This is a genomic window from Nocardia sp. NPDC056564, from assembly GCF_042793755.1.
Taxonomy (GTDB): Bacteria; Actinomycetota; Actinomycetes; order Mycobacteriales; family Mycobacteriaceae; genus Nocardia.
Genome location: NZ_JBHTUR010000005.1, coordinates 519,045 through 575,199, shown reverse-complemented (window position 1 = coordinate 575,199; position 56,155 = coordinate 519,045). Strand labels below are relative to the sequence as shown.

General features: G+C 69.2%; 54 protein-coding genes (2 of these 54 only partly in view). 20 read left to right on the top strand and 34 right to left on the bottom strand.

Annotated features, from left to right (window positions below; genetic code table 11):
* From ACFQ9K_RS17155 to ACFQ9K_RS17140, 4 genes are all read left to right on the top strand, one after another.
* Positions 1-95 carry the 3' portion of a hypothetical protein gene (locus ACFQ9K_RS17155; protein WP_378713239.1) on the top strand. It extends 1,504 nt beyond the left edge of the window, so the window shows 95 of its 1,599 coding nt (coding positions 1,505-1,599); the start codon falls outside the window, past its left edge; its stop codon occupies positions 93-95.
* Between the two features lie 48 nt (positions 96-143).
* Positions 144-1,016, top strand: a complete 873-nt coding sequence (locus ACFQ9K_RS17150; protein WP_378983311.1) for a GNAT family N-acetyltransferase — start codon at positions 144-146, stop codon at positions 1,014-1,016.
* A 129-nt stretch (positions 1,017-1,145) separates the two neighbouring features.
* Positions 1,146-2,084: a family 43 glycosylhydrolase gene (locus ACFQ9K_RS17145; protein WP_378713236.1), complete on the top strand. Its 939-nt coding sequence runs from the start codon at positions 1,146-1,148 to the stop codon at positions 2,082-2,084.
* A 407-nt stretch (positions 2,085-2,491) separates the two neighbouring features.
* Positions 2,492-3,049, top strand: a complete 558-nt coding sequence (locus ACFQ9K_RS17140; RefSeq protein ID WP_378713234.1) for a hypothetical protein — start codon at positions 2,492-2,494, stop codon at positions 3,047-3,049.
* A gap of 4 nt (positions 3,050-3,053) precedes the next feature.
* On the opposite strand, the gene ACFQ9K_RS17135 is transcribed toward ACFQ9K_RS17140, so the two are convergent.
* From ACFQ9K_RS17135 to ACFQ9K_RS17095, 9 genes are all read right to left on the bottom strand, one after another.
* Entirely contained in the window at positions 3,054-3,815 is a 762-nt protein-coding gene (locus ACFQ9K_RS17135) for an ABC transporter permease (RefSeq protein ID WP_378713232.1), read from the bottom strand.
* Positions 3,812-4,594, bottom strand: coding sequence for an ABC transporter ATP-binding protein (locus ACFQ9K_RS17130; protein WP_378713230.1), 783 nt, complete (start codon positions 4,592-4,594; stop codon positions 3,812-3,814). The genes ACFQ9K_RS17135 and ACFQ9K_RS17130 overlap by 4 nt, the downstream gene beginning before the upstream one ends.
* A 235-nt stretch (positions 4,595-4,829) precedes the next feature.
* Positions 4,830-5,087 (bottom strand): MerR family transcriptional regulator, encoded by a 258-nt coding sequence (locus ACFQ9K_RS17125; protein WP_378713228.1) that lies wholly within the window; start codon positions 5,085-5,087, stop codon positions 4,830-4,832.
* 59 nt (positions 5,088-5,146) lie between these two features.
* Positions 5,147-5,491 (bottom strand): DUF1048 domain-containing protein, encoded by a 345-nt coding sequence (locus tag ACFQ9K_RS17120; RefSeq protein WP_378713226.1) that lies wholly within the window; start codon positions 5,489-5,491, stop codon positions 5,147-5,149.
* 2 nt (positions 5,492-5,493) lie between these two features.
* The gene (locus ACFQ9K_RS17115; protein ID WP_378713224.1) at positions 5,494-5,823 is read right to left on the bottom strand and encodes a PadR family transcriptional regulator; all 330 of its coding nucleotides are present in this window, start codon (positions 5,821-5,823) and stop codon (positions 5,494-5,496) included.
* A gap of 115 nt (positions 5,824-5,938) precedes the next feature.
* The gene (locus ACFQ9K_RS17110; RefSeq protein ID WP_378713222.1) at positions 5,939-7,585 is read right to left on the bottom strand and encodes an amino acid adenylation domain-containing protein; all 1,647 of its coding nucleotides are present in this window, start codon (positions 7,583-7,585) and stop codon (positions 5,939-5,941) included.
* Between the two features lie 125 nt (positions 7,586-7,710).
* A complete protein-coding gene (locus ACFQ9K_RS17105; protein ID WP_378713221.1) occupies positions 7,711-8,373 on the bottom strand; it encodes an SGNH/GDSL hydrolase family protein in 663 nt (220 codons plus the stop codon).
* Between the two features lie 26 nt (positions 8,374-8,399).
* Positions 8,400-9,914, bottom strand: a complete 1,515-nt coding sequence (locus tag ACFQ9K_RS17100; RefSeq protein ID WP_378713219.1) for an MFS transporter — start codon at positions 9,912-9,914, stop codon at positions 8,400-8,402.
* Positions 9,915-9,995: 81 nt separating this feature from the next.
* On the bottom strand, positions 9,996-10,898 hold the full coding sequence (locus tag ACFQ9K_RS17095) for an NADP-dependent oxidoreductase (RefSeq protein WP_378713218.1): 903 nt from the start codon (positions 10,896-10,898) through the stop codon (positions 9,996-9,998).
* Between the two features lie 168 nt (positions 10,899-11,066).
* Between ACFQ9K_RS17095 and ACFQ9K_RS17090 the strand changes: the two genes are divergently transcribed.
* A complete protein-coding gene (locus ACFQ9K_RS17090) occupies positions 11,067-14,291 on the top strand; it encodes a BTAD domain-containing putative transcriptional regulator (RefSeq protein WP_378983308.1) in 3,225 nt (1,074 codons plus the stop codon).
* Between the two features lie 13 nt (positions 14,292-14,304).
* On the opposite strand, the gene ACFQ9K_RS17085 is transcribed toward ACFQ9K_RS17090, so the two are convergent.
* Both ACFQ9K_RS17085 and ACFQ9K_RS17080 read right to left on the bottom strand, forming a co-directional pair.
* Positions 14,305-14,985 carry a hypothetical protein gene (locus ACFQ9K_RS17085; RefSeq protein WP_378713214.1) on the bottom strand — a complete coding sequence of 227 codons (681 nt, stop codon included), beginning with the start codon at positions 14,983-14,985 and terminating at the stop codon, positions 14,305-14,307.
* 228 nt (positions 14,986-15,213) lie between these two features.
* Positions 15,214-16,236 carry an LLM class flavin-dependent oxidoreductase gene (locus ACFQ9K_RS17080; RefSeq protein WP_378713212.1) on the bottom strand — a complete coding sequence of 341 codons (1,023 nt, stop codon included), beginning with the start codon at positions 16,234-16,236 and terminating at the stop codon, positions 15,214-15,216.
* Positions 16,237-16,335: 99 nt separating this feature from the next.
* Between ACFQ9K_RS17080 and ACFQ9K_RS17075 the strand changes: the two genes are divergently transcribed.
* Positions 16,336-16,812 (top strand): SRPBCC family protein, encoded by a 477-nt coding sequence (locus ACFQ9K_RS17075; RefSeq protein WP_378713210.1) that lies wholly within the window; start codon positions 16,336-16,338, stop codon positions 16,810-16,812.
* A 61-nt stretch (positions 16,813-16,873) separates the two neighbouring features.
* Here ACFQ9K_RS17075 and ACFQ9K_RS17070 read toward each other — a convergent pair whose 3' ends face one another.
* The 3 genes from ACFQ9K_RS17070 to ACFQ9K_RS17060 form a co-directional block, all read right to left on the bottom strand.
* Positions 16,874-18,937 (bottom strand): MMPL family transporter, encoded by a 2,064-nt coding sequence (locus ACFQ9K_RS17070; RefSeq protein WP_378713208.1) that lies wholly within the window; start codon positions 18,935-18,937, stop codon positions 16,874-16,876.
* Positions 18,938-19,008: 71 nt separating this feature from the next.
* Entirely contained in the window at positions 19,009-20,208 is a 1,200-nt protein-coding gene (locus ACFQ9K_RS17065; protein ID WP_378713206.1) for a cytochrome P450, read from the bottom strand.
* A 195-nt stretch (positions 20,209-20,403) separates the two neighbouring features.
* Entirely contained in the window at positions 20,404-22,962 is a 2,559-nt protein-coding gene (locus tag ACFQ9K_RS17060) for a LuxR C-terminal-related transcriptional regulator (RefSeq protein WP_378713205.1), read from the bottom strand.
* A gap of 136 nt (positions 22,963-23,098) precedes the next feature.
* Here ACFQ9K_RS17060 and ACFQ9K_RS17055 point away from each other — a divergent pair, with 136 nt between their 5' ends.
* Together ACFQ9K_RS17055 and ACFQ9K_RS17050 are read left to right on the top strand one after the other, a co-directional pair.
* Complete coding sequence (locus tag ACFQ9K_RS17055) at positions 23,099-23,290, top strand: hypothetical protein (RefSeq protein WP_378713203.1); 192 nt, start codon at positions 23,099-23,101, stop codon at positions 23,288-23,290.
* A complete protein-coding gene (locus tag ACFQ9K_RS17050; RefSeq protein WP_378713201.1) occupies positions 23,287-25,470 on the top strand; it encodes a hypothetical protein in 2,184 nt (727 codons plus the stop codon). Before ACFQ9K_RS17055 ends, ACFQ9K_RS17050 begins: the two co-directional genes overlap by 4 nt.
* Here the strand turns inward: ACFQ9K_RS17050 and ACFQ9K_RS17045 are convergent.
* Together ACFQ9K_RS17045 and ACFQ9K_RS17040 are read right to left on the bottom strand one after the other, a co-directional pair.
* Complete coding sequence (locus ACFQ9K_RS17045; RefSeq protein ID WP_378983305.1) at positions 25,366-26,349, bottom strand: EamA family transporter; 984 nt, start codon at positions 26,347-26,349, stop codon at positions 25,366-25,368. The two genes, ACFQ9K_RS17050 and ACFQ9K_RS17045, sit on opposite strands and share 105 nt — an antisense overlap.
* Positions 26,350-26,594: 245 nt before the next feature.
* Positions 26,595-26,825, bottom strand: a complete 231-nt coding sequence (locus ACFQ9K_RS17040; protein ID WP_378713198.1) for a hypothetical protein — start codon at positions 26,823-26,825, stop codon at positions 26,595-26,597.
* Between the two features lie 139 nt (positions 26,826-26,964).
* On the opposite strand from ACFQ9K_RS17040, the gene ACFQ9K_RS17035 reads away from it, so the two are divergent.
* Positions 26,965-27,858: a LysR family transcriptional regulator gene (locus tag ACFQ9K_RS17035; protein WP_378713197.1), complete on the top strand. Its 894-nt coding sequence runs from the start codon at positions 26,965-26,967 to the stop codon at positions 27,856-27,858.
* 10 nt (positions 27,859-27,868) lie between these two features.
* Here the strand turns inward: ACFQ9K_RS17035 and ACFQ9K_RS17030 are convergent, their stop codons facing one another.
* The 7 genes from ACFQ9K_RS17030 to ACFQ9K_RS17000 form a co-directional block, all read right to left on the bottom strand.
* Positions 27,869-28,381, bottom strand: a complete 513-nt coding sequence (locus tag ACFQ9K_RS17030) for a transcriptional regulator (RefSeq protein ID WP_378713195.1) — start codon at positions 28,379-28,381, stop codon at positions 27,869-27,871.
* A 429-nt stretch (positions 28,382-28,810) separates the two neighbouring features.
* Positions 28,811-29,977 carry an oxygenase MpaB family protein gene (locus ACFQ9K_RS17025; protein WP_378713193.1) on the bottom strand — a complete coding sequence of 389 codons (1,167 nt, stop codon included), beginning with the start codon at positions 29,975-29,977 and terminating at the stop codon, positions 28,811-28,813.
* A 25-nt stretch (positions 29,978-30,002) separates the two neighbouring features.
* The gene (locus ACFQ9K_RS17020) at positions 30,003-31,046 is read right to left on the bottom strand and encodes a polyprenyl synthetase family protein (protein WP_378713191.1); all 1,044 of its coding nucleotides are present in this window, start codon (positions 31,044-31,046) and stop codon (positions 30,003-30,005) included.
* On the bottom strand, positions 31,036-31,317 hold the full coding sequence (locus tag ACFQ9K_RS17015) for a hypothetical protein (RefSeq protein WP_378713189.1): 282 nt from the start codon (positions 31,315-31,317) through the stop codon (positions 31,036-31,038). Before ACFQ9K_RS17015 ends, ACFQ9K_RS17020 begins: the two co-directional genes overlap by 11 nt.
* Positions 31,318-31,458: 141 nt before the next feature.
* Positions 31,459-32,721, bottom strand: coding sequence for an RNA polymerase sigma factor (locus ACFQ9K_RS17010; protein ID WP_378713187.1), 1,263 nt, complete (start codon positions 32,719-32,721; stop codon positions 31,459-31,461).
* Positions 32,718-33,110, bottom strand: a complete 393-nt coding sequence (locus ACFQ9K_RS17005) for a YciI family protein (protein WP_378713185.1) — start codon at positions 33,108-33,110, stop codon at positions 32,718-32,720. Before ACFQ9K_RS17005 ends, ACFQ9K_RS17010 begins: the two co-directional genes overlap by 4 nt.
* A 119-nt stretch (positions 33,111-33,229) precedes the next feature.
* Positions 33,230-33,826, bottom strand: a complete 597-nt coding sequence (locus tag ACFQ9K_RS17000) for a TetR/AcrR family transcriptional regulator (RefSeq protein ID WP_378713183.1) — start codon at positions 33,824-33,826, stop codon at positions 33,230-33,232.
* 96 nt (positions 33,827-33,922) lie between these two features.
* On the opposite strand from ACFQ9K_RS17000, the gene ACFQ9K_RS16995 reads away from it, so the two are divergent.
* The gene (locus tag ACFQ9K_RS16995) at positions 33,923-35,605 is read left to right on the top strand and encodes an ATP-binding cassette domain-containing protein (protein ID WP_378713181.1); all 1,683 of its coding nucleotides are present in this window, start codon (positions 33,923-33,925) and stop codon (positions 35,603-35,605) included.
* 11 nt (positions 35,606-35,616) lie between these two features.
* Here the strand turns inward: ACFQ9K_RS16995 and ACFQ9K_RS16990 are convergent, their stop codons facing one another.
* The 3 genes from ACFQ9K_RS16990 to ACFQ9K_RS16980 are packed head-to-tail and all read right to left on the bottom strand — an operon-like array spanning position 35,617 to position 37,380.
* Positions 35,617-36,267, bottom strand: a complete 651-nt coding sequence (locus ACFQ9K_RS16990) for a dihydrofolate reductase family protein (protein ID WP_378713180.1) — start codon at positions 36,265-36,267, stop codon at positions 35,617-35,619.
* Positions 36,268-36,297: 30 nt separating this feature from the next.
* Positions 36,298-36,780: a VOC family protein gene (locus ACFQ9K_RS16985; protein ID WP_378713178.1), complete on the bottom strand. Its 483-nt coding sequence runs from the start codon at positions 36,778-36,780 to the stop codon at positions 36,298-36,300.
* 30 nt (positions 36,781-36,810) lie between these two features.
* Complete coding sequence (locus ACFQ9K_RS16980) at positions 36,811-37,380, bottom strand: QsdR family transcriptional regulator (RefSeq protein WP_378713176.1); 570 nt, start codon at positions 37,378-37,380, stop codon at positions 36,811-36,813.
* A gap of 101 nt (positions 37,381-37,481) precedes the next feature.
* Here ACFQ9K_RS16980 and ACFQ9K_RS16975 point away from each other — a divergent pair, with 101 nt between their 5' ends.
* Entirely contained in the window at positions 37,482-38,348 is an 867-nt protein-coding gene (locus tag ACFQ9K_RS16975) for an SGNH/GDSL hydrolase family protein (RefSeq protein WP_378713174.1), read from the top strand.
* A 7-nt stretch (positions 38,349-38,355) separates the two neighbouring features.
* Here ACFQ9K_RS16975 and ACFQ9K_RS16970 read toward each other — a convergent pair whose 3' ends face one another.
* The gene (locus ACFQ9K_RS16970; protein ID WP_378713172.1) at positions 38,356-39,072 is read right to left on the bottom strand and encodes an SDR family oxidoreductase; all 717 of its coding nucleotides are present in this window, start codon (positions 39,070-39,072) and stop codon (positions 38,356-38,358) included.
* Between the two features lie 93 nt (positions 39,073-39,165).
* Here ACFQ9K_RS16970 and ACFQ9K_RS16965 point away from each other — a divergent pair, with 93 nt between their 5' ends.
* The 5 genes from ACFQ9K_RS16965 to ACFQ9K_RS16945 all read left to right on the top strand — a co-directional run bounded on the left by ACFQ9K_RS16965 (position 39,166) and on the right by ACFQ9K_RS16945 (position 44,734).
* Entirely contained in the window at positions 39,166-40,035 is an 870-nt protein-coding gene (locus ACFQ9K_RS16965) for a LysR family transcriptional regulator (protein ID WP_378713170.1), read from the top strand.
* Between the two features lie 118 nt (positions 40,036-40,153).
* Positions 40,154-40,954: a tryptophan 2,3-dioxygenase family protein gene (locus ACFQ9K_RS16960; RefSeq protein WP_378713169.1), complete on the top strand. Its 801-nt coding sequence runs from the start codon at positions 40,154-40,156 to the stop codon at positions 40,952-40,954.
* Positions 40,951-42,081 (top strand): aminotransferase class V-fold PLP-dependent enzyme, encoded by a 1,131-nt coding sequence (locus tag ACFQ9K_RS16955; protein ID WP_378713167.1) that lies wholly within the window; start codon positions 40,951-40,953, stop codon positions 42,079-42,081. Before ACFQ9K_RS16960 ends, ACFQ9K_RS16955 begins: the two co-directional genes overlap by 4 nt.
* A complete protein-coding gene (locus ACFQ9K_RS16950) occupies positions 42,078-43,118 on the top strand; it encodes a methyltransferase (RefSeq protein WP_378713165.1) in 1,041 nt (346 codons plus the stop codon). Before ACFQ9K_RS16955 ends, ACFQ9K_RS16950 begins: the two co-directional genes overlap by 4 nt.
* A 50-nt stretch (positions 43,119-43,168) precedes the next feature.
* Positions 43,169-44,734, top strand: a complete 1,566-nt coding sequence (locus tag ACFQ9K_RS16945) for a phytoene desaturase family protein (protein ID WP_378713164.1) — start codon at positions 43,169-43,171, stop codon at positions 44,732-44,734.
* Positions 44,735-44,757: 23 nt separating this feature from the next.
* Here ACFQ9K_RS16945 and ACFQ9K_RS16940 read toward each other — a convergent pair whose 3' ends face one another.
* A complete protein-coding gene (locus tag ACFQ9K_RS16940; protein WP_378713162.1) occupies positions 44,758-45,933 on the bottom strand; it encodes a P1 family peptidase in 1,176 nt (391 codons plus the stop codon).
* 3 nt (positions 45,934-45,936) lie between these two features.
* Positions 45,937-46,554, bottom strand: a complete 618-nt coding sequence (locus ACFQ9K_RS16935; protein WP_378713160.1) for a TetR/AcrR family transcriptional regulator — start codon at positions 46,552-46,554, stop codon at positions 45,937-45,939.
* A gap of 116 nt (positions 46,555-46,670) precedes the next feature.
* Here ACFQ9K_RS16935 and ACFQ9K_RS16930 point away from each other — a divergent pair, with 116 nt between their 5' ends.
* Positions 46,671-48,080, top strand: coding sequence for an APC family permease (locus tag ACFQ9K_RS16930; protein ID WP_378713159.1), 1,410 nt, complete (start codon positions 46,671-46,673; stop codon positions 48,078-48,080).
* On the opposite strand, the gene ACFQ9K_RS16925 is transcribed toward ACFQ9K_RS16930, so the two are convergent.
* From ACFQ9K_RS16925 to ACFQ9K_RS16910, 4 genes are all read right to left on the bottom strand, one after another.
* Positions 48,068-49,048, bottom strand: a complete 981-nt coding sequence (locus tag ACFQ9K_RS16925) for a helix-turn-helix domain-containing protein (protein WP_378713157.1) — start codon at positions 49,046-49,048, stop codon at positions 48,068-48,070. The two genes, ACFQ9K_RS16930 and ACFQ9K_RS16925, sit on opposite strands and share 13 nt — an antisense overlap.
* Positions 49,049-49,157: 109 nt before the next feature.
* On the bottom strand, positions 49,158-50,663 hold the full coding sequence (locus ACFQ9K_RS16920; protein WP_378713155.1) for a sugar ABC transporter ATP-binding protein: 1,506 nt from the start codon (positions 50,661-50,663) through the stop codon (positions 49,158-49,160).
* Entirely contained in the window at positions 50,660-51,727 is a 1,068-nt protein-coding gene (locus ACFQ9K_RS16915) for a sugar ABC transporter substrate-binding protein (RefSeq protein ID WP_378713266.1), read from the bottom strand. Before ACFQ9K_RS16915 ends, ACFQ9K_RS16920 begins: the two co-directional genes overlap by 4 nt.
* Before the next feature lie 30 nt (positions 51,728-51,757).
* Complete coding sequence (locus ACFQ9K_RS16910) at positions 51,758-52,798, bottom strand: ABC transporter permease (RefSeq protein WP_378713153.1); 1,041 nt, start codon at positions 52,796-52,798, stop codon at positions 51,758-51,760.
* Positions 52,799-52,968: 170 nt separating this feature from the next.
* Here ACFQ9K_RS16910 and ACFQ9K_RS16905 point away from each other — a divergent pair, with 170 nt between their 5' ends.
* From ACFQ9K_RS16905 to ACFQ9K_RS16895, 3 genes are read left to right on the top strand one after another with little or no spacing between them, the layout of a single operon-like run.
* A complete protein-coding gene (locus tag ACFQ9K_RS16905) occupies positions 52,969-53,778 on the top strand; it encodes an SDR family NAD(P)-dependent oxidoreductase (RefSeq protein ID WP_378713151.1) in 810 nt (269 codons plus the stop codon).
* Between the two features lie 10 nt (positions 53,779-53,788).
* A complete protein-coding gene (locus tag ACFQ9K_RS16900) occupies positions 53,789-54,604 on the top strand; it encodes a molybdenum cofactor biosynthesis F family protein (protein WP_378713149.1) in 816 nt (271 codons plus the stop codon).
* Positions 54,605-54,618: 14 nt separating this feature from the next.
* A complete protein-coding gene (locus ACFQ9K_RS16895; RefSeq protein ID WP_378713147.1) occupies positions 54,619-55,014 on the top strand; it encodes a nuclear transport factor 2 family protein in 396 nt (131 codons plus the stop codon).
* Here the strand turns inward: ACFQ9K_RS16895 and ACFQ9K_RS16890 are convergent.
* Positions 55,011-56,155: the 3' portion of an FAD-dependent monooxygenase gene (locus tag ACFQ9K_RS16890; protein ID WP_378713145.1), read on the bottom strand. It continues 4 nt past the right edge of the window; 1,145 of the gene's 1,149 nt are visible here — the last part of the coding sequence; the start codon falls outside the window, past its right edge — the gene reads right to left on this strand; it ends in the stop codon at positions 55,011-55,013. The two genes, ACFQ9K_RS16895 and ACFQ9K_RS16890, sit on opposite strands and share 4 nt — an antisense overlap.

Below are 56,155 nucleotides of genomic sequence, written 5' to 3'. Positions count from 1 at the left end.
TGGTGCGCGCCGGCGAACTCATGCGCGCGTACCCGACGCGAGGATTGCCCTACGCTGTGGCGAATCGTGCAGCGCCAGTACATACTTCGGCCTAGCCCGGAAAATCGGTTCCTGTTCGCGGTGGTTGTTCGTACCGTGGGCCAATGGATTGCGTAGCGGTCAGGCCCATGCAGGCGGACGACTTGCCCGGTGCGGAACGCACCTCCGCCGCGGTATTCCTGGACAGTGAGCGGCGCGATCGCCGGGTCAGCGAGCCCGAACCCGAACCTCGATCGGAAGGTGCCGCCGAGCGGTGGATCGACCGCATGCGCTACTTCCTCGGGGTCGACCCGCACGGTTGCTGGGTTGCGGCCGACGGTGCGCAGATCGTCGGATTCGCGGTCGCGCAGAACCGCGATCGACTGTGGTACTTGGCGACCTACGGGGTTCTGTCGAGCAGGCAGGGTCGCGGCATCGGGAAACGGCTACTCGACGCCGTACTGACCCACGCCGACGGTCGCCAGGGAATGTTCTCCTCCTCCGTGCATCCCGGGGCCACCCGGCGCTACCGGTTGGCCGGGTTCTCGCTGCACCCGCAGATGCGCATGATCGGCACCGTCGATCGCACCAAGCTCGCGGCGGTGACCGGGCTGTCCGAGGGGTCGGGCGACGATATCGACTGGATGAATCAGCTGGACCGGCGGCTCCGCGGGGCCGGCCACGGGCACGATCACCAGTACCTGCTGGCCGGCCACCGCCTGGTCGTATCCCGGGCAGGGCCGGGCTACGTCTACCTGGACGAGCGAGGGCGACCGGCCCTGCTTGCCGCCGCCGAGCAGCGGACCGCGGAAAAGCTCCTGTGGGAAGCACTCGCCTCCGCGCGTGCAGAGACGCTCGTCAACTGCATCACCACCGCGAACGAGTGGGCGATCGATGTCGGCTTGGCCGCCGGACTTCAGCTCGGCCAAGAAGGGTATCTCGCCGTTCGTGGCATGCCGACGCCAGCGCCCTACCTGGCCAGCGGGCAGTTCCTCTGACGCGCAGCGTCGTGTCGCCGGACGGGTTTTCGGGTAAGTGGAACTGTGTGATGTCCTAGAGTTTGGGCAAGCGTGCGTTACGAGATCCGCGACGATGGGTGACGTTCGATGGGCGAGCATGCACACAAGGTGAGAAACGATGGGACGTTCCGCAATGCGTTGAACGGGGCGGCTGATCCCTTTCTGACCTATTACGCGGGGAACTACTATCTTTCGACCAGCCAGAACACAGCGTTGCGGATCTGGCAGGCCGAGTCGCTGGGCGATCTGGCTGTGGCACAGGCGAATACGGTGTGGTGTGATTCGAACCCCGCGCGTAATCAAGACATGTGGGCGCCGTCTTTCCGGCTGCTCGACGGACATTGGTATTTCTACTACAGCGCCGGTGACGGCAGCCGGGACGGTCATCGGCTTTACGTCTTGCAGTCCGAGGGCTTGGATCCGTTGGGCCCGTACAGCTTCGCGGGCCAGCTGGGTGCGCCCGACGTGTGGTCCATCGATCCGGAACTGCTCCAGCTCGGCGACCAGCTCTACCTGTTGTGGAGCGGGCCGAACAACCTCCTGTACATCGCCCCGATGAGCGACCCGGTCACCGTGTCGGGCCGCGCCGTCTACCTGCCGTCCGCCGGCGGATGCGACGAAGTACGCGAGGCCCCGACAACGATCCAGCGCAACGGCACGACCTACCTGGTCTACTCCACCTGCGACACCGGCAAACCGGACTACCAACTATGGATGCATTCCCTCCCGCCCGGCGCGGACCCCCTCGTCCCCGCCAACTGGCACCAGCACCCCACCGCGCTGTTCACCCGCAACGACCCCGCCGGCGTCTTCGGCCCCGGCTCCAACGGATTCTTCCAAAGCCCGGACGGCACCGAAGACTGGATCGTCTACCACGCCAAAGACACCAGCGAATACACCTATAACCGCCGCACCACCCGAGCCCAAAAGTTCACCTGGAACCCCGACGGCACCCCCGATCTCGGAAGCCCCCTCCCCCTGGACACCGACATCCCCCTCCCCTCCGGCGATCCCCGCGCGTCGAATACCACCGACGACCGAGCATGAGCACCGACACCGAGCCGACCAAAAGACACCTTGCGCAAGGTTCCGAACGTCGCGACCGTGCAAGGTCCGCCACCTGAACACCGACCTGCCGGAGTCGATTCCGAAGCCGAAATAGCTTGTGGCTCAGTGAGATATCGCGGGGAGAAGTATCGGCCTGATCATTCGGCCTCCGCCCTTGCAGGTCCGACGAGCAGAACGGTAGGGTCTGTCCGGCAACAGCGGGGGCGACCAATGGCTACTGGCCCTCGCTGGTTGATTCCGCGTGGAACCGGCGAAGGGGGAATGGTGGCCACCAGAGTCCACGACAACCGTCGGAAGCCAAAGACTTCGGCCAACTTCTACGACAGATCCCGCCGCACTGAACGGCAAGCGGCATGAACCTCCGGCGTCTACTGGGAATTTCGGCGATGGTAGCTCTGGTTTCCGGTTGCGGATCGCTTTCACGTCCGCATCCCGAGAAGTATGAGTATCCGGACAACAGTCACACTATCCAGGCGTTGTGTGACGCTACGAAGCAGTTTTTCGCAGCTCGAGCCGGTACCGCTGATCTGAAGACCAGCGTCGGCGTTGGTGGAAAAGCGTTGAGCGACAAGATCGGTAGCGGCAACGGGTGCGTCTACGAGGCTAACGGCGGGTCCGCGTCTTCTTCGTCGCTCGGATATGTTTCGTTGTTCGGTGTTGCGTTCGGTGGTAGTACCGTGACCGAGCCCCCTTCTACGACAACGGATTACCCGACCAAGGTGCGCACCGTGGATGGCGTGCAGGTCAAAGTGGTCACCGAGCCGCTGCCCAAGGGGGGCGATCCTGCCGCCACACCGCTTGACGTCGAACTTATTGCCACGATCGACGGTTGGAAAGGCGAACTCCATTTCAGCGCGACTGAAGACCAGATGTCGCGGGATGATCGACTCACACAGGCGGGTGCGCGAGCACTGGTGGACATGATTGGCGCGCTCAAGGATTGAGTTGTCAGGAGATCTTGCGGCGGTAGGTGAGCATGGCGAGGGAATAGGCTGCGGCGAGGATGGCTAGGGACCAGGTCAGGGCGATCCAGGTGTCGGCGCTTGCTGGTTGTTCGGTGAGTAGGTCTCGGACGGCGTTGACGATGTAGGTGACGGGCTGGTTTTCGGCGAAGGCTCGGACGGGGGCGGGCATGGAGGCGGTGGGGACGAAGGCCGAGCTGATGAACGGTAGGAAGATCAGGGGGTAGGAGAAGGCGCTGGCGCCGTCGGCGGTTTTCGCGGTGAGGCCGGGGATTACGGCGATCCAGGTCAGGGCGAGGGTGAACAGGATCAGGATGCCGGCTACCGCGAGCCAGGCCAGCACGCCGGCTCCGGAGCGGAAGCCCATGAGCAGGGCGACGAGCACGACGACCACGATCGAGATCAGGTTGGCGACGAGCGAGGTCAGCACGTGCGCCCACAGTACCGATGAGCGCGCGATCGGCATGGATTGGAAGCGCTCGAAGATGCCGCCCTTCATGTCCAGGAAGAGCCGAAACGCGGTGTAGGAGATGCCCGATGCGATGGTGATGAGCAGGATGCCGGGCAGCAGATAGTTCACGTACGAATCGGAGCCGGTGTTGATCGCGCCGCCGAATACGTAGACGAACAGGAGCATGAAGGCGATCGGCATGATCGTGGTCGTGATGATGGTGTCCGCGCTGCGCGTGATGTGACGCAGGGACCGGCCGAGCAGGGTGGCGGTGTCGCCGAAGAAGTGCGTGGTCATGATTGTTCCTTGGTCACGGCGTCGGCGCCGACGAGGGAGAGGAAGACGTCTTCGAGAGTCGGCTGCTTCTCGATGTATTCGACCTTGGCGGGCGGGAGCAGTTGCTTGAGTTCGGCGAGCGTGCCGTTGACGATGATTCGCCCCTTGTGCAGGATGGCGATCCGATCGGCGAGTTGTTCGGCCTCGTCCAGGTATTGGGTGGTGAGCAGGACCGTCGTGCCGTGGCCCGCGAGCTCCTTCACCGCTTCCCACACCTCGAGGCGCGCCTGCGGGTCCAGGCCGGTGGTGGGTTCGTCCAAGAAGATGATCGGTGGGTCGCCGATGAGGCTCATGGCGATGTCGAGGCGGCGGCGCATGCCGCCGGAATAGGTCGCGACCTTTCGAGTAGCCGCGTCGGCCAAAGAGAAACGGGCGAGCAGGTTGTCGGCGATCGCGCGCGGGTTATCCAGATGGCGCAGCTTGGCAACCAGTACGAGATTCTCCCGGCCGCTGAGGATTTCGTCGACGGCGGCGAATTGGCCGGTGAGGCTGAAGGATTCGCGCACATTCGCGGGTTGGGTGGCGACATCGAAGCCGTTGACGACGGCGGTGCCCGCGTCAGCTTTGAGCAGTGTGGCGAGGATGCGGATGACGGTGGTCTTGCCGGCGCCGTTCGAGCCGAGCAAGGCGAAGATGCTGCCGCGTTCGACCTCGAAGTCCACGCCGCGCAACACATTCAGATCCTTGTAGGACTTTTCCAGTCCCTGTACGCGGATGGGTGGAGCTTGCCGTGTGGTCATCGGACATCCCCGCCCGCATGACCCAGCACGGTGCCGGTCGAGATGGGATTGGTGTGTTGAACGTTCATGTGATCACCCTTTTCGGGTTGCGACGCAGTATCTATACGTAGATGTATACGTAGACACTATAGGTATAGATATACGTACAAACAAGTGGCAGTTTTGTGCGAATCGAGCGTTCGCGGTGACATGGTGAGCGGGCGCGGCGAGTGATACTCAGCCGCAGTTCAGAGACTTATCGAGCGCCACAGAGGACGCGTTCCACATCCGCGAGGTAGTCGAGCAGATCGCTGACTTCATCCAGCCGGACGCCCGCCCCGAGCAGTGCGCGGACTTGCACCAGCCGCAGCACCGCGGCCGGCCGGTACCGGCGAGCACCGACGTTGTCGCATTCCGGTTCATCGACCAAGCCGTGCCGGTGATAGTCCCGCAGCGTGGCCACCGTGACCCCGGCGAACGCCGCCGCCCGCTCGATCGCGAACCCATCCGGCACGATATTCGTTGCCCCGCAGCACATCTCCGAGATATGCGGGTGCCCCGCCGGCATCGGCGCTACCCCGTCTCGCCGGCGGCATGCTCGATAGCGGTGATCAGCCGTCGCTGCTCCCGGCTGATCCAGGACTCCTCCTGATAGTTCCGCGCGAACACCTCGATGAACTCCACCGGATCCTGGCCGACGATTTCGCGGATCGGAGTTCCGTCCGCCGCGCCCTGCTCGAACAGGTCGAGCAGGTCCTCGAACAGCGAGACGCCGCCGCCGTGCCCGAAATAGTTCACGTACCGTTCGAACGCGTCGACGGCCGTATGGTATGGAGCGGGAAGCTGTTTCACCCGCGCCTTGTATTGCCACCAGCGCCGCTTCTCGCCGAGATCGCCGATCACCTTTTCGATGAACATGATCACTTGCCTCCTTCATGAAGTTGTTCGAGCCGTTCCGCGAGGAATCGCCAGGTGCTCCAGAACTCGTCGAGGTATTCCCGCCCTTGCGCATTGAGCGAATACACCTTGCGCGGCGGCCCCTTCTCCGACGGGATCTTCTCCACGTCGACCAGGTCCTTCTTCTCGATCCGGACGAGCAGGGCGTAGATGGTCCCCTCGGCGATGTCGACGAATCCCTGCTCGCGCAGCCACGCCGTGATCTCGTATCCGTACGCCGAGCGCCCGGACAGAATCGCCAGGACGATGCCCTCCAGCGTGCCCTTGAGCATCTCGGTCATCTGTTTGCCCACGGATCACCTCCCACTACTCAATGTCACTTACTACTGGTAGATAGTAACACTGAATAGCGCCGAGACAAGCGGGGAGCGAGCGATCGCCGCACGGGCCGTACGGGCCGTGCGGCGACTACTGCCGGATCAGTTGGCGCCCTGCGGGATTCATTCCGTCGGACTGGATGATCACGGCCGGACGGGCGTGCACCTGTTCGACGGCGCGCCGGCGCAGCTGGGCTCGGTCCTGTTTTCCGTTGCAGGTCAACGGGATTCGGCGGGTGCGCACGAATCGGCCGGGCACCGATGCCGGGGGCAGTTGCCGGCCGAGGCAGGCGCGCAGGCGGCGGAACAGGGCTTCCGGATCGCGTTCGGTATCGGCGGGTTGAATCCAGGCGACCATGGTGGTGTCGCCGTCGACGTCGACCGCGACCACCACGGCGGCGGCGACCCCGGGATCCGCGAGCAGCCGCCGCTCGATCTCGCCCGGCTCGATTCGCTGTCCGCGAATGGTCACCTGGTCGTCGACGCCGCCCAGGTACTCCAGCTCGCCGTCGACCAGACGCACTCGGTCACCGGTTCGGTAGAACCGCGGCACGGACGACCCTTCGGGCGCTGCGACGAACGCGCGCGCGGTCAGGTCGGGGCGGTTGAGATACCCGGCGGCCACGGGGACGCCGCCGATATGCAGCTCACCCTCGTCGCCCGGGCAAACCGGCAGCCCGTCGGCGTCGAGCACACTCAGCACACAGTTGTCGATCGGCCTGCCGATGTAGACCGCGTCGATCTGCGCCGGGTCGCTCGGACAGGTCCAGGCCGTGACGTCGATCGCGGCCTCGGCCGGGCCGTACAGATTGTGCAGCGCGGCGGGCAGCGTCGCGACGAACTCCCTGGCCACCGGCACCGGGAGCGGCTCACCACCGCAGAACACGTGCCGCAACGACGTACACCGGGCGGCGTCCGGCCACCGCAGGAACTCCCGCAGCATGGACGGGACGAAATGACAGATGGTGATCCGGTGCCGCACGATGGCCTGCGCGACCGCGACCGGGTCGCGGTGTTCCGCCGACGCGAGGAAGACGCACCGCGCGCCGGCGATCAGCGGTAACAGCAACTCCCAGCCGGAGACGTCGACCGAGACCGGCGTCTTCTGCAAGATCCGGTCATCGGCGCCGACCCCGTAGGTCTCGCGCATCCATTCCAGCCGATTGCCCAGCGCGCGACCGGATACGACGACCCCTTTCGGGGCGCCCGTCGACCCCGAGGTGAACAGCACGTAGGCGGGTTGATCGGCCGGCACCTCCGGCAGCGGGTCCGGTTCGTCCGCCTCGGACTCCCTGGGCAGATCCAGCGCCCGCAACCCGCATTCGACGACCGATTCCCTGCCGCTGCCGGTCACCAAAGCCACTGCGCAGTCGGCGATCTCGGTGACCTGCCGCATCCGCGCGGTGGACGCGCCCGGATCGACCAGCAGATACGGCAGCCCCGCCTTGAGCACACCGAGTAGGGCGACGAGCAGCGCGGAGCTACGCGGCATCGCGATCGCGACCGTCCGCCCGCGCGGGGCGCTCGTGCGAAGCAGCCGGGCGACGCGATCGGATCGCAACTCCAGTTCGCGATAGGTCAGCTCGCCGCAGCCGTCGACGGCCGCGATCGCCCCCGGCGCCCGCGTCGACGCCGCCCGGACCAGACCCGGGATGCCGTGCCGGAAACTCCGCTCGACGGTTCGACCGCGCAGCTCCAGCGCCGCCACCGAGTATTGCTCGTGCAACAAGACCTCCACGCTCCCACTCAGTCCCTCGATGATCACGGTAGGCCGCCGAATCCCCCGGACATACGGCCCTGACGCAACCTTTACGAGGGTGGAGACGGCGGTCACGTGATCGGCGCGGGCGCGCCTCGGTGCGGTCAGTCGGTCAGGCGCAGCCAGGCCCTGGCGAGCGCGTCGTGGCCGGCCACGGTCGGGTGGACGCCGTCTGCGGACCAGTATTCCGGTCCGGTGGTCGCGGCGAGTTCAGCGAACATGGTGTCGGCCGGAATCAGATGAGCGTCGTAGGCCTCCGCGAGTTCGTGCACCGCCTGGATCTTGGGGTCGAGGTCGGCGCGCCACTGCTTGCGTTCCTCCGGCCCGACGAACGTGGCGCCTGCCTCGACGACGCCGTCGATGGGCAACAGGAACGGTTCGATGAGGATCAGCTGGGTGCCCGCCGCGGCAAGCGGGGCGAGCAGGCGATAGTAGCCCGCCCGGAATTCTTCCGCGGAGATCACGTAGCCGTCCGGATCCATTGTGTGCCAACCCATGTCGTTGACGCCGACGAGGATCGAGACGACGTCCGGGTGGGCGTCGAGTACGTCTGTCTGCCAGCGGGTTTCGAGATCCATCACCTTGTCGCCGGCGTTGGCGGTGTTCAGCCAGGCGATGGGGCGCTCCGGGTGGCGGAAGCACCATTCGCCCGCGACCCGCACCGGGTAGACGCAGCCGACCCCGTCCGCACTGATCGGTCTGCGAAGGTCGGTGATCGAATCGCCGGTGAACATCACGGTGGCCCCTGGACGGAGGGTGATCGTCATTTCCTGCTTCCTATCCTTCTCGACTCTCAGTGCGCGGCAACGAGTTCCGCGTCGGCCAGCGGGAGCGGACCGCTGCGGAAGAGCAGCGCGGCCAAGGCCGCGGCGCAGAGGAAGACCGCCGCGGCGACCCAGAACACCAGGTGGTAGCCGGCCAGGGTGGCTTCGGCGATCGTGGCGGGCTGGGCCGCGGTCGCAGGATGGTCGGCGAGATAGTTCGCGATGACCGTCGTGGCGAGCGAACTGAACACCGCGGTGCCGAGCGATCCTCCGATCTGCTGGGCGGTGGTCACCAGGGCGGCCGCCACGCCGGCGTCGTGCGGGTGGACTCCGCTGGTCGCGGCGTTCTGCACGGGGCCGAAGATCAAGCCGAAGCCGACGCCGGTGACGATCAGCGCGGGCAGAACGGCACCGGCATAGCTGGAGTCGGTGTGGATGCCGGTGAGGATCGCCATGCCGATCGCGGCGAGCACGCAGCCGATCGGGACCAGCGGCCGAGGTCCGGTGCGCGGCAACAGCACTGCGCCGGAGAAGACCGCGCCCACCATGACCGACACGATCATCGGCAGGAACGCGACGCCGGTCAGGAACGGGGTGAACCCCAGCATGCTCTGCAGGTAGTAGGTGAGGAACAGGAAGACGGCGAACATGCCGATGCCGGAGATCCCGAGGGACAGATACGCCGCACCGCGAACCCGGTCCAGAATCACCCGCAACGGCAGCAGCGGATGTTCGGTGCGGAGTTCGATCAGGGCGAAGGCGGCGACGAGCGCGACACCGGCGATCACCGAGCCGAACGTCCGGAAGTCGTTCCAGCCGTGCGTCTCCGCGGTGCCGAGACCGTAGACGATGCCGACCAGGCCGAGCACCACCGCGACCGTGCCCGCGATGTCGGGCCTGGTCCGCTCCGGCCGATCGCCGTCGCGCAGGAAGATGATCCCGCCGGCGAACGCGATCGCCGCGATGATCAGGTTCACGTAGAGGCACCAGCGCCACGAAAGGCTCTGGGTGAGAACACCACCCAGCAGCAGGCCGACCGCGCCGCCCGCTCCCGAGATGGCACCGAAGATGCCGAACGCGCGGCCGCGTTCCTTCGCGTCGTCGGCGAAGGTGACCGACAGCAGCGACAGCGCCGCCGGAGCGAGCATCGCGGCGAACGCGCCCTGGCCGATGCGGGCGATCAGCAGCATCGAAAAGTCCACGGCGGCACCGCCGAACGCCGACGCGACGGCGAATCCGCCGACGCCGATGAGGAACAGCCGTTTGCGGCCGAAGAAGTCCGACAGCCGGCCGCCGAGCAGCAGGAGGCTGCCGAAGGCGAGGGCGTAGCCGGTCAGTACCCATTGCCGGTAGTCGACGGGAAAGCCCAAGTCCTGCTGGGCACTCGGCAGTGCGATGTTCACGATGGTGGAGTCGAGGATGTCCATCAGCTGGGCGAGGCCGAGGACGACCAGGGCCATCCAGCGGTTCGGTACGCGGGGTCCGGCCCCGCCCTTGCGCGCCGCCGCGCTGGTCGATGAGGTGGCGGATATGTCCGGGTTCATGATGACCTCTCAGGGATTCGGGCATGATGAGATGGGCCGTCAACTCCATTGGCGGCCTGTGATTTTCGGATTTGCGGTGGGTCAGTCGACGAGCAGCACGAGCTTTCCGCGCACCTGGCCCGACTCGCCGACGCGGTGCGCCTCGGCGACCTCGGCCAGGGGGAAGGTGCGGCCGACGGGGAGGACGAATCGGCCGGCCTCGATCAGGTCGCCGATCTGGTCGATCACGTACAGCGCGCGCCCCGCGTCTCCCCGGCTGAACCGCACACCGTGCTGCTCGGCGCCGGCGAAATCGGCGAGGGTGACCACATGCGCTGCGCCACCGGCCAGTTCGATGAGTTCCGGCAAGATACCGCTGCCCGCGACGTCGAGCGCGAGGTCGACGCCCTCGGGTGCGAGGGCGCGGACCCGCTCCGCCATGCCCGCACCGTAGGCGACCGGTTCGGCACCGAGCGAGCGCAGGAAGTCATGGGTGGCCGGGCTGCCGGTGCCGATCACGCGGGCGCCCCTGGCGACGGCGAGTTGCACCGCGGCGCTGCCGATGCTGCCGGAGGCGCCGCTGACGAGCAGGGTGTTGCCGCTCGCGACGCCGAGCTGGTCCAGGGCGCGGGCCGCCGTCTCGAGCGCGGACGGCAAGGCTGCGGCATCGGCGAAGCCGAGCGAGGGCGGGATGGGGGCGTAGTAGGCCAGGACGGCCAGTTCGGCTTGGGCGCCGGGCTCGGCGGAGAAGCCGAACACGCGGTCGCCGATGGCCACGTCGGTGACCTCGGGTCCGAGTTCGTCGACGATGCCCGCCGCCTCGTAGCCCAGGGTCTGCGGGAGTTCCTCGTCCATCAGTCCCTGGCGCTTCTTCCAGTCGCTCGCGTTGACGCCTGCGGCGCGCACGGCGATCCGGACCTGACCGGGGCCGGGGTGCGGATCGGGCAGGTCGACGAGCTCGAGGACCTCGGGATCGCCGAACCGGCTGAACTCGATTGCCTTCATGGGGGCTCCGTTCTCGCCGCTGAGGCGCTGGTGGGTGGGCGCGTCGTGCGTGCCGTGGTGGTGACTCCGCCAAGACTGCTACCCGCCGCTCACACGGGGCGCACACCACGCTGACACGGGAACCGGCCTGGTGTGCGGCCTGGGGCGGGGGTGCGCGAAGATCGAGGGATGAACGACGATGCGCGGCTTCACGTCACGCTGCTCGGCGCCTTTCAGGTGTCGCGCGGCGAGGCCGCGCTGTCCGTTCCCGGGGCCCGATTGCAGGCGCTGGTCGTTCGGCTGGCGCTCGCGGGTGGGCGGGTGGTCGAGCAGGCGGCGCTGGTCGACGCGATCTGGGCGGCGGACCTGCCCGCCGATCCCGCGCACGCCCTGCAGGCGCTGGTCTCGCGGTTGCGGCGGATTCTCGGCTCGGCCGGGGATGTCGTGCAGGTCGCGGGCGGGTACCGGCTGGCGGTGGACGACGTGGACGCGGTGCGGTTCGAGCAGTTGGCCGCGGCCGGGCGGGAGCATGTGCGCGGCGGTGACCTGAACGCGGCGGTGGCGGCGCTCGGCGAAGCCGTTCGGCTGTGGGGCGACCGGCCGGGCACCGAGCCGTCGGTCGTCGCCGCGGTCGCGCCCGCGGTCGCGACCCGGCTGGCGCACGCCTCGGTCGAGGCGGTGATCGACCTCGCCGAGGCCGAGCTGTCGCTGGGGCAGGTCGGCGCGGCGGCCGACCGGCTGACCGACCTGCTCGCCGAGCAGACCGTGCACGAGCGAGCGGCCGCGCTGCTGATGGACGCGCTGGCCGCCCAGGGGCGCCAGGCCGAGGCCCTTGCCCGCTACGAGCGAGTGCGCGAAGCCCTCGCCGACGTTCTCGGCACCGATCCGGGCGCCGCGCTGCGCGAGCGCCACCTGAGTCTGCTTCGCGCGGATCAGCCTGCGCCGCAGATCGACTCGACCAACCTGCCCGCACCGCTGACCAGCTTCGTCGGCCGCGACGACGACCTCGCCCGAGTCGGGGCGCTGCTCGGCACCGGGCGTCTGGTCACCGTGCTCGGTCCCGGCGGGGCAGGCAAAACGCGGCTGGCCGTCGAGTCCGCCCGCCGGCATCGCCACGAATACCGGGACGGCGCGTGGATGATCGACCTGTCCGCCGTCACCGAGCCGGCCAAGGTCGGCGCGGCGCTGCTCGCCGCGGTCGGGTTGCGCGGCTCGGCGCTGTTCGAGGCCTCGGCGAAGCTGCGCGGCGACCCGCTCGGCGAGCTGGACGTGCTGGTCGATCAGCTGAGCGGGCGGGAGAGCCTGCTCGTCATGGACAACTGTGAACATCTGATAGACGCTGTCGCCCAACTGATTTCGACGCTGCTCACCCGCTGCCCCTGGTTGCGCGTGCTGGCCACCAGCCGCGAGCCGCTGGCGATCGACGGCGAGGCGCTGGTCCCCCTCGGCCCGCTCGCCGGGCCGGACCCGGACGCGAACGTCGAGCAAGCCCGCGGCGCGGCAGCGGTACGCCTGTTCACCGAGCGCGCGTCGGCCGTGCGTCCCGGATTCGACGTCGACGAGGGCAATCTCGACGACGTGCTGCGCATCGTCGGCGCCCTCGACGGCATGCCACTCGCCCTCGAACTCGCCGCGGCCCGCCTGCGCACGCTCTCGCTGGCCGACCTGACCGCCGGGCTCTCCGACCGATTCCGGGTGCTCACCACCGGCAGCCGCACCGCCCTCCCCCGCCACCGCACCCTCCGAGCGGTCATCGCCTGGAGCTGGGAGCTGCTGAGCGAACCCGAACGGACTGTCGCCGAACGGATCTCGGTGCTGCCGGGCGGCGTCACACCCAGCTCGGCCGCTGCGGTCTGTGCCGACCTCGCGATGTCCGCCGATGACGTCCCCGAACTGCTCGCGGGTCTGGTCGATCGATCGCTGGTGCAGCTCGTGCCGGACACCGGGCGGTATCGGATGCTGGAGACGATTCGCGAGTACGGGCTGGAATGCCTTGCCGAACAAGGCATCCTGACCGACGTACGGGATCTGGCCGCGCGGTGCTTCGGCGAGCTGGTCGCCCGGTACGACCCACTGCTGCGCGGCCCCGGTCAGCTCGACGCATTGCACGTGCTGCGCGCCGAGTACGACAACGTGCTCGCCGCGCTGCGCCATCTCTGTGACCGCGGCGACGCCGACGGCGCGATCGGGCTCGCCGTGAACCTCACCTGGTACTGGCAGATGCTCGGGCAGCGCAACGACGCGGCCTACTGGCTGGCCGAGGCGGTCGCGGTGCCGACCGAGCCGAGCGTGCGGCGGGACATCGCCGAGGGCCTGTTGCTCACCACGGTCGCCACCCAGAGTGCGCTCGTCGCCGACTCGATCAACGATCGGCGCACCGACCTGTGGGAGCTCGCCGATCGCCTGCTGAGCCGGCCGGAGTTGCCTGGCTTCGGCGGCGCGCTGATCACGGCCAGGCTGGCCTCCATGGCGGTGAACGCGGCGTCGCCGGCGATCATGGAGCGGCTGATCGACGGGCCGGATGTGTGGCTGGCCGGGCTGGCCCGGATGTTCCGCTCCCATCTCGCGGAGAACGCGGGGCAGCTCGACCAGGTCCGCGACGACGTGCGCGCGGAACTGGAGTGCTTCGCGCGGGCCGGGGACCGCTGGGGTATCGCGACGGCGCTGCCGATGCGCATACTGCTGCGGCAGTACGACGGCGATCTCGATGGCGCGCTGGCCGACTTGACCGAGGCCAAGCGGCTGGCCCGCGAGTTCGGGTCGCTCAGCCTCAGCGACGAGATCTTCGTCGACCTGCGCTGGATCGATCTGTATGTGCGCCTCGACGACACGGCGGCGGCGATCGAGATGATCGCCGCGACCAGGGAACGGGTGCAGCGCAAGACATCACCGGAGCTGGGAATGCTGCTCGACATCCGCGAGGCCGACCTGTCGCTGCGCGTCGGTGATCTCGATCGAGCACGTGAGCTGATCGAGGCGGCCGAGGCCACGATGTCCGAGGGACATCCGTTCAGCGGCGAGCAGGGGCAGGCGGTGATCGGCTCGGTGCGCGGCGCGCTCTGCCTCGCGCTCGGCGACGGGCCGGGCGCCGAAAAGGTGCTGCGCCAGGCGTATACGGCGGCGGTCGACTGCCGGGACATGCCGATCGCGGCCACGGTGGCCGTGACCGTGGCCGGACTCGCCGCGCTCCACGACCGATACGCGGACGTGGCCGTGCTGCTCGGCGCGGCGGCTCGACTGCGGGGCGCGCACGACCGAACCGACCCGCAGGTCCGGTCGCTGCGCGATCGCGCCCGAACCGCACTGGGCGACAACGATTTCGCCGCCGAGTACGCGACCGGTTGGCAGCTGGACACTCCGGCGGCGCTGGCCAGGGTCGATCCGGCACGGCTGAAGCCATTGCCGTACCGGTGATGCGATGCCCCGCTCAGCGCCCTTCGCGCGGAACGACGCCGCCGAACAGGAGCTTCACCCTGGCCGCGTAGTCGACGGGTAGATAACGCTCCGGACCGGTCGTCCACGGCTGCGCCGACTGCGGGTCGTACCGGTCGGGCATCGGCACTCCCGCGGGCGCGACCGCCACGAAACCCGCCGCGGACGTGGTTCGGGTGGCCCGCCACAGGTGGTCGCGGAATGCGACGACGCCCGCGACATCGGTCGCGATCGCATTGCCGCGCAGCGCGGCGACCTTGGCCGCGACGCCTTCGGTGGACAGGTATATCGGCGTGCCGTCCGGGTTCACCTCGCCGTCGATGCTGATGACGTCGCGCATTCCGTACCGGGACCGCAATACCGTCGCGATCTCCGACTGCGCATACACGGGCACATCGCGGTCACCGCGGGCGGCGACGACGGCGGCGGCCAGCTGTTCGTTGACCGGGCCCGGTTCGTGTTCGGCTCGCTGCGGGTCGGCGCCGGGAGCAACCCGGTAACCGAAGCTGTAGGCGACGACGAAGGTCAGCGCGTCCGCGGGTTCGGTGGGAACGGTCCAGACATCCGCGGGCGCCGACGGAATCGGCTCCGCGGCCGCGATTCCACACCAGGGCAGCGCTCCGGCCAGCGCGACGGCGGCGAGGGATACGGCGACCCGGTACCCGAACTTCGTCATCTCTGAAGGCTTCATCGCACACGACAGTAGTAGACGCGGCGTGCCCGCAGCCCACCGCGGAACCAGCTCCCCGCTGTCGCCACGAGGTCTCCACGGTGCGTTCGCTCGACGTTCACCAGCCGTTGTGGCGCGACCACACCGCGTCGATCACGGGTACGACGGCGCCGCTCGGTGGATAAGCACTGAGCCGCCGCGCGGCCGACAACCGCCTGCGCCCGAGGGGTTGACTCAGCTGGCTTCGATCTCGATCAGCCTGCGCAACGTCGACAGTTGATGTGGATAGTCGCCGTCGAGCTTGACCAGCAGGCTGGTGATGCCGGCGGCGCGATAGTGGGTCAATCGCTCGGCGATCCGTGCGGGCGTCCCGATGAGGTTGGTCAGCTCGCCGAGTTCGCGCGGGACGGCGCGACGCGCGGCGGCCTTGTCCCCGGACTGCCACAGGCCAGCCACCCGCTCGACGGCCGTGCCGAATCCGAGTCGGGTGAAGGCGTCGTTGTAGAAGTTCCGTCCGCCGGCGCCCATGGCGCCGATGGTGAACGCGTATCCCTCGGCGTGCTTGTCGATCGCCTGGGCCGCCGCCTGTTCGTCCGCGGTGATCTCGACCGCGACCGGCGCGACCAGGTCGAGGTCGGACAGCGCGCGCCCGGCCCGAATCGCGCCCTCGCGCAACGGGTCCAGGAAGACCTCGGCCGCCTCGGGGATGAACGCGTTCCCGAGCCAGCCATCGGCCAGTTCACCGGTCAGCCGCAGATTGCGCGGACCCATCGCCGCGTTGTAGATCGGTACGTGGGCCGGCTCGACCATCGGTTGCAACGCACGTCCGGGCCCGTCCGGCAGGGGTAGCGGATAGATCTCGCCGGCATGCTCGAGGCGTTCGCCGCGACCGACCGTCCGGATGATCTCGATCGTCTCGCGCGTGGTCTGCACCGGCTGCCGAAACCGGACGCCGTGCCAGCCCTCCATGACCCGCGGCCCGGACACACCGATACCGAGGTCGAACCGTCCGCCGGACAGCTCGTGCAGGCTCAACGCCGACGTCGCCAACAGCGCGGGCGTGCGCGACCCGAGCTGAACCACGAACGTGCCCAACCGGATCGATGATGTCTTCGCCGCCAGATAGGCCAGCCCGGTGAGCGCGTCGTAGCTCCACACCTCCGCGACCCAGAGCGAGGACGCCCCGGCCTGCTCCGCCGCGACGGCGAACTCCACCGCGCCGGGCCGCCGTGGCTCGATCACCACACCGATACGCATCGCGCCTCCTCGGGCATAGTGGCAATAGCGTATAGAGAGATCGGATCGCAGCAGCAGGGAAGGGTGCGGATGCGCTATCGAGACTGTCCCACTATCGAAGTGGCGGAACGGATTCCAGGCGACGCGGACACCGTGTGGGCGCTGCTCACCGATATCCAGCTGCCGGTGCGGAATTCACCCGAGCTGACGTCCGTGGCCTGGGAGGACACGGCGGGCCGGGTCGAGCCGGGCGCGCGGTTCCGCGGCCGAAACGACCACCCCGCCCTCGGTACCTGGGAAACCGTCTGCGAGATCGTCGAGGTCGAACCGGGGCGACGCTGGGTCTGGCGGGTGCTCGGTCCCGACAACGGCACCAGCGCCACCTGGGCATTCGAGATAGACCCCGCGCGCGACGGCGTCATCGTCCGGCAGTGGGCGCGCATGGGTCCCGCCCCGTCCGGCCTGACCCCGGCGATCACCGCGAACCCGGAGCTCGAGGGCCGAATCATCGCCCGGCGGTTGGAGGAATGGGCGGCAGGCATGCGCGCGAACCTCGCCTGGCTGCACACCGAGGTCGCCGGCAAGTCGCACGCCTGACTCGCCATCGCCACCGGACCGGCGGCGATCGCACCGCACCGAGGCCGCCCCGGTGCGGAACTCAGGCGTCGGCGGACCGGACCGGTTCGGGCGTCGGTTCCCGGTCCGGCGCTCGGAAGCGGGACAGCGGATTGGGCCACCAGATCTTCGGCCCGATGATGCGGAACAGCGCTGGGATCACCACGGTTCGGACGAGGAAGGTGTCGAGGAGGATGCCTAGGCCGACGATGATGCCGAGTTGGGTGAGAATGATCAGCGGGAGAACGCCGAGTACGCAGAAGACGGCGGCCAGAACGATGCCCGCGCTGGTGATGACGGCGCCGGTGGCGGAGACGGCGCGGACGATGCCCTGGGTGCTGCCGTGGTCGGGGGTTTCTTCGCGGGCCCGGCTGACCAGGAAGATGGTGTAGTCGACGCCGAGAGCCACCAGGAAGAGGAAGGCGTACAGCGGGGCGCTGGTGTCCAGGGCGGGAAAACCGAAGAGATGCAGGCCGATCCAGGCGCCGAGGCCAAGCGCCGCCAGTGCGCTGAGCACCGAGACGCCGACCAGCAGCACGGCGGCCGGGATTGCCCGCAGCAGGGCGAGCAGGATGATCGAGACCACGGCCAGGATCGCCGGAATCACCACGCGCTGATCGTGTTCGGCGGCCTTCCTGGTGTCCAGCCCTTCCGCGTCACCGCCGCCGACGAGCGCGCCGGGTATCGCCGCCAATTCCCCGCGCATCGACTCGATGGCGGAAAACGCTTGCGGCGAACCAGGTTCGGCGTTCAGCACCACCGACCAGCGCGCCAGCCCGGACGGCGCGGTTCCGGTGGCGCTCACCTGTGTGACGCCGGGCAGGGCGCGCAACGCCTGTTCGACTCCGGCGGCCGAATCACCCGGGGCCACCACGATTGTCGGGTTGGCCGCGCCGGCCGGGAAGTGCGCGGCGAGCGTGTCGAACCCTTCGACGGATTCGGCGCGAACGCGGAACTGATCGGTCTGCGACAATCCCACGTCGGTGCCGATCAACCCGGCCGCGAACCCGCCCAGCACGATCAGCGCGCCGCAGGCCACGAGCACCGGCCTGCGCACCACCCAGGCGGCGATCGCGTGCCACACCCCCTGTTCGGCCGCGGTCCGGTCGTCGGCCTGCGGCACGAACGGCCAGAAGACCTTCCGCCCGAACAAGGCCAGCGCGGCGGGCAGCGCCACGAGGACGAACACCACCGCGACCAGCAGCCCGGCCGCCGCGCCGACGCCGAGGCTCCTGGTGTTGGGCAGCGACGCGAGCAGCAAGGTGAGCAGCGCGGCGACCACCGTGACGTTGCTCGCCAGGATCGCCGGTCCCGCATGCCGCACCGCGTGCCGTAGCGCCGTCCGATGATCCGCGTTGCGGTGCAATTCGTCGCGATAGCGCGAGACCAGCAGCAACGCGTAGTTCGTCCCCGCGCCGAACACGAGCACGCTGGTGATCCCCGAGGTCGACCCGTCGAAGGCGAGCCCGGTCACCCGGGCCAGTCCGGTGCCGACGGTGGCCGCCACCCGGTCGGCGGATCCGACGACGAGCAATGGCACCAGCCACAGCACCGGCGACCGGTAGGTCACGATCAACAGCAGCGCGACAACGACGGCCGTCACCGCGAGCAGGGTGACGTTGGCGCCGGCGAACGAATCCGCGATGTCACCGCCGAACGCGGGCCCGCCGGTCACCTGGATCCGCAGATCCGCGGGCTGTCCGGCTTTCACCGAGTCCCTCAACTCGTCGATCCGATCGGTCAACGCGAATCCGCTCAGTTTCGCGTCGATCGGCAACCGCCCGATCGCCGCCTTCCGATCGGGCGAGACGGCCACGTCCCCGAGTCTGGTCCGCAGCCCGGTCAGATCGTCGGCCCGCAATTCGGCCGCATCGGTGCGCGTCACCACTACCACCGCGGGTGCCGTGCCTGCGTCCGGGAATTGCGTCAGCAGCTCTTTCACCTGCGCCGATTCCGCGCTACCCGGCAGCGAATTCGGCGCCTCCCCCGCGGCGTCGTTCCCCCCGATCCCGCCGATCAACCCCGCCGAGACGGCGGCGAGCACCAGGAGCAGCAACCAGGATTTACGAGCGGTGACCACGGCCGCGAACCGATCCCACATGCGCATCACCACACCATCGCAGACCCGCGCGCACGGCGCGCGCTGTCACCGCGCCCGCGTGGGCAGCATCACCGCGGCTATTCGCCGATGCCGTCGGCGAAGACCGGCGGGAACGTCACCGGCAGTGTCGCCAGCGCGCGGTGGAACGGCCCGGGCCGCCAGGCCAATTGGGCTGCGGGCACGGCCAGTTCGAGGTCGGGTAGCACGTCCAGCAGCTGGTCGACGGCCTCCTGCGCGACCAGGTAGGCGGCGGAGCGGGCCGGGCAGGCGTGCGGGCCCGCGCTCCAGGCCAGGTGGGAGCGGTTCCCGGTGCGGTCGTCGGCGCGGATCGCGGGGTCGTTGTTGGCGGCGGCCATGCTGATCACCACCGGTTGGTGGGCGGGCAGCCACACCTCGTCGATCAGCACGGGCTGGCGCGGGTAGGTGATGCAGAAGTTGGCCATGGGCGGGTCGGTGAACAGCACCTCGTCGAGCGCATCGCGGGTGGACAGGCTGCCACCGAGCAGGTCGCCGCCGAACCGATCGTCGTCGAGGATGAGCAGCAGGGCGTTGAGGATGAGGTTCTGCAGCGGCTCGATTCCCGCGCCGTAGAGCACCACCAGCTGGTGGACCAGTTCCAGGTCGTCCAGGGCGACCTGGTGGGTGAGCAAGCGGGTGGTGACGTCCTCGCCCGGCGTGCCGCGCTTGTGCTCGACCAGGTCCATCAGGGCCGCGGTGAGCAGCTGGTTGCCTTCGGCCGCGTTGTCGCCCTCGAAGATCGCGACCATGCCGCGGGCGATCCGCTCGCCGATCTCGGCCGGGCAGCCGAGCATGCCGTTGACCACCCCGAACGCCAGGGGCTGCGCGAATTCCCGCACCAGGTCGGCCTTTCCGGCCCGGCGGAACCGGCCGATCAGTGCCGTGGCCAGCTCGGTCACCGTGCTCCGCAGTTCGCCCAGGTCGATGCCGTTGATCGCCGCGGTGTTCGCCAGCCGATACCGCGCGTGCTCGGCGCCGGCGCTGCGCAGGGCATTCGGCCGCCACTCCAGCAGCGGCAGCACGGCGGAGTCGGCCGGAACGGAGTGCTGCCAGTGGCGCGGGTCGGCCGGAAAATGCTCGGGGTCGTGCAGGATTCGCAGGGCGGTGTGATAACCGATCACCAACGTGGCGGGCACGTCCGGCGCGAGTTCCACCGGAGCCAGCGAGCCGTATTCGGCCCGCATCGCGGCGTAGGCCCGGTGCGGGTCGGTGGCGAATTCGGGGCGGTGCAGGGGAATTCGGTCGCCGGCCGGACACACCGGCGATCCATGGTGCGGTGACGGACGCGTCGCGTGGGCACTGGTTGGTGGCGTGGGCACAGTCCGGGCCTTCCGGCGAGGAAACGTAGGCGGGGAACGACAGCGGGCGAACCGCTGTCCAGCGACCTTGCCGGGCGAACCGGGTGACGGCATCGGCATACGCATCGGTACCTCACCTACGCACCGCGATCGGCGTTACGTTCCGCGACGTCCCGGCTGACGCCCCGGCGCGCGCATGGATTCCGCGCGCATCCGATCCCGCAGCGGGCGCGGCGCCAGCTCGCCGATCTCCGCGCGGGAACCGATCGACAGCTTCTGCAATACCGACGCGACCTGCGCGTCGACGGTCCGGGTCGAAATGCCGCGGCGGACCGCGATCGCGCTGTTGGTCCAGCCCGCCGCGGCCAGGATCGCGACCTCCCCTTCCGCGGGCGAGAGCGCCGCCCACACGTCCTCGCCCGCCACCCGGGGCCGATACAGCGACAGCGAGCCGAGGGCGAGCGATTGCAGTTCGCCGCGCTCCGGCCGCAGCCCGAGCCCCTGCTTTTCGGCTGCCGCGTAAGCGTTTTCGCCGAGTACCGCACGCGCGGCGGCGATTGCCTTCACCGTCTCCGCCGAGAACGGACCCAGCCTGCTGACGTCCATATTCGTCTCGGCGAGCAGCACTTTCGTGCCGCCGGCGAGTTGCGCGATCTCGGTGGCGGCGGCGATCAGGCGCGGCCGGTCCGACCTGGCCTGCGGTGCCTGCTCGATGAGTCGGGCCAGCGCCCAGGTCCGGAACTGCACCGCCCACAGCTCGCCCCACCGGTCCCGGATCTTGGTCAGGTGGGTCAGCGCCGAACGGCCCAGTGTCAGTGCCGCGCTCGACTGATCGGCGCGAATCAGCGCCACGGTCCGCGCTAGTCGAGCCCACGAGTGCACCCAGGATGCCCCCGAACCCTCCACCCGCGCAAGGAAACTCGCGGTCAACGCGTCGGCTTCGGCGACGGTGCCGAGCAGACCGGCCGCGAGCGCGCCGAAGAGTTCGGCCATGATCGAACCGCCGACATCGCGGTCCCCGCGGTACTTCTCCGCCGCCCGGCGCAACACGATGATCGAGCGCGGGTCGCTGCGGGCGATCAAAAGCTCGACACCCCAGGCGAACTCGACGGCCGCGGTCAGGCCCAGATCGGTCTCCGCCGACGCGCGCCACCCGTCCCGGTCCGCTCGGTCGCCGAGGCACATCCGTACGCACTCGTCGAGCATCGACTCGGCCTCCGCGAGCGTCCCTTGACACAGCGCGATCCACACCACCAAAGCCGTTGTCTCCAGCTGGTTCTCGGTCGGTTCCGGCGCGACCTGCCGGGTGGCCGCCAGCGTCCTGGCGGACCAGAGCCGGATCTCCCGGAACGAGCAGCCAAGGAAAGGCAACCGGATCGCCAGCAGTCCCCGGCAGATGTCGAGGCCGACCGCGGCCTGTCCCGGCTCGGCCAGGCTCCGGTCGATCGCCGTCAGGATGTTGTCCCACGCCGCACGGGCCCAGTCGAGGTACTGCAATTCGGCCGCGCCGAACCAATTCCGCGCCGCGTCGACCACTTTGTCCCGGTAGTACTCCCGATGCCTGCGTTCCAGCCGCGCCCGTTCGTCGACGCCGTCGCGCGAGCGCAGCTCCAGCCGGTGCTGGGCGAACACGCGGATGCTCTCCAGCAGCGAGTACCGGACCGTGGTCGGGGTGAGGTGCGCCGAGACCAGCGACTGGTCCACCAGCCGATCGAGCAGATCCGGAATCATGCTCCGGGACAGCCGAATCGGCCCATCGCCGGCCGGATCCGAGCAGACGAACTCGATCGCCTCCCGCTCGGCGCCGACATCGAGCGCGGCGCCGTCCGGGGCGTCCTCCGGATTGACGTCGTAGCCTGCCGCGAATACCGCCATGCGCTCGAACAGGATTCGTTCCGGCTCGTCGCACAGCTCATACGACCACGAGATGACGTCGCGCACCCCGCGATGCCGCGCGTCGGCGCCCACCCGAGGACCGTCCGACCAGCGCAGTCGCTGGTCATCGGGCGCCTCGCCGCTGAGTTCGCGCAGAATCATCGGCAGCGGCTCCCGCACCAGACGGGCCGCGGCGAGCCGGATGAACAGCGGATGATTGTTCACGTGGCGGCAGATCTCGGCCATGATCTCGGCCTGCTCCGGGTGGCTGACCGTTCGGCCGATCAGTTCGGACCGCTGCTGGAACAGCGCGACGCCGTGCTCGCGCGACAACGGCGGCACCGGAACTCGGTGTTCGTCGATCCAGCCGATCGCCTCCCGGCTCGTCGCGACGATGGTCAGGTTCGGCAGGTCGGCGGTCAGCTGGTTCACCACGCTGCCGACGCCGTCGAGCACGTGTTCACAGTTGTCCAGCACCAGCACCACTTGCTCGCCGGGGCCGGACAGGGCGTCGACGATCGCCTCCCACGCCGAGCGGCCCGAGAAGTCGATCTCCAGCACCGCGTGCGCGATCTCCTCCGCGACGGCGGTCGCGTCGGCGCCCGCGGTGAGGCGGGCCAGCCTGGCCCAGTGCGCGTCGACGCCGGTGCTGCGCTGAAACCGGGCGACCGCCTCCGCAGCCAACCGGGTCTTACCGATTCCGCCCGGCCCCAGCAGGGTGACCAAGCGTGGTGCGCACAGCAGCAGCGTGATGATCTGGTCCAGTTCCGGCTGTCGTCCGACGAACGCATCCGGAGCCGAACGCGGGCCGGCCCCTTCGGAGCGGTCTCGAGCACCCATGGCCAGGGACCTTAGCCTGCCCAGGTACCTATTCGCCTACTGATGCGTGGATGCGACCCGGCAGCCAACCTCGAATCAGCGGTCCGGTTCTCGCCGCAGCTTCGCGGTGCCGCCAGAGGGATGAGGAGAAGTCGCCATGTTGTGCTGCGCGTTGCTCTCCGGGTTGGCGCTGGTCGTCGGGCCGCGCCTGGCGACCGCGCTCAGCCGGCGGCGTCCCGACATACCGGAGACCCGGCACCGGCCGCCCGAGACCGCGGCGTACCTCGAACTGCTCGACGCCTCCGACCACCTGGAACCCGCCCCTGCCCTGCATCGGAATATGCTGTGACCCTTGATATCTCGAACACACCGAGCACCGCGCGCCGACTACGCGGACCGATCACCAGCCGGGCGTGGCGGCGCACGGTGGCGGTATCGCTGTCGGGGTGGGCGTTACTCGCGATCGGGCCCTCGGTGCTCGAGCTGTCCGCGCCGTGGCGCGCGTTCGCGGCCGGGCTGGCGATCCCGGGGGCCGGGTTGCTCTACGCGATGCCCGCGCCGCACCACCATCAGGCCGGCGGCGCCTTCACCGCCGTGCACGTCATCGTGCTGGCGATGGTGATCGCGGCGCTCGGTTGGGCGCTGCGTGATCGTCGTGCGGTGGCGTCCGTGCTGGTGGTCGCCGCGAGTGCCGCGCTCGGGCTGACCGCGTGGAGCGCACCGTTCGCGCTGGTCGCGGCCGCGCACATCGCCGGGTTCCTGCTCGTCGCGGCGGCCACCGGCTGGGCGTTCATGTACCGTGCCATCGCCCGTTCGGACCACGTCACGGTCCCGGCCATCGTCGTCGGCGCGGCGACGGTCGGCGCGTTGCTGACGAATTCGCATGGCGTCCAAGACTTTCCGTTGGACTGGGTGGGCTGGGCCGCGCCCGGTCTCGCGATCGCGGCGACGCTCGGCATCGTGCTGCGAGAACAGTCGCGGCACCGAAGCGCCCGGCAGGTCGGACAGGAACGCGAGCGGTATCTCGAGCAGCGCCGGTCGAGGTTGCCTGCCCCGATCCGCACCACGCCGATCCCCCTCCGGCACCAGGCCTTGCCGCTGGTCAGCGAGGCGAGCCTCGATCAGCTTCGGCTGCACCGGCATCTGACCAGACTGGCGCTGCAACCGCCGGACAGCTGGGCGGGTTTCGACCGCGAAGGCCCCGGCCCGCTGCAGCAGTACCGATACCAGCTCAACGCGGTCGGCTGGGGCCTGTCGATGTTCGGCTACGCCCACACCCCGGCCTACTGGGGCGCCCCGCACCAAGCGCAAGTCGACCTCGTCGCGCGCCTGCAGGATGCGCGGGTGTGGAGCTACTGGTATCGGCAGAATCTGCTGGGCAACTGGGACTTTCGGCATCGGCGCGCCGACCCGATCGACGTGCCGCAGAACATCATGTTCACCGGGTACCTCAACCTCCAGCTGGCGATGTTCCGGCAGGCGACCGGCGATACGCGGTTCGATCGAGCGGGATCGTTGCGCTTCCAGCGGTCGCCGGAACAGTCCTACGCCTATGATCACCCCGCGATCAACGACATCGTGCTGCGCAATTTCGGCAGCGATCTGTGCCTGTGGGCGTGCGAACCGGTCCCGGTCGGCCGGGGTCGGCGAAACGGGCTGGTATTTCCGTACTGCAATGCCGTCGCGACGGCCGGCGTCGCCGTGCTCGACGCGCTGAACGGAACCCGGTACGCCGCCGACATCGCGGCCAGGCTGAAGGATCGGCTCGATACCGAGTTCACCGCCGCCGACGGCGATATCATCGCCTTCCTCGTCTCCGGCCTCGGCCTGTCCGCCCGTGCCTTCCGCGGTCCGGCCTCGACCGCCGCGATCGCCGCGTTCGTCAGCCCGCTGCTGCCGGATCTGGCCTGGCGGGCCTGGGAGATCCTGCGCGACGAATGGCTGGACAGCGGCCGATACTCGGTACCTGCCTCGGCCGGAAAGGAATCGCCGACGGCGGGTGACTGGGGCTCGGGCGCGCCGACCAATGCCGAACCCCTCGCCGCGGCACTGCTGCTCGCGCAGGAATGCGGCGAGGGCGAGTGGTGGGACACGCTGTGGACGGAGGCGACCCGGCAGTTGCAGTTCTCCCCCGATCAGGCGCAGCCGGGCGTGTGGGCCTTCGAGCGAGCGTCCGTGCACGCCAACGGCATGCTGGGACTGGGTGGATTGGGCCGAGCGCAGGCGCTGACCGACATGATGACCGTGCCGCGGCCGCAGCAGTGGACCCGCGGCCCGCGCATTCGCGCGGTGCCCTATCCGGCGGTGCTGGTCGCCAAGGCGGTCACCGACGGCGCCGGACTGGACGCGGTGTTCTGCGCGGGACTGCGCCCGCAGCGGTGCACGGTCCGGCTGGATCAGCTTGTGCCGCACCGTGATTACCGGCTACTCGGCGCGGTCGAGGCGACGGTCCTGGCCGACGAACACGGTCGAGCGGACCTTACGGTCGATGTCGGCGAGCGAACCACGCTCACTCTGCGGCCGCGCTGAACCCCGCGCCGCACCAGCGCGTTCGAGTCCGCCGCATTGCGCGGCCAGCACCAGCAGCACCCCGGCCAGTTGCGGCACGGTCAGATCTTCGGCGGCGAACACCCAGCCCAACGCCACCGCGACCACCGGACCGAGCAGCATCAGCCGCGACGCGGTCGTCGATTCGACGCCGCGGTAGAGACCGCCGAAGAACAGCGCGAAGGCCAGCGCGGTCGCCGGGATCGACAGCCAGGCGGTGGCGACGAGCTGGCTCAGCGTCAGACTCGGTGGCACGCCCTCGAACGCGCCAGCCAGCGGCACCAGAATCAGTCCACCGGCCAGCATCTGCCACGCGACCGCGCTCTGCGGGTGCACCGACGGCGGCACACCCCAGCGCCGGGTGAGCACCATGCCGGTGGCCGAGAGCAGCGCGAGGGCGGCGGCCGCCACGATGCCGGTTGTGTCCGTCCACACCCCGCCGCGCAGCACGAGCAGTCCGACGCCGATCAATCCGAGCACCGGCGCGATGAACTGCCGGGCGCCGAGCCGCTGCCCGAACGCGAGCACGACCAGCGGAACGACCACGCATTGCGCCGCGGCGATGGTGGAGACCACGCCGCCGGGCAACCGGTGCGCGGCAACGGCCTGACAACCGAAGAAGGCGGCGAAGTTCAGCACGCCGAGCACGACCATCCGCGGCCACCACACGCCTTGCGGCAGCGCGGGACGGAAGGCGATCAATATCAGCCCGGCCGGAAACACCCGGAATACCGCGTTCCACAGCGGCGTGGCCGGCAACTGCGCTATCGCGAGAAATGCGGTGCCGAAAAGCACGGGACCCGCCGCGGTCGACAACAGCGCCCCCGAATCGACCGGGCGAAGCACACGCAGAAATACCAAGATGAGCCTCATCGAATTCAGCCACCGGCGATATTTCAACGCTCAAACGGCGTGTCCAGCAGCGACGCGGCCAAAGCTACTCGCGCGCTTGCCATTCGCTCAATAGGTAATTCGTCCGGGATGGATAGGTAATGCGTTAGGTAGGTCGACAAAGTACCTATGCGCCGTCAGCGTTTAATCAACATTGCCACAGCGACGATGCTCGCCTCACATTCGCCTTATTGTCGGCCATTATTGTTTCGTTGTTACCGACGCGCGACCGGCAGTTCGACCTCGGCGCCGGATACCGGTGCGACGAGAAGACCGATACCGGCCAGGGCGAGCAGCAGTGCCAGCACATGCGTGCCGATGAGCAGGGCGAGCACCGCCAAGAACAGCGCTCGGCGGCCGAACGCCCGAAGGAGACGCGTGACGTCGGCGTCCGATGCATCCGTCGCCGGCAGCAGTCCATCCTGGTTTGTGGCAGAGCGGGTCACCACGACACCTCCGTATCAACGATTTCGCGGCTATGCGTGTGGAAAAAGCACGCCGGACACCAAGATTCGCCGACCGGTCCACCTCGGCACAATGCGCGATCCGCGCATACAGCCTCAGGCTGCGGCATAGGCTGGAGCAGTGCACTACGACCTGGTCGACCTGCGACTGTTCCTGGACATCGTCACCGAGGGATCCATCACCGCGGGCGCCCGACGGATGCACCTGAGCCTGCCCTCGGCCAGCGCCCGGGTGCGCGCCTTGGAAAACCAGGCGGGGCTTCCCCTGCTGATTCGCGGCCGGCGCGGCGTGCGGCCCACCCCGGCGGGCGCCACCCTGGCGCGTCACGCGCGCGAGGTGCTGCGGCAGACCGCCCGACTGGACAGCGCCCTCGCCGGATACACCCATTCGCCCGTGGCCTCGCTGACCCTGCTCGGTGGCGGCGGAGCGATGCACCAGATCATTCCGCAGGCGCTGATCTCCTTCCTGCGCGCCGAACCCGGCATCGATGTCGTTGTCGCCGAACGCCGAACGCCCCAGATGGTGCGGATGCTCACCGACGGCGAGGCCGACCTCGGCGTCGTGATCGGCAACGAGGCGGGCGACTGCGGCCTCGAGGTCGAACCGCTCTGCGACGGCTCGCTCGTGGTGATCGGGCAGGCCGGCGGAATCCTCACCGGGCGAACCACTTTGACCTACCGTGAGGTCGCCGAGCATCCGCTGGTCGGGCTGGACACCGGTTCCTCGCTGCAACAGTGGATCGAGCAGAACATCGGCACCCACGGCGGGCCGCACTCGCGCTATCGCACCCGCGTCGCGAACCTGACCACGGTGATCACCCTGGTGGCCGCCGGCGTCGGCCTGGCCATCGTGCCGCGCAACGCCGTCCCGGCGGACGAATCCGTCGAGCTGTGCGAACTTTCGGACCCCTGGTCGCGCCGCCACCATCTGCTGGCCTGGGGCGCCGAGGCCAAAGCGTCGTCCGCCGCCCTCACCGCCCTCGCCCAGCACATCCGCCTCGCCGCCGCGGGCTGAGCAGGTCCGGCTACAGCGTCGCGACGTTGTCGTCGATCGGCAGCATCTCGGCTCGACGGAATTTCTCGGCGACTCGCACCAGGTAGTCGATCGATTCGGCGGACAGGCCGACGACCGCGTTGGTCAGTCTGCGCAGGGCGGGATCGTCGAGTTGCGTGACGATCTCGGTGTCCGCGGCGGCGTAGGCGACGTCACCGAAGTGCAGGTAGTCCGCGTCGACCTCGAAGAACTCGGCCAGGCCTGCCACCAGCGTCGCCGCCGGTTGCGTACGGCGACCACGCCGCAGTTGCGAAAGGTAGGGCAGCGACACCGGAATTCCGCGGTCGGTCAACGCCTCGACGACCATCTGATTGGTCAACCGCCGTCGGTGGCGCCTGCCCCACTCGGCATACAGCGCGTTCAACCGCAGGGCGAAATGCTCGCCCACACCGGAGTGCCGCTCGACCGGGCCGGGCGAACCGCCGACCCCGGCCGCGACCACCGGCTGACCGTCTAGATCCGAATCATCATCGAGCACTGTCATTTTCGCCCATCCGACATCGACACGACCGCGCGACACCGTCGCGCCCCGATGCCGCTCGGGGGAAGGCAATACATCGGGGCGCGACAGCCTCATCAGAGAGCCGGGCGGAGATTGGCGCCCACCCGCTCTCGCGTCGAGACTCTCACAACCTGCCGATTGCTTCAAGTTTGCTACCAAATGAAAACCATCGTTTCTTAACATCCCATAGCAGATTGCAGCGGCTGCGTCCATCAGCATCAGGCATTGAATCCGCCCCCAATCGAGGGACTTTCGGCCCTTTACGCCACGGGTGCAGGTATGGAAGGACCCTGCGATGTTGCCGATGCCGCACAGCGACAGCAACCCCGTTGTGATTGCTATGAATTTGCCTCACTACGGAGGTTGCCGCCGAGTCCCACCGCGTACCGCAGACCCGGACGCCCGAATCGACTATCCCGAAACGACGGTGGGCTCCGGCGGGGTCCAGCGGCGGGCGCGTGACTCCGCCGAGGCGACGCCGAAATCGTGTTTGAGTTCCTCCGGGATGGCGTATTGCATGACGCGCCCGCGGGTGAGCGAACTGAGCTCGAACCAGGTGGTGAGGTGGCCGAGGCGGTCCAGCGCCCACTCGCCCAGAGGCGAACTGTCCTCGATGGTTTCGAGGACGCCGAGCAGGGCGGGGGCGGCCTTGATCGCGGTGTCCCAGGCGGTGCGCGGCACGTCGAGCCAGTCGGCACAGGTGTCGCCGATGAGGTAGCGGATGAGGGCGCCGACCACCGGATCGAAGAAGGTGCCGGGGACGACCTCCTCGTAGAGGTCGATGAGCTGACGGGTGAGGTTCACCCCTTCCTGGCTCGGTCCCATGTGCCGGATCAGGTAGAGGTCGAGGTATTCGCGCGCGGCGGCCAGATCCGTCGGCGCGTGCGCCTGATCGACACCGAGCATCGCGCCGACCACCCGCCAGGCGTAGAAATAGGCCTCGGCGCCGTCCACGCTCATGTGAATGTTCAAGCGATGCAGGCTGTCGAGCACCAGCATGGAGAACAGCAGCTGGCCGCCGATCATGTCCTCCTGGCAGATCGGCGTCCCCCATTGGGCACTGTCCCAGCGGTTTTCCCGGGACAGGTGATGGCGGATGGCGGCATGCAGCAACCGGACCTTCTGCACGGCGGGCACGAAGCGGCTCCCGGCCTCGAACGCGTCGGGCTGCATCAGATACACGGTGAACTGGCCGGTCTCGGCCATCCGCTTGGACGGGTACTCCAGGGAATGGGTGGCCGACAACAGTTTCGCGACCACCGGCACGACATAGCAGGCGGGCATGGCGGCGAAGGACAGCGCGGTGGAAATGTGCACGTTGTTGTCGATGAAGAACAGCCTGGCCTTCTCCATCTCGTCCCAGTCCACCCAGGCGGGCGGGGCTGCGGTCGCGTGCAGGTATTCGCGAGCGACCTCGGGCAGGTCGTCGGGCAGCGGCGAACCGGCGGTGGAGACATAACGCATCAGGGTGTTGAACTTGCCCACCTCCCCGCGCTCGAACAGGGTAGCCACGGTGGCGTCGGCGAGTTCGTCCCCGTGCAGTCGCAGCGCGTCCATCGACTCTTGCGTGTAGCTCATCGAAACTCCTTGCCTCGGTGACGCATCAGTAGCGGCGCGCGGTGGCCGCGTGGGCCAGCTCGGTCAGCGCGCGAGCGGCCGGAGCGGGCACGCCGGCCAAGGCGTGCGTGGCTTCCTCGACCCGGGCGGTGATCATCTGCTCGATCCGGTCGGGCGCGCCGACCTCGGTCATCAGGTCGCGCAGTTCGCCCAGGTCGCCGTCGTCGGGTTCGGCGAGGTCGAGCAGCCGGATCAGCCGGGCGCGCTGCAAACTGTCTACGGCGCGCCAGGTTTCGGCGAGCAGGGCGGTGGGGCGGCGGGCGCGGAAGTCGTCGAGATTCGCCTTGCCCGTGTCGGCGCGGTCGCCGAAGAGCCCGAGCAGGTCGTCGCGCAACTGGAACGCCTCGCCCAGGGGTAACCCGTACGCGGAGAACACTTTCCGCAATCGTTCGGGCGCACCGCCCAGTGCCGCGCCGATGAGCAGCGGGTGCTCCACGGTGTACTTGGCCGTCTTGTACCGCACCACCTTCAACGACTCGTGCACATCCGGAACCGCACCGGTGCAGAGTATTTCGAGGCACTCGCCCGCGATCAGCTCCCTGGCCAGCACCGCCCACAGCGGTCGCGCCCGGGACAGATACGCCGCGGGCAGGCCGCTGGTCACGAACAGTTGACCGGCCAACGCCATCAGCAGATCCCCGACCAGCATGGCGAGAGCCTTACCGGTCTGCCCCACCGCGCGAGCCCGGGGCGCGTGCAAAGCGGTTTGGGCGGTGGGCAATCCGTGCCGCAGCGGGCTGTCGTCGATGATGTCGTCGTGCACGCTGGCCGCCGCGTGCACCAACTCCAGGGCCGCCGCGGCGCGGACGAAGGCAGCACTGTCCGGTTGCCCCGCCGCGCGCCAACCCCAATAGCAGAACGCCGCCCGTAACCGTTTGCCCTGTCCGCTCGCCAGCACGAGCTGATCGGCGACCGGGCGCAGTCGCGGGTCTATGTCGAGCAGTTGGTCGCGTTCCCGTCCGACGAACTCCTCGAGGATGCCGTCGACGCGAGCCTTGAAAGCGCAGGCGTCGTGCCGTTCAGTCCGCACCGGAACCGGACTCACGCGCGACGACCCGCTGCGCCAGAATCTCCATGTGTGCCTGCGGCACAAGCGCATTCCGGTCCAGCGCCAGCCGCCCGCGCGCCTTCAGGTCGGTCTCCGCCGCGCCGGCCAGGCCGGGCAGGTCGGACCGGCGTAGTAGCCCGACCGCCCGGTCCAGCACCGGGCCGATCCGGCTCAGCGCCAGATCCGCCAGTCCGGCGGCCAGCAACACCGCGTCCGTACCCCGGGTTTCGCGCTGATTCGACCTCTGCGACATGCGATCACGCTCCTGTCCCCACCGATCGACATCCGATGCCGTGACCCGGAAACGCTCAACCGGCCCGGTCCAGTCAGTGTGGCAGTGGCCGAGCGGGGCCGCGCCCAAAGTTCGCCGGACAACCGGTTGTCCTGTCGAATGTCAGCCGCGCGCAGGGCCTTCCGTGCTAGTTCGGGCGGTGAGGCGGCGCACCCGGTCGTTGAGGTATCGCTGCTCGGGCACGCTCGCGGCGAGTTGGGCTGCCCGCCGATAGCTTTCGACCGCGCCGGGCAGGTCGCCGATCATCTCCAGCAGGTGCGCGCGTACCGCGTGCGTGCGGTGATGCCGGCGCATCGCCGGGTGGTCGAGCAGGGGCGCGATCAGGTCCAGGCCCTCGTTCGGGCCGGCGGACATGCTCAGCGCGACCGCCCGGTTGAGCGTCACCATCGGGCCGGGCGCGACTCGATCGAGCATGGCGTAGAGGATGCTGATCTGCCGCCAGTCGGTGCCGGCCCAGGTGGGTGATTCCGCGTGCACGGCGGCGATGGCCGCCTGCAACTGGAATCGGCCGACGTGGCCGCGGGGCAGCACCCGCTCCAGGATGGCGACGCCCTCGGCGATCAAGGCGCGATCCCATCGGGAGCGGTCCTGTTCGGCCAGCGGGACCAGATTGCCGCCCTCGGTGCGGGTCGCCGCGCGCGCGTGCGTGAGCAGCATGAGCGCGAGCGCGCCCGCGACCTCGTCGTGGTCCGGTAGCGCACAATGCAATTGGCGGGTCAGCCGGATGGCTTCGCCGGTCAGGCTCCCATCCATCAGTGCGCCACCGGCCGACCGGGTGTGCCCCTCGGTGAACAGCAGATGGCACACGTCGAGCACGGACGCGACCCGCGCGGGTAGCTCCGCGCGGTTCGGCAGCTCGAACACCGCGCCGGCCGATCGCAATGTCGCTCGGGCGCGGGTAAGCCGTTGCGTCATGGTGCGTGGCGGGACCAGGTAGGCGGCGGCGATCTGGTCGGTGCTCAGTCCGCCGACTGCGTGCAAGGTCAACGCGACCTGCGAGGAGCGGCTCAGACTCGGATGGCAGCACAGCACGAACATCGGCAACATGTCGTCGCCGGCCGCGGCCTCATCCGCCGACGGCGCGAACGACGCGTCGCCGGGCGCCGCGGCGGCCACCGCTGCCTCGCGCCCCGCGCGGGCCCGGTCGGCCCGCACCCGGTCGATCAGCCGGCGCGACGCCACGGTGATGAGCCATCCGCGCGGATTGGCGGGCACCCCGTCGCGCTGCCACTGCGTCGCCGCTGCCTCCGCCGCCTCCTGCGCGGCGTCCTCGCAGTCGCCGAGGTCACCGTGCCTGCGCAGCAGGGCGGCGAGGACGTGCGGCGACTCCTGCCGCCACACGTCCTCCACCACCCGGTCGCTCACTGGTCGTCGCCGCCCGGCCACATCGCGGGCCGCAGCTCGACGGTTTCCCCCGGACCGGCGAACTGGGCGGTGATCTCCTCCGCGCGGGCATGGCTTTCCACATCGATCAGAAAGAACCCGGCCAGATGTTCCTTGGCTTCCGAATACGGTCCGTCGGTGCCCAGGGGTTTCCCGTCACCCCATCGATAGAGCCGGGACGACTCGGGGGCGCCGAGGGCCTCTCCCGTGACCAGCTCACCCTTTTCCTGCATCTCGCCGAGCAGCTTCTCGAAATCGGAGTTCAACCGATCCCGCTGTTCCTGCGGCATCGCCTGGACCTCGGGCAGGTAGTCGCCCGTCGGGTGTCCCCATGGTCGCGGGTTGGAGTGAATCAGGATCACGTACTTCATCACGGCTCCTTCAGGTTCGCGGATGCGCCCGGCTGACCCATCCTCACCCGAAACGTCGGAGCCGAGGCGACGATGTCTACATCGTCGGTTCGCCGATCGGTTCGCGCGCGCCCGACGGCTCAGCTCTCGGCGAAACCCGCGACGATGTGCTCGGCGACGAATCGGCGCACCGCCCGCGGGTTGTCCAGATCGACCTGCATCGGCGGCAACAGTTCGAAGCTGAGCAGCATCCGCACGATCCACTCGCCCGCGGTGGCCGGGTCGACGCCGTCGCGGATCTCGCCGCGCCGGGCGGCCGCGCGCACCAACGGCTTCCACAGGTCCATGGACCGGGTCATCAGGTCCTCGCCGCTGTTGTGCAGCAGCAACAGCAGGACCGATTCGTTGCTCGTGCCGGGGGCGATCGGGTCGGCGCGTTGCCGGTGCGCGCAGATCAGCACCGCGGCGGCGGCGACCTGCTCGGCGAGCGTCTCGTGTTGCCGCACCTCGGTGCCGAGCGCTCCGATGAATGCCGACGTCACGTGGTCCAGCGCGGTTTTGATCGCGGCGTCCCGATTGCCGAAGGCGTTGTACACGGTGCCGCGGGACACACCGGCCGCCTCGGCGACCGCGGTGAGATTGAACTGCCGGGGGCCCAACCGTTGCAATGTTGCCGTGGTGGCGCGCATCAGCGCGGGTGACACCGTCCGACCCGACCGGCCCACCGCCTCGCCCATTTTCACGACTCTATCGATAGCAGTTCGATCGGAGCAACTCGCCACGGAGAAACCCAGTTGCCAGGTCGGTTGCCGGTGGGGTTGGCTGGAAGTCCCATGGCGCACATAGATATCGCGGACCTCGACTACTTCCTCCCGGATGGGCGACAGCTGCTCGACGGGGTCGGCTTCCGGATCGGCGAGGGGGTCAAGGCGGCGTTGATCGGGCCGAACGGCACCGGGAAGACGACGTTGCTCGGGTTGATCGCCGGCGATCTCACGCCCGACGGAGGCGCGGTGACGCGGTCCGGGAGCCTGGGGGTGATGCGCCAATTCGTCGGGCAGGTCGACGACGACTCCACCGTGCGCGACCTGCTGATCGCGGTGGCCGCGCCCGCGGTACGAGCGGCCGCGATCGCGCTCGACGCCGCCGAGAACGCGCTGATAGAGCAGGACGAGCAGTCGACCCAGCTCGCGTACGCGCACGCGCTGACGGACTGGGTCGACGTCGGCGGGTATGACGCCGAGACGTTCTGGGATCGGGTGACCACCGCGGCCCTCGGCGTCCCGTTCGACCGGGCCAAGTGGCGGTCGGTGCGCACGCTCAGCGGCGGTGAGCAGAAGCGGGTCGTGCTGGAGGCGCTGTTCGCCGGGCCGGACGAGTTGCTGCTGCTCGACGAGCCGGACAACTACCTCGACGTTCCGGGCAAGCAGTGGCTGGAACGGACGATCGCCGAGTCGGACAAGTCGGTGCTGTTCGTCAGCCACGATCGCGAGCTGATCGCGAACGCGGCCACCCGGATCGTCACCCTCGAACCGGGGGTCAGCGGCGCGACGTCCTGGATTCACGGTGCCGGCTTCGCCGGATATCAGCAGGCGCGCGAGGATCGCAACTCGCGCCTGGCCGAATTGCGCAGGCGCTGGGACGAAGACCACGCCAAGTTGCGCGCGCTGGTGCTGCGGTTGCGGGAGAAGGCCAAGTTCAACGACGGGGTCGCAGCGCGCTATCACGCGGCGCAGACCAGGTTGGCCAAGTTCGAGGCGGCCGGTCCGCCGGAGGCGATTCCGTTGCGGCAGAACGTATCCGTGCGGTTGCGCGGCGGGCGGACCGGTCGGCGATCGCTGGTGTGCAGCCGGCTCGAACTCACCGGATTGATGCGGCCGTTCGACGCGGAGATCTGGTACGGCGATCGCGTTGCGGTGCTGGGCGCCAACGGATCCGGTAAGTCGCACTTTCTCCGGCTGCTGGCCGCGGGCGGCACCGATCCGGAGAACGAGCACCGGCCGATCCAGGACATCGACCTCGCGCCGGTGCCGCACACCGGCACCGCCGTGCTCGGCGCGCGGGTTCGACCGGGCTATTTCGCCCAGACCCATGCGCGACCGGACCTGTCCGGCCGGACGCTGCTGGAGATCCTGCATCTCGGCAACGAACACCGCGACGGCATGGGCCGCGAGGCCGCCACCCGCGTGCTCGACCGCTACGGTCTGGCCCGCGCCGCCGAACAGCGCTACGACGAGCTCTCCGGCGGGCAGCAGGCCCGGCTGCAGATCCTGCTGCTCGAATTGTCCGGCGTGACCATGCTGCTGCTCGACGAGCCCACCGACAACCTCGATCTGCATTCCGCCGACGCGCTCGAGCAGGGTATCGCCGAGTTCGCCGGCACCGTCGTCGCCGTCACCCACGATCGCTGGTTCGCCCGCGAATTCGATCGCTTCCTGGTGTTCGGCTCCGACGGCACCGTCTACGAACGCGACACCCCGGTGTGGGACGAGACGCGGGTAAACCGCACGCGCTGAACGCTGTTCGCCTACTTCTCGACCGCGTAGCGCAGCAGGAGCAGTCCGTTGTCGAAGGCGGTGGCCTCGGCCAGCTTCAGCTCGCGCCGGTCCTCGAACACGCGGGCACCCTTGCCGCGGGTGACCGGGCAGACGCGCATCTGGACTTCGTCGACCAGGCCGGCGTCGAACAGGAAACGGACAAGCGTCAGACTCCCCCACACCCAAATGTCCTTGCCCTCCTGCTGTTTGAGTTCGCGGATGGTGGCGGCCGGGTCCCGGGTGACGGTCGCGGCAGGGAACTCACCCCAGGGCGCGTCCGCGAGCGTCGACGAGGCGACGAACTTCGTGAGCTTGTTGACCTTCTCCCCGAACTCGCCCTGATCCTCCGCGTAGGGCCAGTAGTCCTTGGACTGAGCGTAGGTGTTGGCGCCGAGAATCATCGTGTCCACCGAGTCGATGAACCCCATCACACTGGCCTGGTACACCGGATCCGACTTCTCCGAAAACGGTTCCGCCGTAACAAAACTGAGCCCGCCATCTTCCTCCGCGACAACATTGTCGACGGTAACCCACTGCTGAACGATGAGCTTGCGCATAACGATGGTCCTCCTCGCGTCCGCGGCCCCTTCTGGCCGCTCTCTCCCCTGGGACGGAGCCGCCATCACGTTCTCGACATCCACGCGCAAAAGAATTTCAGCCAGTTCGGGCCGCTATACCCACTCGGTGAGGCGGATGATGATTCCGTTGGGGTCTCGCATTTGGAAGTAGCGCTCGCCCGAGTTGCCTTTCCAGTTCGAGAATACGGGGGGTGTGACGATCTCGATGCCGGTTTGCCGGAGGCGGGTGTACTCGGCGTCGACGTCGTCGATGACCAGCACGATGATCATTCCTTTGCGTAGGGCACCGGCCACCGATTCCGGGACGAAGTCCGGGGCGCCGACGCGTAGGAAGGCTATGTGCAGGTCCGCTTCGGCCGAAAAGACCACGGCCAGGCCATCATCGGAGATGGTGTCGGTGAAGCCGAGATGTTCGGTCAGGAAATCCGCCGAGACGTCGGGGTCGGGGACGTTGACCATTATCGCGCCGCCGAGGACGTTCACAGGTACCGCCTCCCCTACACAGGTCAGGTTGCGGACAATTTGCTCGAATGATCCTAGCGCTTCGCCGACGCGCCGCCGAGTGGCCTGTGCCACTCGAGGCGACCGGTCGATCGGTGCCCCGAACTATGTGAGTAGCCGGTGGATGACGGCTGCGGCGGCGTCGATGTCGTCGGGCTCGCCGGTGATGAGTTCGCGGAAGTAGAAGGATTCGCCGATTCGGACGATGGCGTAGGCGAGGGTGTGGGCGTCGATGTCGGCGGGCTCGCCGACATCCTCGCGGATGAGTTGGGCGATGCTCGCCACGAAACGTCGCTGGATCACGCCGTCGCGGGAGGTCAGGACCTGTAAAGCGGTGTCCGTGTGCTGCGCGACGAAGGTCCGCATGGCCGGATAGCCGGCGGACAGATACAGGCAGCGCCGGACTATTTCGGTGACGCCGGCCGCGCCCTGCCCGCCGCACTCCCGGCGGATCTCCGCGAACCCGGCGGTGGCGATCACCCAGATCACTTCGCCGAGGATCCGCGTCCGGTCACCGTAGCGCCGGTACAGCGTCGAACGGCCGATACCGGCGGCGGCCGCGAGCGCCCTCGCGTCGATCCAACCGTCGCGCAGGAACATCTCCACCGCGGCGCGCAGCACGGGATCGGTCGAGGTCAACTGGGGAAATGGGGAATCTGGCGGCGCGGGCGTCATCGATTCTAGTGTGACATGGGACACCATTGATCGAGTGTCCCAGCCCTGGCCGACCACCCGAGCCACGGCGATTCGCATTGATTTCGCACAGGAGAATTCCGATGTCCAAGCGACCCGTATTCATGGCCATCCTGCTCACCCTCGCGGGCACCGTCGCCGCGCCGGTCGCCGCCGCCGAACCGGAGGCGACGACGTCCGCGTACCCCACCTATGTCTCGCTCGGCGATTCGTACACGTCGGGATCGTTCCTGCCCTTCGTCGCTCCCCTCTGCGCCAGGGCCGACCGCAACTACCCCCGGCTGGTCGCCGCCGCGATCAAACCCAGGACCTTCGCCGATGCCAGCTGCGCGGGTGCGACCACGAAGGCCATGACCGATCCCCAGCCTGCCACCGGCAACCCACCCCAGTTCGATGCCCTGAAACCGGACACCGCGCTGGTCACCCTGGGCATCGGCGGCAACGACATTCCGGCCTTCGACGTCGTATTCAATTGCGGAGTGCGGGACGCGGCCGTCCCGCACGGCTCCCCCTGCAAGGACTTCTACACCAGGGGCGGCACCGACGCACTGGCCGAGCAGGTCCGCGCGGTCGCCCCCAAAGTCGGTGCGGCGCTTGACGGCATCCATCAACGATCACCAAAGGCCAAGGTGCTACTGGTCGGCTACCCGGTGGTGCTGCCCGAGACCGGCCCGGGTTGCTGGCCGATCGTCCCGATCTCCGACGGCGACGTCCCCTTCCTGCGGGACCAGATAAAGCTGCTCAACCAGGTCCTGCGCGAGCAGGCCGCCCGCCACGGCGCCACCTACGTGGACACCTACACCAGCAGCATCGGCCACGACATGTGCCAGGCCCCGGGCACGAAGTGGCTCGAAGGCCCCATCCCCACCGACCCGGCCGCCCCACTGCACCCGAACGAGCTCGGCGCCCAGAACCAGGCCCGTCAGGTCCTCGCCGAGTTGCGCAGGTAGTCCCCGGTCACCAGGGAACGACACCCGCGTCGTCGAAGAAGCCGCCGCGCGGCCCGTCGTCCGGGAGGGTGGCGAGCCGCACGGCGATCGCGGCGCCTTGCTCGGGCGTACGCGGGGCGTTGAATCCGGTGAAATCGGTGGCCACATGACCGGGACAGGCGGCGTTCACGATGACATTCGTGTCCGCGAGGCGGCGAGCATACTGCGTGGTGATGCTGTTGAGCAACGTCTTCGACGGGGCGTAGGCGCCCAGTATCGGCCCGGGCTGCAAGGTCAGCGAGCCCATGGAACTCGACAGGTTGACGATGCGTGGCGACCGCACCCGGCGCAGCAGCGGAAGCATCGCGTTCGTCACCCGGACAACGCCGAACACGTTGGTATCGAGCACATTTCGGACCAGATCCAGGTCCAGCGTCGTGGGATCCTGTGCGCCACCGTCGATCCGGCCGGAAATGCCCGCGTTGTTGACGAGCACATCGAGCCGCCCCGCCGTCTCCTCGATGGCCGCGGCCGCCGCGGCGGCACTCTCGTCGGAGGTGACGTCGAGCGCGACCCCGAACGCGTCCACGCCTGCGGCACACAGCTTCTCGACCGCCTCCGCGCGCCGGACCGCATCCCGTGCCCCCACGGCGACCGTGAAGCCGATCGCCCCCAGCCCCTGTGCGATGGCGAAGCCGATTCCCTTGTTCGCGCCGGTTACCAGTGCGGTCTTCGTAGTGTTCACGCGCTCAATCCTCGTCACCGCGCACGTTCACTGTCCAAGACCGCCTAAGTACACCGTGATACCTGTCGGGTATCACGGGGGTAGTCTTCGCCGGTGGTCGATCTCGAAACCCGCGAACTCCGCTATTTCGTCGCCGTCGCCGAGGAACTGCACTTCGGCCGCGCCGCCGTCCGGCTCGGCATCGCCCAGCCGCCGCTCTCCCGCGCGATCAGCCAGCTGGAGAAGCGGCTCGGCGTCCGGCTGCTCGACCGCGACCGCCGCGGGGTGGCCCTCACCGACGCGGGCCAAGTGCTGCTGCACGAGGCCGGCCCCGCCCTCGACGCGGTCGCCGCCGCCGCGCGCCGCACCCGGCGGGCCGGAAATCCGAAGCGGCCGTTGGTCCTTGCGACGAAGGCCGGGGCGGCCCACGAACTGCTGCAACAGCTCCTCGCCGCCTTCGAGCGCGACCCGGAGGTGGCGCCGGTCGAGGTCCTGCTGTGCGAGGTCGGCGAGCAGGCGGGCCTGCTCCGCAACGGCCGCGCCGACGTGGCGCTCATGCACCAGCTCTACGACGACCTGGCCGGGTTCGACACCGAGGAGCTCTACGCCGAGGGCCAGGTCGCGATCCTGCCCGCCGGACATCCGCTCGCGGCCCGCGACCAACTCACCCTGGCCGACGTCCGCGACGTACCGGATCTGCCGATCGCCCGCTGGCCCCAGCTCGACGGCACCTACCCCGACGGCCCCGGCCCGGAAGTCCGCACCCAGTCCCAGCTAGCCCAGCTCGTCGCCCTCGGCCGCACCCTGCTCGTCATCCCGACCTCCAGCCGGGCCTGGCAGTGGCCCGGACATGTGGCGGTGCCGGTCGTCGACGCGCCGATATCCACCACGGTGATCGCCTGGCCGTCGACCAGCCGCTCCGCCGCGGTCGCCGCACTCGTCCGTTCAGCGGCGGCGCTGCGCGACAGCCGCGACGACGGCTGAGCCCGGAAAACCGGGGGCACGCGCGCCGATCCGGTGGACGGACCGAGGGGATGTGCCGGCCGGTCCCGATATGCGATTGTGGCGCAAGCTATTTCGGCAATCGCCAGGAGGGGGCGTCTTGTCCACGATCGAGGGGAACACGGCGGAAGACCGGTTACGCGAAGCGCTGGCCAAACCGATGTTCAATCCGGTGCTGAAGGCGTGGGTCGGCGACGGCACCACCGACTACGAGGTCTATCTGCGCACCGCCGAGCTGTTGTCGTTGCAGACCGAGGTCGGCCGGCTCACCGACGCCGACGAACTGATGTTCCAGATTGTGCATCAGGCCCAGGAGGTGTGGCTCAAGCTGCTGGCGCACGAACTCGCCGGGGTGGTCGGCGAATTGGATTCGAACGCGCTGTGGGAGGCGTCCGCGCGGCTGGACCGGACGATCCGGATCGCCGAATGCCTGGCCCGGGAATTGCGCGTGCTGGAAACCATGACGCCGGAGACCTATCAGATCATCCGGCGCAGCCTCGGTAAGGGCAGCGGCCAGGAATCCCCCGGCTACAACGCGGTCCTCACCGCGGCCGAGCAGGTCGGCGCGGCCCTGGACCGACTCCTCGACCGCCACGGCGTCCGGCCGGCGGAGGTCTACGCGACCGCACAGCCCGCGCTCGAGCGAATCTGCGAGCTGCTGCTCGACCTGGACGAGCGGTTCCAGCTGTGGCTCGTCACCCATTTCATGCTGGTACGCCGGACAATCGGCGTCGGCCACGGGGTGAACGCCCTGGACGGCGTGCCGACCCGGGTACTGACCGGGCGGATGACCAAGCCGCTGTTCCGGCAGCTGTGGCAGGTCAGGCACGAGCTGACCGAAAACTGGAGCGGCGCGGGCGGATACGCGCCGGGCGCGGCGCGGCGGTCCCGGATCCGATGAACGACACGACCCGGCTCGAATCGCTGCGCGCACAGTTCCCGGTGCTCGAGACCTGCGTCTATCTGAACAGCAACTCGACCGGCGCGCTGCCCCGTGGCGTCGAGCAGGTGCTCGATCGCTACTGGTCGACGATGCGCACCTGGCGCGACGACGCCTGGGGCGGCTGGCTCGGCGAACTGGCCGGCTATACCCGTGCCCTGTCCGAATTCCTCGGCGCCCCACCGGGAACGGTGGTCACCGACACCAATCTGACCACCCTGCTCGGCCGGCTCGCCACCTGCTTCGACTTCCGCGGCGAGCGCACCAGGGTGATCACCACGGACCGCGAATTCCCCACCGTGCCGTTCCTGTGGCAGGGCTTCGCCAGATACGGAGCCGAACGGGTGGTGGCCGACTTCGACACCGACGCAGTCGTTTCCGCGATCGACGAGCGCACCTTGCTGGTCTGCGTGGCGCACGGCAGCTACACCACCGGTGCGCTGCTCGACCTCGACCGCATCGTCACCCGGGCGCACGAGCTGGGCGCGCTGGTCATCGCGGACACCTTCCAGACGGCCGGTGTGGTGCCACTGGACGTGCGGGCGCTCGGCATCGATTTCGTCCTCGGCGGCGCCGGTAAGTGGATGTGCGGGGCACACACCGCGTTCCTCTACGCGCGCACGGAACTCCTGCCGACGCTGCGCCCGGCCGCCACCGGATGGTTCGCCGGAGGCGATCCGCTCTCCTTCCGCCCGGCCGCGGACTGGGCACCGGACGCGCAGCGCTTGGCCGGCGGCACGCCGATCCCGCTGACCGCCATGATCTCCCGGGTCGGGCTCGACCTGATCGCCGGAGTCGGCGCGCAAACGATCCGCGCGCACTCGCTGCGCTGCACCGATCGCATCCTCGCGCGCGCCGCCGACGCGGACATCCCGATCCGCACGCCGCGGGCGGCGGTGCAGCGCGGCGGCGTCGTCTGCCTCGCCTTTCCGGGCGACGAGACGGTGCGCAAGCGGTTGGCCGCGCGCGGCCTGGTGTGTAGCTGGCGCGAGGGCATGCGGGTGGCTCCGCACATGTACAACACCCTCGACGAGGTCGATGCCTTCATGGACGCGGTGATCGCCGAGCGAAAGGCATTGCCCCGATGAACGCGCCCGCGATCTCGCCCCGTGCCCTGATGAGCCTGTTGTTCCACGGGGACAAGGCCATCGACGTCGTGCGCACCGCGTGGGAATTGGGCATCCTCGACGCACTCGACGCCGGACCGGTCACCCTCGGCGCGCTGTGCGATCGATTCGAACTGGTTCCCGCCCGCCTGCACAAGCTGCTGGACTGCCTCGAATGCCTCGGCCTCGTCACCGGTGAGCCCGCGGATGAATTGCGCGACAGCGTGTTTCAGGCGATCGAGGGCGCGTGCGCCGCGGTGGCCGATGTACTCGGCCCGGCCTCGCTCGAGCGGGACCGGGACGGCTACCCCTGGCGAACGCTGTACGGCAGACTGCCCGAGGTGCTCCGCGGCGAGCACAGCATGCCGCCGGAATCGTTCACCTGGCCACTCGGCAACGCCGAGCAGGTCGAGGGCTTCGAGCACAGCATGGCGGCCGGAATCGCGCCCATCGCCGAGGCGTTCCGCACCAACGCCGCGCTGTGGCACCCGGACGGCGAACTGCGGCTGCTCGATGTCGGCGGCGGGGACGGCACGCTGGCGGTCAGCCTGCTGCGGGACCACCCCGGGTTGCGGGTCGACGTCTACAACCTCCCGGCGCTGCGTCCCCTCGTGGACCGGACCAGGGCGCAGTCGGGCGATCGCGACCGGCTCGGCTTCGTCGGCGGCGACTTCCTCGCCGAACCGCTCCCGTCCGGCTATGACGTCCTGTCCTTCGTGCGGGTGCTGCACGATTGGCCGCGATCGCAGGCGCGCGAATTACTGGCCAAGGCCTATCGCGCCCTCCCGCCGGGCGGCCGGGTGCTCATCTGCGAGGAGTTCCGCGACGCCGAACGCCTCGCCCGGCAGTTCTTCTGGTCGTATTTCCTGATCGGCGTCGACACCTGCGCCAGCATGCTGCGCACGGTGCCCGACTACCTCGAACTGCTCGACGACCTCGGTTTCCGCGACGTCGAGGTGCTCCCCGGCCCGTTCGAGATCGTGGTCGCCACCAAGCCGCACCGGGTGCCGGTCCGTTGAGTGACAACAGATCTCGACGGCACCACGGTGGGACTGGTCGACTTGATCGCATGCAGACTTTCGACCACATCTTCGTCGGCGGGGGGCACAACGCGCTGGTCGCGGCGGCCTATCTCAGCAGGGCCGGCTACGAGGTCCTCGTCATCGATCGCAACGACCGGGTCGGCGGATTCGTCCGCAGCGCCGAACTGGCGCCCGGGGTGACCTACGATCCGTTCTCCTCGGCGGTGCCGCTGTTCGTCAGCGGCCCCGCGTGGCGCGACCTCGGCCAGGAACTCCAGAAGCAGGGCTTGGAGATCCGGCAACCCGAGTTCCCGACCGGCGTGTCGATGGAGGACGGCACCACGGCGGTGTTCCCCCGCGACCCGGTGGCGCTGGCCGAGGAGGCCGAGCGGCTGCATCCGGGCGACAGCGCGGCGGTCGCCGAGATCGTCTCGGCGCTGGGACCCGCGACCGGAGACACCTTCGGGCTGATGAGCCAGGACCTGACCGCGGACGCGGCCCGAGCGACGCTGGCCCGGCTGGTCACCGACGGCAAGGGCTGGTCCGAGATCGCCGAAACCGCGGTGGACACCGCGCGCTCGGCCGTGTCGGGGATCGAATCCCCGGCCATGCGAAGCCTTTTCGCCTCGTGGCCGGCCCACGTGAGCCACGGGCCGGACGATGCCGGCGGCGCGTTCTGGACCACCATCTTCCCGCTCGGCTTCACCGCGGCGGGCAATCCGATTCCGCAGAGCGGCATCGGCAAACTCGCCGAGGCGCTCGGCGGCATCATCACCGACAACGGCGGGGTCGTGCAGACCGGCGCCACCGTGACCCGGATCCGGGTCGCCGACGGCCGCGCGGTCGGCGTCCAACTGTCCGACGGCAGCGCGTACCGCGCGCGCAACAGCGTCGTCGCCTCGGTCAATCCCGATCAGCTCTACGGCTGGCTGCTCGCGGAAGCCGAAGTGCCCGAACGCATTCTGTCGCAGGCCCGCCGATACCGCTACGGCACCGGGCTGTTCCAGCTGCACCTGGCCACCTCGGCGCCGATTCCGTGGACGGACAAGCGATTCGAGCGGATCGGCCAGCCGTTCCTCACCGATTCCCTGGACGGACTCTCGCTGCATGTCGCGCAGGCGCGGGCCGGCCTGCTGCCCGCGTGGCCGACGATGACCGTCGACTGCCCGACCGCGCACGATCCGACCCGCGCGCCGGCGGGCACCAGCGTGCTGCGCGTCCAGGTAACCGACGTGCCCACCCGGCCGCGCGGCGACGCGGCGGGGCTGATCACCACCGACGGCACCTGGAACACCGACGTGGTGAACCGCTTCGCCGATCGAGTGCTCGAGGTCGTCGAACGGCATGTCCCCGGCCTCACCGCGACCATCGTCACCCGGGCCGTCGTCACCCCGGCCACGCTCGCCGCGTTCAACCCCAACAGCGGCCCCGGCGACCCCTACGGCGGCGCGCAGGACCTCGCCCAGAGCTTCGCCCTGCGCCCGATCGCCGCCGCCCCCGGCCACCGCACCTTCATCCCGAATCTCTACGTACTCGGCGCGGGCACCTGGCCCGGCGCCGGCGTCTCCGGAAACTCGGGCTACATCGTCGCCCAGTATCTGCTCGACTCCTGACCGCCGCACAGCGTCGCTCGGTGCTACCGAAAACCGTTGGTCAGCAATGTCTTCAACTGGTCATGCGGGAGCGCGGGCGAGTGGTGACCGTCCCGGCCGGTCATCGAGGTGTTCACGATGAGGGCGTTCAGTACGGCCTCCTCGACGGACTCGACGACTGCGGTGTACATCGGATCCATCCGGTTCCATGGCAGGCGGGTGGTGCTGACCAGATCTGCGGCGGTGGGCTCGCCGTGCGGAAAGGCGGTGTCGGAGGGGCGGTCGCCCGCGGTGGAGAAGGCGAGGAACAGGTCGCCGGAGAATAGGCTGCCGGTGGTGCCGGTGCGGGCCAGGCCGAACGGGACGCGGCGGGCCATGGCGGTGCACTGCAACGGATCCAGCGGGGCGTCGGTCGCGACGACGACGATGACCGAACCGGCGCCGCCGGGCGCGGCGGGCTGTCGGCCGGGCGCGGCGCCCCACGCCCTGGTTTCCATCGGATTGTCCACCTCGAGCCGGTCACCGACGCGCTGCCCGCGGATCGTCAGCTCGTGCCGGGAGCCGAAGTTCGCCTGCACGAACACCCCGACGGTGTAGGTCTCGGCCCCGAATTCGACCAGTCGTGACGCGGTGCCGCTGCCGCCCTTGAAGGCGTAGCAGTTCATTCCGGTGCCGCCGCCGACCGAACCCTCGTCGAGGGGTCCGCGCCGGGCCGAATCCAGCGCCGTGACAACGAGTTCCGGCGTGACGTGCCCGCCGTTGATGTCGTTGAGGTAGCCGTCCCAGGTTTCGGCGCACACCGGCAGCAGCCATTCCCGCGCGAGCGCCGGATGGGTCTGGTTGATCCACTGGACCGCCCCGGTGTGGCAGGCGCCGATGGCATGGGTGTTGGAGATCGTGACCGGCATGGACAACTGCCCGACCTCGTCTATCCAGGCGGTGCCGGTCATTTCGCCGTTCCCGTTGAGCGAGTAGCGACCCGCGGCGCACGGGCGGCCGACACCGGACCGTCCGCGCGGCAGGATCGCGGTGACGCCGGTGCGCGCGGGGCCCGCGCCCCGCCGCAACGGGCCCTCCCCCTGAATCACCGTCTGATAGCCCACCTCGAGGCCGGGCACGTCGGTGATGGCGTTCCACGGACCCGGTGTGCCGCCGGGCGCGAGGCCGAGTGCGCGCGCCCGTGGGCGTCCGTCGGGGGAAAACGAGCGATGCTCGGTCATCGGTCATCCTTCCGGTGTCGTGATGTCGGGGCAGTGCGTGGCGGTCCGCGCGTAGGAGCAGATCAGTTCGGCGGCACGGGCTTTCGTGATGGACCGGTTCCGGCTGACGATGTGCAGGCCGTATGCGTCTTCCAGCGCAACCAGATTCGCGGCGACGTCGAAGACCGGCGCATCGATGGTGAAGTGCCCCTGCGCGACGCCCACCTCCAGCGCGCTCAGATACACCGCGACCTGCTGCTCGAACAGCGCGGTGATCCGGTCGCCGTGCTCGGCGGCGACGCTGCGATAGGCGGCCAGCCGGTACAGCGCGACGACCAGTTCATCGGCGTCCGAGGCGGGCAGACCCGCCCAGATCAGCGCGCCGATCTTCGCGCGGGCGTCGGTGATGGTGGCGACCATGGCCAGCCGCCCGCCGAAGAACCGATCGCTGGCGTCGCGATGCACCTCGCGCAGCAGGTTGTCCAGATCGTCGAAGTAGTAGTGCACCGTCGCCGGGGAGACGCCCGCGACCTCGGCGACCTCACGGATCTTGAGCTTGCCCACGCCGCGGTCGGACACCGCGGTCAGCGCCGCGTCGAGAATCACCCGCCGCGCCCGCTCCTGATCCTTGTGCCGCGCCATCCGCCCCTCCTGTTGCCTCGTGTTGATGACGAATTAATCATTCGTAACCTCGAAAACCAGATCTTCTCAGCCGTTTTGGTCCATTCTTTGACTGTACATCAAAGAAAGGACCGGCCATGGCGACCCAGACCACCGGCCAGACTGCCGACGACGACCATCAACACCCGCGCTACCGCCAGCAGCTCTCGCGCGCGCTGGGCATGGGGGAGAACATTCTGATCACGCTCTCGTCGGTGACGCCGGCGTCCAGCGTGTTCATCATCATTCCGGCGATCCTGCTGGCGGCGGGCGGTGCGTCGGTCCTGACCCTGGCCATCGCCGCGGTGGCGTCGGTGTTCATCGGCCTCTGCTATGCCGAACTCGCGGCGGCCTATCCGATCACCGGCGGCGAATACACCTGGGCCGCGCGGCTGCTGGGCCGGCCGATCGGGTTCGCCCTGTTCGCCCTGACGCTGGTGAACGGCGTGCTGATCATCTCGGTCATCGCCCTCGGCACCGGCGACTACCTGGGCGTCGCGATACCCTCGCTCGGCGGCAAGTGGGTGGGCATCGGGGTGATCGTGGTGACCACCGGCATCGCGGTGCTCAACATCAAGGCCAACGCCTGGGTGACCGGCGTCTTCCTGTTCATCGAGATCGCGGCGATCGCGGTGCTGGCGTTCCTCGGCTTCACCAATATCGAACGCGGACCGGCGGAATGGGTGCACGCGATCACGATGACCGACGCGGGCCCGGCCCCGGTGGGCGCGGGCGCGCTGGCCGCGCTCATCCCGGTGGCGCTGTTCGGCTACAACGGCTACGGCGCCGCGGTCTACTACGCCGAGGAGACGAAGAACGCGACGCGCACGATCGGCCGGGTGATCATGGTCTGCCTGGCCGCCACCGTGGCCATCGAGATCATCCCGCTGGCCGCGGTGGTGCTCGGCGCCCCGTCGATGACCGACCTGCTGACCAGCCAGGCACCGATGAACTACTTCCTCACCGAGCGCGGCGGTTCCGCGGTGAACACCCTGGTGAGCGTCGGCATCGCGATCGCGATCGTGAACGCGGTGATCGCCATCATCCTCCAGATATCCCGCCTGCTGTTCGCCTCGGCGCGCGACCGCAGCTGGCCCGATCCGATCGATCGGGCACTGGCCGGCGTGCACGCACGCTGGCGCACACCGGTGGTCGCCACCGTCGTGGTCGGGGCACTGGCCGCCGTCGCGGCGACCGTCTTGCCGCTGTCCTGGTTGATCACCGCGACCGGCGCGGGGCTGGTCATGGTGTATCTGGTCGTCGCCCTGGCCGCATTCCGGGTGCGCAGCCGCCCGTCCACCGGCGGCTACCGAATGCCACTGTGGCCGCTGCCGCCGATCATCGTCGTCGCCGCCATGGGCTATGCGGCCTACAGCGTGATCGAGGCGTCCTGGCAGCAGATGGTGGTCGCGGTCGTCGCGATGCTCCTCGGCTGCGCCTACTACCTGCTCTATCTGCGCCCGCGCCCGCAGCGCTGGAAGCTGCCCGATCCCATTCAGGAGCCGTGAGCCGACGCCGAGACCGGTTGCGCGCGTTGCGCACACCGGTACTCGTGCGGGCTGATGCCGTAGGCGGCGCGGAAGGTCCGGCTGAAATGCGCGGGGTCGGGGAAGCCCCAGCGCGCGGCGATGGCCGCGATCGAGCGGTCCCGGCGCAGCGGGTCGCGCAGGTCGCGACGGCAGCGCTCCAGCCGCCGCTCCCGGATCCAGCCCGCGACGGTGGTCGACTGCTCGTGAAAGAGCTTGTGCAGGTAGCGAGTCGAGATGTAGTGCGCGGTGGCGATCCGCTGCGGCGAGAGATCACCCTCGCCGAGGTTTCCCTCGATGTAGGACATGACCTGCGCGGTCAGCGGGCGGCGCACCGCGGTCCTGGCCGAGGCGAGCAGGTCGAGGCGGCCGGCCAGCACGGTGACGAGCAGATCGACGATGTTGTCGGCCAGGCGCGTCTCGGCCGGCCCGGTCACCTCGTCGAGGTGACCGGACAGCTCGCGCAGCAGCATCGACAGCAGCGCGCCGGCGCCGTGGTCGCCGGGCACCCGGCGCGCGGTGACGGCGGCGATCCGGTCCTCCGGCAGGCACAGCAGCCTGCGCGGCAGCATCAGCACCAGTTGCCGGTAGGGTCCGTCGAACGCCATCGAGTAGGGGCGGCTCGTGTCGTATATCGTGAAATCGCCCTCGGACAAACGGGTTTCGCGGTCGTCCTGGGTGAGTAGGCAGTGCCCGTGCAACTGCACGCCCAGCTTGTAGCACTCGGGATCGGAGCGCGCGATCAGGGCCGGGGTCCGGTGCACCAGATGCGGGGTGGCCCCGACCTCGGTCACCTGAAGCGGGCCCAGCGCGACGCTGCGCAGCCGGCCGTCGAAGGGTTCGGCGCCGACGCGTTCCACCTGCAACGGCACGAAAGTATGCGAGACGGCGTCGCGGAAGCTGTCGAATCGGTCCACCCGCGAGAACCGCGGCGGGGTCGCCACCGGCATGTGCCCTCCTCGATGATGCGGCACTGGCAGGTAACGATCATATACGATTTCGTAGCTGAGATTCTATGTGACAGTGCGACATTCTCCCCGGCACCGCGTCCTGCCGGAGTCAGGCGGCCCCGGTGTTCATGGCGTGCAGCACGGTGTGCGGATCGATGCGATCCCCTGCCAATGTCACGCACAATCGCCCGCGATACAGCACCAGCACCCGGTCACAGAGGGTCGCGAGCTCGTCGAGGTCCGTCGAGCACAGCAGCACCACCGTGGTGGCCGCCGCGGCACGCAGCAGGGCGTGAATCTCGGCCTTGCCACCGACATCGACGCCGCGGGTGGGGTCGTCGAGCAGCAGCACGGCCGGCTCGGCCGCCAGCCATTTGGCGATGACCACCTTCTGCTGGTTGCCGCCGGAGAGCAGACCGCAGGCCAGATCGACGTCGGAGGTTCGGATGTGGAACCGGGACACCAGCTCTCGTGCCCGGTCCCGCAACCGGCCCGGCGTCAGCAGCGCACCGTCGCGGGCCAGCGCGACCGACCGGATCTGGGCCAGGTTCTCCCACAACGGCTTGTCGAGCATGAGCCCGATCCGTCGCCGATCGCCGGATACCAGCGCGACCCCCGCGGCGATCGCCGCGCGCAACCCCGACGGACCGGATCGACCGTCCGGCAGGGTGATTCGACCGGCGCTCGGCGCGCACAGCCCGGCCACGAGCTCGAGAATGGCGCTGTGCCCGGAGCCGACCAGTCCGGCGATGCCGACGATTTCCCCCGGCGCGGCACTGAATTCGAGCCCGTGCAGCCGGCCGGGCACGTCGACCCCCTGCACCCGCAGCGCGCCGGAGGCCGGCTCGGACGCCCGTGCCACCGCGACCTCGGCCGCGACGGTGTCCCGTTCGCCCAGCATGGCGGTCACCACCCGGTCCAGGTCCAGCTCGGCCCGCGGCATCGCCGAGAGCACCGTTCGCCCGTCGCGCAGCACGGTGATCTCGTCGCACAGCGCCAGCGTCTCCTCCAGGATGTGCGACACGAACACCACCGCGACGCGCCGTTCCCGCAGTACCCGAACGATATTCAGCAACCTGCGGGTGCCCGCCTCGTCCAGCGCCGAGGTCGGCTCGTCGAGGATCAGCACCCGCGGCTCGGTGATCAGCGCCTTGGCGATCTCCACCAGTTGCCGCTGCGCCAGCGATAACGTCCCCAGTTCGCGGCGCACGTCCACGTCCAGCCCGAGCTGCGCCAGCACCGGTTCGGCCCGCTCGACCATCACCGCTCGGTTCCGGAACGGCCCGCGGGTCGGCTCGCGCATCGGATACAGATTCGCCAGCACATCGAGGTCAGGGAACAGGTTCAGTTCCTGCGACACCACCGCCACCCCGTTCCTGGCGGCCTCGGCGGTCGAGCCGAACGACACCGGACGACCGCCGAGCCGCAGGCTGCCGCGATCGGGCGGCACGGCGCCGGACACCACCTTGATCAGGGTGGACTTTCCGGCGCCGTTCTCCCCCAGCAGCGCGTGCACCGACCCTTCGCGGACGGTCAGCCGAGCGTCGTGCAGGGCGGTCACCCCGCCGTAGGCTTTGCCGACGCCACTGACCTCGAGCATGGGCGTGCCGGTCATTTCGCTTCCGCCAGCGGCCGCAGGTAGCTCCCGGGGTCGGCGAGCTGGCGAGCGGCCGCGTCGGCGAACCACTGCCGCCGGCTCTGGTCGTTCTGCTGACGGGCGATGATGTCGTCGATATTGGCGGCATTGATGATCAGTCCGCCCGGATTCCACCAGCCCTGGGTCAGCGGCTTGCCGGTGCGCGCGTGCTCGGCGAGCAGCCGGATCGCGATGTAGCCCTTGAGCCAATGCTCCGGCGAGGCGAGCGCGGCCACATAGCCGTCCTTCACCCCGATCAACGCCTGTGCGTCCGGATCGCAGGAACCGACCAGCATCCGGCGGCCGGTGTTCTTCTGGATCAGCGACAGCGACACCGCGTCGGACGCCCCCGCCCCGAGGTAGGCGACCGCGTCCGGGTGCGCCTTCACCGTGTTGTTCCACTTGTTGTAGTTGTCCGTGGGTTCGGAGCCGGTGTCGAACGGCCCGAGCACGGTCAGCGTCGGACGCTGTTCTTGCAGAACGGCTTTCATGCCGTCCAGCCGTTGACTGAGCAGATCCAGGCCCGGGATGTCGTTGCCGAGGACCACCTCGCCGGTGGTGCCGACCGGAATCCGCTTGATGATCTCGGTGGCGAGGCTGCGGCCGAGTTCGGTGTTGTCGTTGCCGACGTACAGCTCCACCTTCGCCCCGGCGGGCGGCACCGTGTCGACGGTGACCAGCGGCACCCCCGCGGCGGCGGCCTGCTGGAGCGGGCGGACGAACAGGTCCGGGGTGAGCGTTTCCATCGCGACCCCGTCCCGCGCGGTGCGCACCGCGGCCTGGAACTGCGACACCTCCTGCGGGCCGTTGATCGACGGCGGCGCGGTCTCGGTCAGATCCACGTCACCGGCGTCCGCCGCGCCCGCCGCGGCGCCTAAAGCCATCTCCTGGAACGGATTCTGTGAGGTGGTGGCGTAGACGAACGCCATGTGCAACGTGCCGGTCTTCGGCCCGCCTGCGCCGGTGCCGCTGCTGCCGCACGCGACCAGGACCAGCGCGCAGCTCGCGACCGCGGCGTGCAGCCATGTGCTCGATCGATTCATCACGATCCCTTTTCCTTCGAAAGACGTTCGCTAGAGCCCGAATTCGGACCGTTTGGCGCGCCGGCGGCTGCGCAGCAGGCTGTCGATGGCCACCGCGATCAACACGACGACGCCGCTGGCGAACGCGCTCCAGTTGACCGGGATGTCGAAATACACCAGGCCGCTGGACACCACGCTGAGCAGCACCGCGCCCGCCACCGCGCCGACCACCGTCGCGCTGCCCCCGCGCAGCGGCGTGCCGCCGATCACCGCGGCCGCGATGGCCTGCAACTCGAAGCCGGTGCCGACATTCGGGTCGCCCGAGGTGAAGAACGCCAGGCCGAGCACGCCCGCCAGCCCGCACAGCGCGCCGACCCCCATCAGCACCAGCAACCGCGTGCGGCCCGTCGAGATGCCGGAGAACCTGGCCGCCTCCGGATTCGATCCGATGGACCGGACCCGATAGCCGAACGGGGTCAGGCGAAGGATCACCGTGAGCACCGCGGTGACCACGAGCAGCACCCACACGCTGACCGGCAGGCCGAGCCGGTCACCGCCGACCAACGTGAAAAACGAGTGCTGCAGGGGCAATCCGTTGACCTGCTGACCGTTGCTCCACGCCGCCGCCAGCCCGCGATAGACCTGCATCGTGGCCAGCGTCGCCACGATCGCGGGAATCGCGATGACCTGCACGACGAGCGCGTTGACCAACCCGAGCAACGCGCCGAACACGATCGCGGCGCCCGCGGCCAGCCACGGATCGACCCCCGACCGCATCAGCACCGCGGCGGTGATCAGCGACAGCCCGAACCCCGCCCCCACCGACAGGTCGATCTCCCGCATCGCCAGCAGGAACGCCATCCCCGCGGCGAGCAGCCCGACGTAGACCGAACTCTGCAAGACATCCCGAATCTGCCCGGCGCTCAGGAAGTCCGGATGCAGCACCCCGATGAGGACGACCAGGGCGATGGTCGCCAGCAGCACACTGTTGGACTCGGTGTGCAGCATCCGCCGCAGCACGGGGGTGATACCCGCCTGGGCGGTAGCGGGCCGGGTTGCCGGTTCACGCTGTTCGGTGTCATTGGCGCTCACGATCGCGTTCCTGTCGTCGAATGTGCGAACCAGCTTCCGGCACCGGGCGCGAGATCCCTTGTCCCTGCGTGCACAGTCCTTGTCCGCCAGAACACCCGGCTCGGGCAGCCCTCGAAACCGCCGGTGCGCGCCGATACCGTCGGCGCCACAACAGCGATGCGGAGATCCGGATGGATATGACGAAACGATTGGCGGGACAGGTCGCCCTGATCACCGGCGGCGGCACCGGCATCGGCGCGGCCGCCGCGCGGCGGCTGGTGGCCGAGGGTGCAGCGGTGGTGCTGTGTGGCCGGCGGCGCGAACCGCTCGAGACGGTAGCCGCCGAGCTGGGCGACGCCGCCCTGGTCGCGGCGGGCGATGCCGCGAACACCGCGGACGTCGAGCGGATGGTGAACGCCGCCGTCGAGCGCTATGACCGGCTGGACCTGGTGGTCGCCAACGCGGGCGGGCACGGGCTCGGCACGGCGGGCGACACCACCGACGACGACTGGCAGCTCGCCATGCAGACCAATGTGACCACCGCGTTCGTCACCGTGCGCACCGCGTTACCGCATCTGCGCGCGCAGGGCGGCTCGGTCGTCGTGGTGTCGTCGCTGGCCGGGCTGTTCGCCGGGCCTGCGGTAGCCGGTTACGTCACTGCCAAGCACGCGCTGATCGGGCTGACCAAGTCGCTGGCCCGCGATTACGGCCGCGACGGCGTACGGGTGAACGCGCTGTGCCCGGGCTGGGTACGCACGGACATGGCCGACGAACAGATGGATGTGCTTGCCGCCCAACGCGGTATCGATCGCGAAGCGGCCTACCGATTGGTCACCCGGGACACCCCTTTGGGCCGCCCGGTCGAACCGGCGGAGATCGCGACCATCATCGCCTTCCTGCTGTCCGCCGACTCCGCGGCGATGACCGGGTCGGTGGTGACCGCCGATGCCGGCGCGTCCGCGGTGGACCTGCCCACCATCGCGTTCGCGCCCAACGATTGAGGAGACAACGATGGCCGAAGACAGTACCGCAGTACAGGATTGGCACTCGCCCGCCGGCTGGAAGGAGCTGGACGACTTCGCCGCCGGAATCGACGGCAACCGGATACCGCCCACCGATCGGCTGAAAGACCAACGCTGGCAACTGCGTCGGTCCGACGACGTGGTGACCGAACTCCGGTTCGACTCCGCCGATCAGGTCCAGTGGACGCGCGGCTCGGAATCCGCCGCGGACTGGTACCAGGCGATCGAGGTCTCCCCCGACGTGTTCTTCCTCGACCAGACCTTCGCCGACCGGCCGCACGTCACCGAGGTGACGGTGCTGCACCTGCCGACCGCGCGCACCGTGACGATCGAATCGACCATCGCCGAGCAACCGACGCCGGGTGTCCCGCAAGTCTCGCAGCGGTTCTTCGCCGGCGTGGTCGATCCCGGCGACGGCCGCACCCCGAGCGGCGAAATCCCCGGCCCCACCCGCGATCTGGTGGGCTGGCGCGCGCTGTACCGGTACAGCCCGGACCATCTCTACGAGCATGTCTACCTGAGCTCCGAGCGCTACTGCTGGCAATGCCTGGTCGGCGAACAGCGCGGCCACGGCGACGTGGACCTGACCACCACCTGGAAACTCGCGGACGACTTCTACGTGTTCACCTTCCGCGAGTTCCTCATCCCGGTCGCCGCGACCTGGCTCTACGATCTCGCCGCGATGCGTTCCACCGGAAAGTTCTTCGGCATCGGCCGCGGCGGCGCGGTGCGCAACGCACCCGGCGGCGCGCATATCACCAGCCTGGGCCGAGTGCAGTATCCCCAAGACGGACAACCGATGTGAAGGAGACGGACGCCATGAACCGCGACCTCGAGGTGATCACGGCCCACTACGCGGCCTCCGACCGGGGTGATCTGCCCGGCATGCTGGCCCCGCTGGCCGCCGACGTGGCCTGGACCGAGATGGCCGGGTTCCCCTACGCGGGCACCTACATCGGCCCGGACGCGGTGCGCGACAACGTCTTCGCCCGCATCGCCGCCGAATGGGACGGCTACACCGCCGCGGTCGACGAAATCGCGGGCGGCGGGGAGGGCATCGTCATCGGAATCGGCAACTACTCGGGCACCTTCCGCGCGACCGGGCAGTGGATGACCGCCCGGTTCGTGCACGTCTGGCGGCTGTCCGGCGGAACCGTCACGCGCTTCGAACAATTCACCGACACCGCGTTGGTCCAGGCGGCCATGCGGGCCTAGTGTTTGACGGGACCGGTGTCGGCCGACGGGGTGGCGTCGTTCGTGCGACCGATCACGCGGCCCACCGTGTTGCGTACCGCGAGGCCCGATCGGGTGCTGGGCACCAGAAGTCTGGCGAGCAGGCCGACGCGTCGCTGCCGCGGCCGCACTTCGCGGCGCAGCCGCGACTCGTAAGCGGCGAAGGCGCGGGCGCGCGCGCCGCGGTGGGCGGCGAGTTCTTCGGCAAGGGCATACGCTCCGGCCATCGCCATGCTCGACCCGTCGCCGAGCAGGGCGGTGGCCGCCGCCGCGTCCCCGAGCAGCACGACCCGCCCCCGCGACCACGAGGGCATCCGGACGGTCGTCAGGGGATCGAAGAACGGGGCCGGGTGGTCGAGGTACGCCGCCACGAGTTCCGGTGCCCGCCAGCGCACGTCGGCGTAGGTGTCGGCCACGATTTGCTTGTGCAGCGCGATGTCTTTGCGGTCGTGCGACGCCGGTAGTGCGGCCCGGAAGGTGAAGATGGCGAGCGGCGTGCTGCGCGCGGGGTGCACGACCAGCATCCGGTTCGGCACGGTCAGCATCGTCAGCTCGCTCGGGTCGTCGATGGCGTCGGGTTCCAACGGGACGGTCGCGCCGTACAGACCCAGGTCGCGGACGAACTGCCGCTCGGGCCCGAACACCAGACGCCGGATGGCGGAATGCATCCCGTCGGCACCGACCACCATGTCGAAACGCCGTGGCGCGGACCGTCGAAAGGTGACGTCTACCCCGCCGTCGTCCTGCTCGAGCGCGGTGACCGTGTCGTCGAACACGAACTCGGCATCGCCGTGCGCCGCCCGGTGCAGTACCTCGGACAGATCGGCCCGGGTCACCTCGACCGTTGACGCACCTTCGGCGGACGGAAGTCGCAGGACTTGTTTGCCGTCCGGGTCGAGCAGGGTCAGCGACCGATTGCGAGTGCCGAGCTCGCGTAGCTGCGGCAGGATGCCCATCCGCTCGGCGACCGGTATCGCGGGCCCGTTCACGACGATCGCGCTGCCCCCGGAGCGCAACTGCCGCGCATGCTCGACGACGGTCGGCCGGTATCCATTCCGGGCGAGCCAGTACGCGAGCGCGGGCCCGGCGATTCCAGCACCGACTATCAGCACCTCGGGCTTCT

Excerpts from the sequence above, each read along its gene's own strand:
- ACFQ9K_RS17080 (WP_378713212.1), bottom strand. The coding sequence starts at position 16,236 with ATGCGTATCGGTGTGGTGATCGAGCCACGGCGGCCCGGCGCGGTGGAG.
- ACFQ9K_RS17060 (WP_378713205.1), bottom strand. The coding sequence starts at position 22,962 with ATGGGTGCTCGAGACCGCTCCGAAGGGGCCGGCCCGCGTTCGGCTCCG.
- ACFQ9K_RS16905 (WP_378713151.1), top strand. The coding sequence starts at position 52,969 with ATGGATATGACGAAACGATTGGCGGGACAGGTCGCCCTGATCACCGGC.
- ACFQ9K_RS16895 (WP_378713147.1), top strand. The coding sequence starts at position 54,619 with ATGAACCGCGACCTCGAGGTGATCACGGCCCACTACGCGGCCTCCGAC.
- ACFQ9K_RS16955 (WP_378713167.1), top strand. The coding sequence starts at position 40,951 with ATGAACGACACGACCCGGCTCGAATCGCTGCGCGCACAGTTCCCGGTG.
- ACFQ9K_RS16950 (WP_378713165.1), top strand. The coding sequence starts at position 42,078 with ATGAACGCGCCCGCGATCTCGCCCCGTGCCCTGATGAGCCTGTTGTTC.
- ACFQ9K_RS17005 (WP_378713185.1), bottom strand. The coding sequence starts at position 33,110 with ATGAAGTACGTGATCCTGATTCACTCCAACCCGCGACCATGGGGACAC.
- ACFQ9K_RS17055 (WP_378713203.1), top strand. The coding sequence starts at position 23,099 with ATGTTGTGCTGCGCGTTGCTCTCCGGGTTGGCGCTGGTCGTCGGGCCG.
- ACFQ9K_RS16940 (WP_378713162.1), bottom strand. The coding sequence starts at position 45,933 with ATGACCGAGCATCGCTCGTTTTCCCCCGACGGACGCCCACGGGCGCGC.
- ACFQ9K_RS17095 (WP_378713218.1), bottom strand. The coding sequence starts at position 10,898 with ATGAAGGCAATCGAGTTCAGCCGGTTCGGCGATCCCGAGGTCCTCGAG.
- ACFQ9K_RS16935 (WP_378713160.1), bottom strand. The coding sequence starts at position 46,554 with ATGGCGCGGCACAAGGATCAGGAGCGGGCGCGGCGGGTGATTCTCGAC.
- ACFQ9K_RS17090 (WP_378983308.1), top strand. The coding sequence starts at position 11,067 with ATGAACGACGATGCGCGGCTTCACGTCACGCTGCTCGGCGCCTTTCAG.
- ACFQ9K_RS17135 (WP_378713232.1), bottom strand. The coding sequence starts at position 3,815 with ATGACCACGCACTTCTTCGGCGACACCGCCACCCTGCTCGGCCGGTCC.
- ACFQ9K_RS17015 (WP_378713189.1), bottom strand. The coding sequence starts at position 31,317 with ATGTCGCAGAGGTCGAATCAGCGCGAAACCCGGGGTACGGACGCGGTG.
- ACFQ9K_RS16915 (WP_378713266.1), bottom strand. The coding sequence starts at position 51,727 with ATGAATCGATCGAGCACATGGCTGCACGCCGCGGTCGCGAGCTGCGCG.
- ACFQ9K_RS17100 (WP_378713219.1), bottom strand. The coding sequence starts at position 9,914 with ATGAACCCGGACATATCCGCCACCTCATCGACCAGCGCGGCGGCGCGC.
- ACFQ9K_RS16925 (WP_378713157.1), bottom strand. The coding sequence starts at position 49,048 with ATGCCGGTGGCGACCCCGCCGCGGTTCTCGCGGGTGGACCGATTCGAC.
- ACFQ9K_RS16900 (WP_378713149.1), top strand. The coding sequence starts at position 53,789 with ATGGCCGAAGACAGTACCGCAGTACAGGATTGGCACTCGCCCGCCGGC.
- ACFQ9K_RS16995 (WP_378713181.1), top strand. The coding sequence starts at position 33,923 with ATGGCGCACATAGATATCGCGGACCTCGACTACTTCCTCCCGGATGGG.
- ACFQ9K_RS17130 (WP_378713230.1), bottom strand. The coding sequence starts at position 4,594 with ATGACCACACGGCAAGCTCCACCCATCCGCGTACAGGGACTGGAAAAG.
- ACFQ9K_RS17070 (WP_378713208.1), bottom strand. The coding sequence starts at position 18,937 with ATGCGCATGTGGGATCGGTTCGCGGCCGTGGTCACCGCTCGTAAATCC.
- ACFQ9K_RS16920 (WP_378713155.1), bottom strand. The coding sequence starts at position 50,663 with ATGACCGGCACGCCCATGCTCGAGGTCAGTGGCGTCGGCAAAGCCTAC.
- ACFQ9K_RS17085 (WP_378713214.1), bottom strand. The coding sequence starts at position 14,985 with ATGACGAAGTTCGGGTACCGGGTCGCCGTATCCCTCGCCGCCGTCGCG.
- ACFQ9K_RS17120 (WP_378713226.1), bottom strand. The coding sequence starts at position 5,491 with ATGTTCATCGAAAAGGTGATCGGCGATCTCGGCGAGAAGCGGCGCTGG.
- ACFQ9K_RS17140 (WP_378713234.1), top strand. The coding sequence starts at position 2,492 with ATGGTAGCTCTGGTTTCCGGTTGCGGATCGCTTTCACGTCCGCATCCC.
- ACFQ9K_RS17025 (WP_378713193.1), bottom strand. The coding sequence starts at position 29,977 with ATGAGCTACACGCAAGAGTCGATGGACGCGCTGCGACTGCACGGGGAC.
- ACFQ9K_RS16945 (WP_378713164.1), top strand. The coding sequence starts at position 43,169 with ATGCAGACTTTCGACCACATCTTCGTCGGCGGGGGGCACAACGCGCTG.
- ACFQ9K_RS17000 (WP_378713183.1), bottom strand. The coding sequence starts at position 33,826 with ATGGGCGAGGCGGTGGGCCGGTCGGGTCGGACGGTGTCACCCGCGCTG.
- ACFQ9K_RS17030 (WP_378713195.1), bottom strand. The coding sequence starts at position 28,381 with ATGACAGTGCTCGATGATGATTCGGATCTAGACGGTCAGCCGGTGGTC.
- ACFQ9K_RS17150 (WP_378983311.1), top strand. The coding sequence starts at position 144 with ATGGATTGCGTAGCGGTCAGGCCCATGCAGGCGGACGACTTGCCCGGT.
- ACFQ9K_RS16980 (WP_378713176.1), bottom strand. The coding sequence starts at position 37,380 with ATGACGCCCGCGCCGCCAGATTCCCCATTTCCCCAGTTGACCTCGACC.
- ACFQ9K_RS16975 (WP_378713174.1), top strand. The coding sequence starts at position 37,482 with ATGTCCAAGCGACCCGTATTCATGGCCATCCTGCTCACCCTCGCGGGC.
- ACFQ9K_RS16930 (WP_378713159.1), top strand. The coding sequence starts at position 46,671 with ATGGCGACCCAGACCACCGGCCAGACTGCCGACGACGACCATCAACAC.
- ACFQ9K_RS17105 (WP_378713221.1), bottom strand. The coding sequence starts at position 8,373 with ATGACGATCACCCTCCGTCCAGGGGCCACCGTGATGTTCACCGGCGAT.